Genomic DNA, 57,671 nt, shown 5'->3' with positions numbered 1-57,671 from the left:
GTGCTCAACAACAACGGTAATTATCAGACCTATGATTTGCGCGGTGAGAAAATTAAAGACCAGAAACCACAGCTGAGCCTGCTGCTACAGGTCCTGACGGATGAGAAACGATTTATTGCTAACTGATTAATTATAAATCAGTTAGCAAGGCATCCTCTTGCATTCGTGGTGGAAAGCAGTAGTATTAGCAGCCATAACGTCGGCACGTAGCGCAGCCTGGTAGCGCACCGTCATGGGGTGTCGGGGGTCGGAGGTTCAAATCCTCTCGTGCCGACCAAAATTCCCCAAAAAAACCAACCGTAAGGTTGGTTTTTTTATGCCTGCGATTCAATGGTCCGCACCACCACCACGACTTTCCACACAGGTTTTACTACTTACCCATGGACAAATTGGGGTAAAATTTATCCTCTCATCAGCACATGGAATCTGGACGATTTATGTGCTGAAAACAATAATGATACTAATAAAAACTCAGGAGAAAAGTATGCCTGAAGCAACGCCTTTTCGGGTGCTGATTGTTGACGACCACCCACTGATGCGGCGAGGAATTAGTCAATTATTGCAACTGGATAGCGCATTCGATGTGGTCGCTGAAGCCGGCGATGGCGCAAGTGCTATCGATCTGGCAAACCGTCTGGATCTTGATGTGATCCTGCTCGATCTCAATATGAAAGGCATGAGCGGGCTGGACACCCTGAATGCGCTACGCCGGGATGGCGTCACTGCACAAATTATTATTCTTACCGTTTCGGATTCCGCCAGCGATGTGTACGCCCTGATTGATGCCGGCGCGGATGGCTATTTGCTTAAAGACAGCGATCCTGAAGTCCTGCTGGAAGCCATTCGCGCTGGCGCAAAAGGAGGTAAAGCCTTTAGCCAACGCGTCAGCGATTATCTGCGGGAACGGGAACTGTTTGGCGCCGAGGAAGATCCGTTCAGCGTACTCACCGAACGTGAGCTGGATGTGTTACATGAACTGGCTCAGGGATTATCGAATAAACAGATTGCATCTGTACTGAATATTTCCGAGCAAACGGTGAAAGTGCATATCCGCAACCTGCTGCGAAAACTTAACGTCCGCTCTCGCGTTGCCGCCACCATCCTGTTTTTGCAAACACGCGGAATGCAGTAATCGATAAGATGCCGGATGCGACGCCTCAGCGTCTTATCCGGCCTACAAGGCCCGTACAGGCCCGAAAGCTGCGCGCCATCGGGCAATCTGAATGAACGCTTATTTCTCCTGCGGTGCTAACTGTTCCATCGCCTGTTTGATGCTGCGCTCAATTACCGCCCGACGGGTATCATTGGCGGGCAATAATTTCAGCATCATCTCCCACGCCGCAACCGCCTCACCGAAGCGCTGCTGTTCGAAAGCGTTAAAAGCGTACATGCTCAGTACGCGCACATTCGCATGTTCGCTCCTGACCAATTGACGTAACAACTCCCCACCGCGACGGTTATCATCGGGATCGGAAGAACGGGTCAACGCTTCAGCATAACCCAGCGCAGCATCGCTGTTTTTAGGATCCAGTCGGTATGCATTGGCATACGCTTCAGTCGCCGTACTGGCATTACCGAGAACCATGCCTATGCGACCAAGCATAATCCAGCCTTCAACGTTTCCGGTATCGGTTTGCAGCCGGGTGCGTAATCCCAGCGCCAGACGCGCCATATCCTCTTCATTCAGCGGTTCAGCCTTTGGATCTAACGCCCGCTCCAGCAACGCCGGAGCCTGTGCAGTCGCCTGGTGCCAGACCTTAACCTGCTTATAGCTGCCGGTTTGGTAATAGCTCACCGCGCCCACCACCAGCGCCACGATAACGCCGGGTATAAAGAGTCCTAATCCACCGCGTTTACCGTCGGGAGTAATATCATCAGAAAATTCTTCCTGCTTCACTCGTACACGACGGCGTGAACGGGCAAAAATAATCCAGCCCCCCAGACCAATTGCCACAACAGGCATCACCCACAGCAGCACAGTCAGCGGCGTCAACGGCGGATCATACGTCACGAAATTGCCGTAACGCGCCACCATGTAATCGACAATTTCTTTCTGGCTTTTCCCTTCCTGCATCAGTTCGTAAACCTTCTGACGCAGATCGGTGGCAATCATTGAGTTAGAGTCAGCAATGCTGTTGTTCTGACACTTGGGGCAGCGTAACTGTTCAGTGAGCTGACGGAACTGCTGTTCCTGCGCCTCATCTTTGAACTGCATCACGTCAATAGTGGCCAGCGCCGATCCCGAGATAACCAGCATCAGCAGGCCCAGAAAGAACCTCATTGCGCCGCCTCCTTACTGTATTTATCCCACAATGGTTTGATCTCGCTCTCCCACACCCTGGCGTTTAAGTCGCCGGCATGGCGATAGCGAATAATGCCTTTACCGTCGATCAGGAATGTTTCCGGTGCACCATACACGCCAAGATCCAGCCCGAGCATGCCGTCACCGTCAAACAAACTTAAGGCATACGGATTGCCCAGCTCTTTCAGCCAAACGATGGCTTTTTGACGATCGTCTTTATAGTTCAACCCAACGACCCGCACGCCTTGTACCGACAGCTGGTTCAGATACTGGTGCTCAGCGCGACAGGTCGGACACCAGGTCGCCCAGACGTTCAGCAGCACCGGTTTCCCTTGCGTCAACACATCAGCCTGGTAATGCTGGCCCGGATTTTCCAGTGACTCCAAACGGAATGTCGGCACCGGCTTACCGATTAACGCCGATTCCAGATTCGTCGGGTCGTCTCCCTGTGCGTTACGTGCCAGTTGCCACAGCAGCGCCGCTGCAATAACGAGAAAAATAATAAATGGAATTAACAATGCATTGCGCTTCATACAGCCTCCGGCGCGTTTTTTTGCGCAGCAGCACGAGGACGCGTGCGCTGGCGATAGCGTGGATCAAACAGGCAGAACAACCCGCCCAGCGCCATCAGCAACCCTCCGGCCCAAATCCAGCGAATAAACGGTTTATAGTACAGACGCACTGCCCATGCGCCATTGTCCAGTTCTTCGCCTAATGCAGCGTACAAGTCACGCGTCAGTCCGCCATCGATCGCCGCTTCGGTCATCATTGAACTGGTGCTGTTGTAAAAGCGTTTTTCCGCATGCAGCGTCGCTTCCGGCTTGCCGTCACGGGTAACACCAATCACGGCCACGCCCCCCCGATAGTTAGGTCCGGTAATATCTTTTACTTCGCGGAAAGTGAACTGATAATCATGGATACTGACGCTATCGCCCGCCTTCATTCGCACATCACGTTCAACGCTGTAGTTCTGGCTAAAGGCAATACCGACAATGGTAACAGCCAGCCCCACGTGACCTGAAACCATGCCCCAGTAGCTCGGCGTCAGCTTCGTGCCACGCGAAATACGCAGGAACGCTTCGGACATAGCCAGCACAAATATCCAGCATGCCATTGCCATACCCACGACCGTCATGGCAGCGATGCGGTCTTCAAACAGCCACGGCAGCAGCACGGACAGTACCAGCGTGGTAACAAACGCGACAATCAGTAGCGTCTTAAGCTTACGCGGTCGGTCACGTCCCCAGCGCACCAGTGGCCCAATCCCCAGCAATAGCGCAAACGGTGCCATCAGCCAGGTAAACATGGTATTGAAGAATGGCTCGCCAATCGAAATACTGCCCAGTCCCAGCTGTTTGTGCACCAACGGCAGCAGCGTACCCAGCAGCACCACCAGCATCGCTGCAATCAGCAGAACGTTGTTCCCCAGCAGCAGCGATTCGCGCGACCACAGCGCGTTATTGACCCGCGAGCGAACCTTGTGTCCACGTACCGCAAACAGCAGCAGGGAACCGCCGATAACCAGCACCATAAAAGCAAGAATGAACATCCCGCGCGACGGGTCAGAGGCGAAAGCGTGCACCGACACCAGTACCCCCGAACGCACCAGGAACGTCCCCAGCAAGCAAAGCGAGAAGGCGCATATTGACAGCAGCAACGTCCAGGCTTTAAAGCTGGCACGTTGTTCGGTCACTGACAGCGAGTGCATCAGCGCAGTCCCCACCAGCCACGGCATAAACGAGGCGTTCTCAACCGGGTCCCAGAACCACCAGCCGCCCCAGCCCAGTTCGTAGTATGCCCACGCAGACCCGAGCACAATACCCAGTGTCAAAAACACCCATGCAGCCAGCGTCCACGGACGGGAAAAACGGGCAAAGGTGCTATCCAGACGCCCGCTCATTAGCGCGGCAATCGCAAAAGCAAAAGCCACAGAGAAACCGACATACCCCATATACAGCAATGGCGGATGGAAGATCAGCCCCGGATCCTGCAATAGCGGATTCAGGTCGCGGCCTTCAATAGGAAAATCTGGCAACGTGCGGGCAAACGGATTGGAGGTAAACAGGATAAACAGCAGGAAGCCAACGCTGACCATGCCCATCACCGCCAATACGCGGGCGACGATATCCAGCGGCATCCGCTGGCTGAACAACGCCACAGCGAACGTCCAGCCGCTCATCAGCAACACCCACAGCAACAGTGAGCCTTCATGCGCGCCCCATGTCGCGGCGACGCGATACCAGACCGGAAGTTGCGTATTGGAGTTACTGGCGACATAGGTCACGGTAAAATCATTGACCACAAATGCGTTAATCAGGACCAGAAACGCGCCCATCACACAAATAAACAACAGCCAGGCGAATGGCCGCGCAGAGGCCATCATCCGCACATCGCCACGCGCGACACCCCACAGCGGATAGACCGAGAGCAGTAATGCAACGCCGAGCGCCAGGCACAATAGCCCATTGCCAATTTCAGGCATCATGACGTTTTATCCTTATAAACACTTTCCGGGCGACGGTGGTTCTCCTGCATCGCTTTTTCGACTTCCGGCGGGGTGTAATTTTCATCATGTTTGGCAAGGACCTCTTTGGCCTGCACATGATTTCCCTGATCCAGTTCGCCCTGAACAACAACGCCCTGTCCTTCACGGAACAGATCCGGCAAAATGCCTTCATACGTCACATCCACCACGCCTTCGGCGTCATAGATGCTGAAGTTAACTTTCAGCGACTGCGGGTCGCGCTTCACACTACCCGGCATAACCATTCCGCCAACGCGCAGGCGTTGACCGACTTCCGGCATCTGCTGAGTTTCGCGCTTGCCGTAGAGTATTTCTCCCGGCGTATAGAATAAATCGATATTGGAACGCAGTGCGTAGAGCACCAGCGTGATGGTCAATGCCAGGCCCGCCAGCACCGCACAGGCTATCCATAACCGATTTTTACGTCGAATATTCACGCCGCCTCCCGTTGAGCTTGCGCTGCACGCATGCGGGCTTCCCGCGCCCGTTGTTGCGCCACCCCGCGCAAAATCGCGCGATGCTGTAGTGCAGAATGCAGCACCAGCACCACCAGCGGAATTACGCTCATGGCCACGGCCAGCCAGACATATAAGGCGTAACCGCCCATCGCGAAAAAATCACTCCATGATGCAAATGCAGGGGTCATTGGCGGCCTCTTTTTAAGATCAGTTCACTCACCCACGGGCGGCGTTTTTCCATCAATAAAATCAGATTACGCATGCGCATCAGCGCCAGCGTGACAAACAGAAGTAGATAGCCAACGATCGCCAGGCGCAGTGGCGTACGCATCGCCGGATCAATACTTTGCTGCATACGGGTCGACCCCTGGTGCAACGTGTTCCACCACTCAACCGAGTAGTGAATAATCGGTAAGTTCACGACACCAATCAGCACCAGAATGCCAGCAGCACGCCCCGCCAGGCGGCGGTCATCAAAGGCATGCCACAGCGCAATGGCACCAACATAGAGAAACAACAGCACCAGCTCAGAAGTGAGTCGGGCATCCCAGACCCACCAGGTTCCCCACATCGGTTTTCCCCATGCAGAGCCCGTCACTAGTGCAATAAAGGTAAACACTGCGCCAACGGGTGCCATCGCAGCCAGCGCCAGATTGGCCATTTTCATCTGCCAGACCAGGCCGATAAATGCGGCAACCGCCATCGACGCGTAAATGCCCATCGACCAGATTGCCGCCGGGACGTGCAGATAGATGATGCGATAGCTCTGCCCCTGCTGATAATCCGCTGGCGCGAAACCAAATCCCCAAACCCATCCGGTTACCAGTACCACTGCGCTGGCAATCGCCAGCCATGGAATAAACCAGCCACAGATCTGATAGAGACGTGGGGGCATCGCCAGTTGATGAAGTGTTTTCCACATAGTTCAGTCACCAGACTCAATAAATTAGTAAATTTCCGTTTTACCGGAGGGCGGCTTCGCCTTGTCCGGCCTACAAGTCATATCTGCGCTATTGCACGCTGATACGTAATGCAGCCGCCGTCGCAAAGGGACTTAACGTGGCGCTTCCTACCAGTAGAGCGCCAAGAATCGCCATATACCCCTCAACGGATAAGTGCATTGAGGCGGCGTCCATCGCAGCGGTCGCAAAAATCAACAATGGAATGGTTAGCGGGAGTACCAGCACGCTCAACAGCACGCCACCGCGTTTTAACCCCACCGTCAGTCCCACGCCAGGTGCGCCGAGAAAACCCAGCGTCGGCGTTCCAAGCAGCAACGTCAGCGCCATAATTTGCCAGCCATACATATCCATTCCCAGCAGCAATGCCACCAGCGGCGAGAGAATCAGCAGCGGCAAACCTGTTACAACCCAGTGCGCCATCACCTTCGCCAGCACCACGGCCGGTAGCGGCAATGGCAGCAGCATCAATTGTTCGAGGCTGCCATCCTGTAAGTCATCCCGGAATAAACGTTCCAGCGCCAGTAATGATGCCAGCAATGCCGCCACCCAGATAATGCCCGGTGCAATGCGAGCCAGCAGCTGTGGCTCCGGCCCTATGCTGAGCGGGAACAGGGTTATGACGATCAGGAAAAACCATAACGGATTGGCGATCTCTGCACTATGACGGAACGCAACTCGCAGTTCTAAACGGAAGATTTGCCACATCATTGCACGGCCCTCTCGCTGGTCAGCGCAATACGTCGCACTTTATCGGTCTCAACACCCAGAGGCTGGTGCGTGGTAAGGATCACAATACCACCCTGCTCTGTATGCTGTGCCATGCGCTGAGTCAGTCGCTCAACGCCGTGCACATCAATTGCCGTAAAGGGTTCATCGAGGATCCACAGTCTCGCGCGGGTCAGCCAGAGGCGAGCCAGTGCCACGCGCCGCTGTTGTCCGGCGGAGAGTTGATTAACAGGAATATCTTCATATCCGGCGAGACCTGCCTGCGCCAGCGCCGCCAAACAATCGCCATCGTGATGGAAAAACCGCAGATTCTCCAACGCCGAAAGCCGGGTTTTTATCCCCGGCTGATGTCCGATCCACAGTAGTTCCTGATGGTAGCTGTCCCGCACCTGGTGCAGCGATTTCCCTTGCCAGCAAACCTCTCCGGCGTCAGGACGAGCCAGCCCGGTGAGCAACCGCAACAGGGTGGTTTTCCCTGCACCATTACTCCCGGTAATTTGTACCCATTCCCCTGCATTGACGCGAAATGACAGATCGCTAAACAGTATTCTGTCATCTCGCTCACAGAGCAGTTCTCTGGCCTCAAGCATCCTGATTATTTACATCCTGTTAAAAGCCCGGTTTGACTTCGCGCATATCAGGCAGTTTGTGTGCAATCCCTTTATGACAGTCAATACAGGTCTGCCCTTCTTTCACGGCCTGGTCATGCATTTTTGCCGCAACACCTTTCTGGGCGGTTAAATCCATAAACTCAAAGTTGTGACAGTTCCGACACTCCTGCGAGTTATTGTCTTTCATACGCCGCCACTCATTTTGCGCCATCGTTAAACGATGGTCTTCAAATTTTTGCGGTGTATCTATCAACCCCAGTGCTTTCGCGTACAGCTCCTTGCTGGCCTTGATTTTGCGGATCATTTTCGGACCCCACTCATGCGGGACGTGGCAATCAGGGCAGGTCGCACGTACACCGCTGCGGTTGTTGTAGTGTACGGTTTCCATGTATTCCTGATAGACAGTGTTGCGCATTTCGTGACAGCTGATACAGAATTCTTCAGTGTTGGCCTTTTCCATACCGGTGTTAAAACCGCCCCAGAAAATAATGCCGCCCACAAAGCCGATTAACAACAGCGTGCCGAGCGCCAGACGGCTGGGGCGACGCCACCATTGCCAGACGCGCTTAATCCAGCCTGGTTTACGGTTAGAATTTTCCATAATGACCTCTTATTTCCCGTAACCTTTCGAGGGGGTGAAGGTATTTTCAACAATCGGTGCCGCATCAGCCTGCGGGACATGACACTGCAGGCAGAAGTAACGACGCGGAGCGACTTCAGCCAGTACCTTGCCATTGCTGTCCATAAAGTGCGTCGGGCTGATACGCGGTGCACCGGTGGTGCGATAGCTTTCAACACCGTGACACTGCAGGCAACGGTTGGTATTGGTAGTCACCTGGTAGCCGTCAACGCTGTGCGGAACCATCGGTGGCTGATTCACATAATTCAGCGGCATACGCTCCTGCTCTTTCGGCATGCGAATCGCCCCTTCCTGTGTCCCTGAGACTTCCGGTGACTGGCTCAGATCCACTCCGTTTGCAGCCCAAACGGCCCCACTGACTACCAGGGCCAGCGCGGCTGTCCATTGACTCAGCGCTTTAATCAGGTCATGGCTTTTCATGATTTCGCTCCCGAACTCCATCGTGTTGTTATTGTAAAAACATCCTCAGAACAGACATCCACACAGCGACCGCAGGCCATGCAATCGCGACTGGTCACCTGCACCGGGCTTTGCTCATCCAGCACCGGCGCACGTAGCACATGCGGTTCCGGGCAAACATGAAAACAATCCATACAGCGGTTACATCTCTTACGTTCTTTCGCCGAAACGGTTAATGCACCTTTACTACCCAATGCGCCATATAGCGCACCCAGGGGGCAGAGATGCCCGCACCAGCCATGCTCAACAACCAGTAAATCAAATAAAAACAGCGCGAGAATAAGTAGCGCCCCGCTCCCAAAGCCCATTACCAGGCTACGTCCCAGCAAAGAGACCGGATTTATCCATTCCCACAGCAGCGTCCCTGTCAGGGCTGAACCGACCAGGATAACCACCAGCAGGACGTACCGTATATGGCGCGGCAAAGTCGCAGACTGATTCAGGTCAAATCTTCTGCGCAGCCAGCTCGCCAAATCAGTAACCGGATTCATCGGGCAGACCCAACTACAAAACAATCGCTTACCTGCAAGGGCATACAGAACCGTGATAATGGCGGCCCCTGTTAACGCGACTGTTGCGGGCAGGTGCCCGCTGGCCAGGCTTTGCAGGGTGATCAGCGGATCGGTGAACGGAAGGGTATCCAGCAACAGGCTGCTGCTGTAATTACCATGCAGCACCCAGACACCCAGCCACGGACCGCTGAGAAACATTGCCAGAACCAGGAACTGGCTCAGACGACGCAACACCAGCCAGCGATGGCTCCGCCACCAACCTTTTTTCGCTTGTGCTTCACGCCCCGCATCACGTTTACGATTTGCCATTGTTCCCCTCCAGCCAACCGAAGCGGTAATGGTGCCCCAACTCCCCTTTCGCCAGCGACAGTGGCAACACTTTTATTGCCGGTTGTTCCAGTACGCAGACTTTTTCGCATTTACCGCAGCCGGTACAGGCATCGCTATGCACGGTCGGAATAAACCGCGCATGCTTACCGGTACGCATGTTGCGATCCAGTTCCAGGGTGATGGCCTCATCGATTTTCGGACACTCGCGATAGCAAACGTCGCAACGCAATCCCTGATAGTTAAGGCAGTTCTCGTGATCCAACAACACCGCCAGTCCCATGCGTGAATCGTCAATAGACTCGATCTCCCTGTCCAACGCGCCGCTGGGGCAAACTTTGGCGCACGGAATGTCTTCACACATCTCGCAGGGGATGTCGCGAGCGACAAAATAGGGTGTTCCGGCCGCCAGCCCGGAGGCCAGCGTTGCCAGTTTCAGCGTGTCGTACGGGCAAGCCTGGACGCACTGACCACAGCGCACACAGGCACTGGCAAATGCGTCCTCACTCAGAGCCCCAGGCGGGCGCAGCCGCACGCCTGTTGCGCGTGCGGTTTGCTGTTGCAACCCCAGCGCCACGCCAACGACAGCCAGCCCGCCCGCCGCGCGAACCATATCGCGCAGGAAGCGGCGGCGGCCATTTTGGGGTTTTGCTGACCGGGACATAACGCGTTACACCTTCGCCAGTTTCACAGCGCACTTCTTGAAATCCGTCTCTTTAGAGAGCGGATCCGTCGCATCCAGCGTCAGATTGTTCACCAACTGTGCGGCGTCGAAGAACGGCATGTACACCAGCCCCTGCGGCGGACGGTTGCGGCCGCGTGTTTCAACAATCGAAATCACTTCACCACGACGGGAAACCACTTTAACCTTGTCACCACGGCGCAGATCGCGCGCTTTCGCGTCCAGCGGATGGATAAACAGTACCGCCTCCGGGAACGCACGGTGCAGTTCCGGTACGCGGCGCGTCATGCTGCCAGTGTGCCAGTGTTCCAGCACACGACCGGTGGAGAGCCACAGATCATATTCTTTGTCCGGTGCTTCAGCCGCCGGTTCAAATGGCAGTGCGAAGATGACGGCTTTTCCATCCGGTTTGCCATAGAACTTGTAGCTTTCTCCAGCCTTCACGTACGGATCGTTGCCTTCGCTGTAGCGCCACTGAGTCTCCTTACCGTCAACCACCGGCCAGCGTAACCCGCGCGCCTTGTGGTAATCATCGAACGGTGCAAGATCGTGTCCGTGTCCGCGACCAAACCAGGCATACTCTTCGAACAGGCCTTTTTGCAGATAGAAACCGAGTTCGCGAGATTCATCGTTTAGTTGATCTTCAGCCAGTTCGCTGACCGGGAATTTCGTTACAGCTGGCGTGGCAAACAGCACGTCATACAACGTCTTACCGCGCAGCTCGGGTTTCTTAGCCAGCAGTTCTTCCGGCCAGACATCTTCCGTTTTGAATCGGCGAGCAAACTGCACCATCTGCCACAGGTCAGATTTCGCTTCACCCGGTGCTTTAATCTGCTGGCGCCAGAACTGAGTACGGCGCTCGGCGTTACCGTAAGCCCCTTCTTTCTCTACCCACATCGCTGTTGGCAGGATCAGGTCGGCCGCCAGAGCACTGACCGTCGGGTACGGATCGGAAACGATGATAAAGTTGCGCGGATCGCGCCAGCCAGGCATACGCTCTTCGTTGATGTTCGGCCCAGCCTGCATGTTGTTGTTACACATCACCCAGTAGACATTGAGCTTGCCATCTTTCAATGCACGATCCTGCGCCACAGCATGCAGGCCGATTTTCGCCGGAATAGTCCCCGTCGGAATGTTCCAGTGTTTTTCACAGATATCGCGGTGTTTCTCGTTCGTCACCACCATGTCCGCAGGCAGACGGTGAGAGAAGGTCCCGACTTCGCGCGCGGTACCACAAGCGGAAGGCTGCCCCGTCAGCGAGAATGGGCCGCAGCCTGGCTGAGAAATTTTACCGGTCAGCAGGTGCAGGTTATAGACCAGGTTGTTAGCCCATACGCCACGGGTATGCTGGTTAAAGCCCATCGTCCAGTAGGAGATGACTTTCTTCTTCGGATCGGCATACAGCTGCGCCAGCTGTTCCAGCTGATCTTTTGGCACGCCGGTCATTTCTGCCGTTTTATCCAGCGTATATTCTGCGACAAACGCTTTGTACTCTTCAAAGCTGATCGGTTCAGAGGCGTCAGAACCTGGGTTTTTCGCCGCTTTTTCCAGCGGATGGGTAGGACGTAAACCGTAGCCGATATCCGTCGCCCCTTTACGCAGGTTAACGTGCTTGCTAAAGAAGTCCTGGTTTATCGCATTGTTTTGAATGATATAGTTTGCGATGTAGTTGAGGATCACCAGGTCGCTTTGCGGCGTAAAGACGATGCCGTTATCCGCCAGCTCAAAGCTACGATGCTGGAAGGTAGAGAGAACGGCGACGTTGACGTTAGGATCGGACAGACGACGGTTGGTAATACGCGACCACAGGATCGGGTGCATTTCCGCCATATTTGCGCCCCACAGGACGAAAGCATCCGCATGCTCGATATCGTCATAACAGCCCATCGGCTCATCCATACCAAAGGTACGCATAAAGCCCACAACGGCAGACGCCATGCAGTGACGCGCGTTCGGATCAATATTGTTCGAACGGAAACCGGCTTTGAACAGTTTTGCGGCAGCGTAGCCTTCCCAGATGGTCCACTGACCGGAGCCAAACATACCAACAGCTTCTGGCCCTTTCTCTTTCAGCGTCGCTTTAAACTTCTCTTCCATCACATCAAAGGCCTGGTCCCAGCTAATCGGGGTGAATTCGCCTTCTTTGTGATATTTGCCGTCTTTCATGCGCAGCATCGGCTGCGTTAAACGGTCTTTTCCGTACATGATTTTCGGCAGGAAATAACCTTTAATGCAGTTAAGCCCACGGTTAACCGGCGCATCAGGATCGCCCTGACATGCCACAACACGTCCTTGCTGGGTTCCTACCAATACGCCACAACCCGTACCACAGAATCGGCACGGGGCTTTGTCCCATTTGATCGCTTCTTGCTGACCGACTACCGCGCGGGCAACGCCCGGCACGCTTAACCCGGCAGCCGCCGCAGCGGCCGCAACGGCGTTAGCTTTCATAAAGCTACGACGACTGAGTTTCATGGTGTTTCCTCACCTTGCTCATCCTGCTGGTGATAAACCAGCGACACCGCCAGTACGCCCGCAACGTTGCGTACTGACTCAATTGTTTTCATTAGCGTTTCACTATGCTCAGCTTCTACCACCACAATCAGCTGACCGCTTTCCACATCGCTGAGAGCAACGTCGCAACCCGGAAACGAACGTAGCTGCGTGGCGATATCGCTGATGTGCTGACTTTTGGCCTGAACGACCAGGCTGCAGACCTGCCAGTTAGTATCCATGGTTGTACTCCGCATTAATGGCTGATACCGGACAGATAGCGACACACGCGCCGCATCCGTTACATGCCTGATTGTCGAGCTGTGGCTGATAAATACCGGACAGCGTGGGGCGAAAGGTAATGGCCATGGGTTCACAGCTATCCTGACAGCGATGGCATTCAACGGACTGATGCGCGAGACAGTTGTCACCGATCGAAAAATTCAGATCCCATGCCCTGGTGTGGCGCGGAAGAAAAAGTGATTCGGGACAGGCCTCTGCGCAGGCGTAACAAAAGCTGCATTCGCCGTGTTTGAAATTTACGCCTGGATAACCGCCCTGGCCTCGCTGCAGGATGTCGGTTTCACACGCCTGGATGCAGGCGTCACAACGGAGGCAATGAGCCAAAAAATGAGAGTTTTCCATGCTCCACGGCGGACGAATCCCATTGCTGGCTTTACGCCAACTGCCTGTCAACATGCCTCGACGGGATAAATCAACCATGACATTGTCCTTCCATAATGACGCTCTCCCTGAGCGGGTTGAACGACAATAAAAAACGCACTATTTATGAGTAGTTATTTTTAGCCGTAAGATATTTCAGGATGTGTTAGAGGTGCATACCCCAATTGGGGTAAATGCTGTTGCCGGATCAAAAGAGTGTTGAGTTGGCGGAAAAAAACGCGCTTTTGCTCACATTTCAATGAGTTATATAGTAAATTATATAACGAAAACATCAGACAGAGAATAATCTCATAATTAAGATAAATCTTAGAACTTATCGCTACCCAAAATACAAACCATTAATTAATACACTTAAAATATAAGTAAATTTAGATTAATAGACGATGTGAATATGCTAACCTGCACTGGATACGTTCGAAAGACAGAAGAAAGGAAACACTGTGAACAATAAGATGAAGACAATTGTCCCTGCGGTACTCCTCGCCGCCTTCGCCAGCACCTCTGCGTGGGCGACAACCACCGATGCCAGCGCTCAGCCGCTGGAAAAAGTCGCCCCTTATCCTAAAGCGGACAAGGGAATGAAGCGTCAGGTTATTCAGCTTACTCCAGAGAAAGATGAATCTACTCTGAAAGTAGAACTGCTGATCGGACAAACGCTGGAAGTTGATTGCAACAAACATCGTCTTGGTGGAGAACTGGACAGCAAAACGCTGGAAGGTTGGGGTTATGACTACTATGTATTCGACAAAGTGACATCCCCGGTTTCAACCATGATGGCCTGCCCGGACGGCAAGAAAGAGAAGAAATTCATCACCGCGTATCTGGGTGACGACGGGATGCTGCGTTACAACAGCAAATTACCGATTGTGGTCTACACCCCGGAAAACGTGGAGGTGAAATACCGCATCTGGAAAGCAGACGAGAACGTACAGAACGCAGTCGTACGTTAATTGAAGAATGCCCGATGGCAGCATTTGTGCCGTCATCGGGCATTTTGTTTATAGCGCGATATCCGCTACGGCTTTCTGCTCAGGTTGCGGTTGTGCCTGAGGTTTTAGCTGTGGTTTCGGTGCTTCATCAGCAACCTGCGGTTTATCGTACTTCAGACCCAGTACTTCGCTGGTGTATTGCAGCTCTTGCTCCGTAGCATCAACGTTGCCGTTCAGCTTCGTGCCATAAGACGGAATAATCGTTTTCAGCTTCGTCTGCCATTCCGGGCTGGCAACTTTATCTTTAAACACTTTTTCCATCAGATGCAGCATGATCGGCGCCGCGGTTGATGCCCCTGGTGATGCGCCCAGCAGCGCAGCAATCGTACCGTCTTTATCGCTCACCACTTCGGTACCCAGGCGCAACACGCCGCCCTTCTCTTCATCACTTTTGATGATCTGTACGCGCTGGCCAGCCTGCCACAAACGCCAGTCTTCTTTCTTCGCCTCTGGATAGTACTCCTGCAGAGCAGCAAAACGATCGTCGTCGCTGAGCATGACCTGGCTTACCAGATATTTGACCAGATCGAAGTTATCCAGACCAACATTCACCATTGGCATAAAGTTGGACGTGGTGGTAGAACTGAGCAGATCCCACAAGGAGCCATTTTTCAGGAACTTAGTGGAGAAGGTTGCGAACGGCCCAAACAGCACCACGCGTTTGCCATCCAGAATACGAGTGTCAATGTGCGGTACGGACATCGGCGGCGCGCCGACAGATGCCTGACCATACACTTTCGCCAGGTGACGATTGACTACATCAGGATTTTCTGCCACCAGGAACTGACCACCAACCGGGAATCCGGCATAGCCTTTCGCTTCCGGGATATCGGTTTCCTGCAGCAGTTTCAGTGCCGCACCACCGGCACCAATGAAGACAAACTTCGCCTTAATCGTGTGTTCCGCTTCGTTGTTTTTCAGATCGGCAACTGTGACGGTCCAGCTATTATCCGCGTTACGCTTAAAGCCGCGAACTTCGGTGCTCAGTTGTAGCGCAAAATTAGGCTTTTTCTGCAACGATGCAATCAGCTGGCGCGTAATTTCACCGTAGTTCACGTCAGTACCGATCTCGGTACGCGTTGCCGCAACTTTCTGTTTGGGATCGCGACCTTCCATAACCAGCGGCGCCCATTCTTTAATCTGCGCGTGATCTTCAGAGTAGCGCATGCCACGGAACAGGGTGCTTTGCTGGAGTGCAGTGTAACGGGCACGCAGGAAATTCACGTTCTCGTCGCCCCAGACAAAGCTCATATGGGGAACAGTGGTGATAAACGAGCGGGGTTCATGCATCACGCCGTTGTTGACCTGATACGCCCAGAACTGGCGGGAAATCTGGAAGGCTTCGTTAATTTCGACTGCCTTTTCAATACTGATGCTACCGTCAGCCTTTTTAGGCGTGTAGTTCAGTTCCATCAGTGCGGAGTGGCCTGTTCCGGCGTTGTTCCAGCCGTTTGAACTCTCCTGAGCAACGCCATCCAGTCGCTCTACCATGGTCATTGACCATTGCGGCTCCAGCTCCTGTAAATAGGTTCCCAGTGTGGCGCTCATGATGCCGCCGCCAATCAACAGTACATCCGTTTCCTGCTCTTCCGCCGCTTTCGCTTTTGCTGCCATCGAGACAACATTCAGCCCTACAGCCATGGTGAAGAGCATGGCAGTCACTTTTTTCATAATGTTAATGCCTTACTTTTAGAATCGCTTTTTGCTTTTAGTGCAGGTGAAAATCGAGCGGTAACAACGGTAACACTTAAGTAAAAATAATTAAATATTGTTTATAAATTATATTTAAATTTTAAAAATGTTATTAATACGTTGATTCTTTATGTGGTTATTGACAATCATTTCTGGAAACCTCCCCGTCAGACGGGTACTATGCTGCGCTTTGCTATTCACCGCACGGATGCCTGTCGGTCTGCTGTCATCAGGCCTTTTCTGACCTGAGAGTAACTATGTCTGCAACACACTCTTCCCCTGCCGCGGTGGCAGAACACACCACCCGCACCGTGTTACACCACCCCCGTCTGCTGGTTCGTGAAACGTTGGCTGGTGTGGTAACCGCATTGGCACTGATCCCGGAAGTAATTTCGTTTTCAGTTATCGCCGGCGTGGACCCTAAAGTCAGCCTGATAGCCTCGGTGGTACTGTGCCTGGCGATGTCCTTTTTAGGTGGGCGTCCGGCAATGGTTACCGCCGCTGCAGGATCGGTTGCATTAGTCATTGGCCCGATGGTGCATCAACACGGCGTGCAATACATCCTGCCTGCGGTAGTGCTGGCAGGGATGATTCAGATCCTGTTTGGCGTATTGGGGATGGCGCGTCTGATGCGATTCATCCCCACGGCAGTGATGACCGGTTTTGTCAACGCATTGGGTATTTTGATTTTCTTTGCCCAGGTCCCGCATTTCTGGGGAAAAAGCCCGTTAATCTGGGGGCTGTTCGTCCTGACGCTGCTGATTGTGCTGTGGGTTCCGCGGTTTATTAAAGCAATCCCCGCGCCGCTTATCGCTATCGTGCTGCTGACCGTGTTCACTGTCACCAGCGGGCAACTGTTACCGACCGTCGGTGACGAAGGTTCAATGAGCGGCGGTCTGCCGGGCTTGACGCAGTTACTCGTACCACTCAACCTGCAAACGTTAGCCATTATCTGGCCCTGCGCGCTGAGCATCGCTTTTGTTGGATTGATGGAATCGCTATTAACGGCACGACTGGTTGACGACCTGACGGTCACCCCGTCGAATAAAAACCGTGAAAGCACCGGACTGGGCGTAGCCAATATCCTGGCCGGTTTTTATGGCGGTATCGCCGGATGCGCGATGATCGGTCAAACGATTGTCAACGTTGAGATGGGGAAAGCTCGCAGCCGTGTTTCCACGTTTGCCGCCGGGCTGGTCTTGCTGCTGCTCGTCACCGCACTCAGCGAAGTGATGGCAAAGATACCGATGTCAGTACTGGCGGGAATTATGGTCATTGTGGCGGTAAAAACGTTTAGCTGGCACAGCATCCAACCCACGACGCTGGCCAACATGCCGGTCGCCGAAACGCTGGCAATGTTGGTTACCGTCGCCGCGACAGTCTCTACCGGCAACCTGGCGATTGGCGTGGTTGCCGGCGCGATCTCGATGTTGATACTGCCGCGTATCGTCAGAGGGAAACGGGCGTCTACATCAAAAACAGCGTCGCCAGACCCAGAAAAATAAAGAATCCGCCGGTGTCGGTGATAGCGGTAATCATGACGCTGGAGCCGACCGCCGGATCGCGCCCCAGCTTGACCATCGTCATCGGAATGATAACGCCCATCAGCGCTGCCATCAGCAGATTGAGCATCATCGCCAGGGTCATCACGCCGCCCAGCGCCATATCATCGTACAGCCACCAGGTGATGCCGCCCATGATCCCGCCCCAGACAAGGCCGTTGATCAGCGCTACCCCCATCTCACGCAGGATCAGAAACGTCAGGTTGCCGGGCTGAATATTCTGCAACGCCAGCGCCCGGACAATCATGGTGATGGTCTGATTGCCTGTATTACCGCCAATCCCTGCCACAATGGGCATCAGCGAGGCCAGTGCCACCAGCTGTGAAATGGTGTGCTCGAAACCGTCAATGACCCGCGAGGCAATAAAGGCGGTACAGAGATTAATTGCCAGCCACGCCCAACGGGTTTTTACCGCTTTAGTGACCGGAGCGAATACGTCCTCTTCGGCACTTAACCCCCCCATTCGACGCAGATCGGTATCGGTTTCTTCATAAACCACGTCGACGATCTCATCGATGGTTAAGCGTCCCATCAGTTTGCCAGAGGGATCAACCACCGCAGCACTGACCAGGTTGTCACGTTCAAACGTACGCGCAGCGTTCTCGGCGATATCTTCCGGAGAAAATGTCAGCGGATCATCCTCCATCACTTCGCTGACTTTCCGCTGCACGTCATTGAGCAGAATACAGGTTAGCGTCAGTTCGCCCACCAGGACTTTATTGCGATCGGTCACGAAGAGTTTATCGGTGTTCTCCGGCATTTTTCCCAGCCGCCGCAAGTACCGCTGCACCACTTCCAGCGTCACGTCCGGACGTACGGTGATGACTTCGAACTCCATGATCGCACCGACGCGATTCTTCTCGTAGTGCAGCACCTGACGTACGCGCGCCCGCTCTTCAGCAGGCAATGATGCCAGCAGTCGACCGGTAAGGTTACGGGGTAAATGCTGTACCAGATAAATCTGTTCGTCGATGTCGAGATATTGCAGCGCATCCAGTAGCTCGCGGTCGCTCATCTCGTCGATCAGGTCATCCCACACATTTTCTGATGCTTCAAGCAGGACGTTGCCGCGTTTTTCACTTTCGACCAGTCGCCACAGGGCGTGACGTTCTTCGGAGGGCAGTGCTTCGAGGGTATCGGCCAGATCGGGTGGCGGCAGATGCGCCACCAGTGCCCCTACCTCAGCAATATCGTCGGCTAACGTACCGACGTCATATTGCTCAGCCAGGGTAAGCTTACCCAATAATGTTGAAATAATGGCTTTATCAGTAGTCAGTAGCCAGATAAGACGAGCACGTTCCTCGTCACGTAGCCTGGCGCTGTTTTTGTTTATTACGGACATCAATCATAAATCCATGATATGAAATATCATCAATCATGATGCCGAATTATGTAAATAACAATAAACGAGGCCGTCGGCTGGATAAAAAACCGACGGTATGCAGAGCCGTAGGCCCGATCAGCGTCGCGCCATCGGGCAATAACGTACTGGATCAGGCGGTGCGGGCGACCGCGTCGCGCGAAGCTGCATCACGTTCATCGTCCAGCAGTTCACTCAATTGCCCATTACGCATTTCCAGCAAACGGTCTGCATGAATAAAGTAATGATCATCATGGCTAATGGCGAAAATGGTTTTGCCCATCTCCTGCATCAGCGGCAACAACACCTGGTAGAATTCACGACGGAAATGCGGATCCTGATCGGCGGCCCATTCATCCAGCAGAATGATGTCGCGCTCCTCCGCTAACGCCAGCAGCAGCGCCACACGCTTTTTCTGCCCTTTCGACAGCTTCAGGTTGAGAATGCGCCCGTCGTTCAGTTCCAGCTTGTGCGCCATTTGCAAATGATCCAGCCACTTCGCAACCAGCGCCGGAGAAGCGTCTCTGCCTTCGGGCCCCAGCAATTTGTCAAACAGCCAGACGTCGGTAAACACGGCAGAGAACAGCTTACGGTAGTCCTCCGGTTTTTCGACAGCAACCGCCTTGCCATCCAGTAAAATCTCACCAGACTGCGGCTGGTACAATCCGGTCAGCAACATCGCCAGCGTGGATTTACCGCTGCCGTTACCGCCAATCAGGAAGATCAGTTCACCACGACGAATGGTCAGATTCACTGGCCCAACGGAGAACGCATTATCCTGATAGTGGAAAACCACGTTACGCAACTCCAGCGTTTGCCAGTTCGGAAATGCGGTTGGCCGCGGGAATTCTGCCTTAAAGGGGGCCAGGGAGAACGTATTCAGCTTGTTGAACGCCACCTGTGCAGTCAGCAGCGTCGGCAGCGCGCCGACGGCGGAGAGCAACGGCGTGCGCAGGAATAGCAACGTCAGCGAATAGGTTGCCGCCACCGCGGTATCCGCCCAGCCCAGACTGTTGGCCATCCAGAACACCAGGCCAATGGCTCCCAGCATCATAATATTTGACCAGTTGACCGCGCTCAGGTGGAAGGTATCAGCACGAATAATATGGTGGCGGTATTCTTTGGCATCCGGGACGTACAGCTGGTTAAAGATATGCTCAGCACGTTCTCGGTTGAGCGTCAGTTCTTTGCGCCCTTCCAGCACCGTCTGGTAGTCGTGGTACAGCTTGTCTTCGGTTTCACGCAGGGTAGCCATGTGTTTATACACTCGCGCCACCAGCACAAATCCGCCCCAGATGGTGATTGCCACCCAGATTGCCGTCACCAGCAGCATTTTCGTCGACAACATGGCCAGATACGCCGCCGACCCCACGGTCAAAATAATCCCCTGTACCAGCTCAGGCAGGCGGACAAAGGCAATGGTAATGTTACGGATATCGCTGGTTAAACCGGCCAGTAACGAGGCGCTACCGATTTGCTCGATACGCTCGACGTGAGTGTCCAGAATACGTTTGATAAATTCGCTACGCAGGCGGTAGACAAAGTGGTGTCCCAGCGTGGTGAGCGCCAGCTGTGAACCGAGGGTGACAACCATCAGTAACAGCAGCAGGCCAAGAAACTCCGGTAGCACCATCAGCGTGGTGTCGACCGTTTCAATCAGGCGCTGATTGATAAACGCAATCAGCCCAATCCCCAGCGCGGCACTGGCAAGGCTGAGCGCCATGACGCTGATAAATGGCCAGCGATACTGCCGCCAGACAAGAAGTAAAAGTTCCATGCAAACAACCCGGGCAAGTAATAACAGCCCGCAGTTTAAACATCTCTTCGCTCACAGCAATAATAATTCTTATTTTTATTCTTTTTTACCTGCCTGGCGAAACGTCAGGTTGTAACGACAATCCCCCGTCAATGGATGATACCCTGTTTTGAGAGGCTGGACGCCGTGATAAAACAGCCGCGAGTTTCCCCCCCATACCACCACATCACCATGCTCCAGCAATACTCGCTTTAAGGGATCGCTACGCCGTAAGCCACCAAACTGAAAAATTGCCGGCAGGCCCAGCGATACAGAGACGATAGGCGCTCGCAGGTCAGGTTCATCTTTATCCTGATGTAAAGACAGTTTTGCCCCAGGCGTATAGCGATTGATAAGGCAAGCATCCGGTTTAAAATCAGGATAGCCTGCGGCCGTTGCCGCCTGTTGGCACAGTTCAGCAAAGACCTCGGGTAATGGCGGCCAGTGAGCGCCAGTTAATGGATCGACCGGTGAATAGAGGTAGCCATGTTGATCCGTTGTCCAGCCCAGATGGCCGCAATTCGTCATGGCCACCGACATCGTATAACCGCCAGGGGTGACCATCTGGCGAAATGGCGACAGCCTGGCTGTCACCGCGATTGCCCGCAGTAAAGCGGGTGCAGATTCAAATGCAAAACGCCGCAAAATCACCGCACCTGAGGCCAACGGCTCGTGCCAGGGTTTCTCATCAGCAAAGAGATCGAGCATTATGTTTCCTCGCGGGTGGTCTCACGTTGCAACAGCTGCGCCTTGCGCGTTATTCCCCAACGATAGCCAGAAAGCGCGCCATCACCGCGGATTACGCGGTGACACGGGATCACAATGGCCAGTTTGTTCGCCGCGCAGGCACTGGCTACGGCACGCACCGCCTTCGGCTTGCCGATAGTGCTGGCCAGTTGCTGATAACTCACCGTCTCACCACAAGGGATTGCCCGCAGCGCTTGCCACACCTGTTGCTGAAAGGCGGTTCCCTGAATATCCAGCGGCAATGACAGTGCAGTATTGCGCGTATTTATCACGGCGATCACCTCACGCACATGTTGTTGAAACTCCGCATTGGCGGGCTCGTCATGTGCCGTCGGAAACAGTTCATGCAATTCTGCTATCAGCGTAGCATCGTCGTCGCCCAGCAAGATCGCGCAGATACCCCGTTCACTTTCCGCTACCAGGCAGCGACCCAGAGCGCAATCTGCAAGGGTGTAGCGCACAGTAACATTACCGCCGCCTTTACGAAATTGCCTGGCGGTCATGCCTAACGCGTGATCCGCTTTGCGGTAATAGCTGCTGCTGTCGGGGAATCCGGCGTCAAGAATCGCCTTCGTGACCGGTGCGCCTTTTGCCAGTGCGTCACGCAGGCGACGGGCACGCCATGACTGTTGCCAGGCTTTTGGGGTCATTCCGGTGGTTGCTTTGAACAGGCGATGCAGGTGAAACGGGCTCATCGCAACATGCTGCGCAAGAGTCTCCAGTGTGAGGGGGGACTCCTGCTCCAGCAACTGACAAGCGTGGGCTATTTTGTCCAGCCGCTGCTGTTGTGCGCTGTCTTTGTCCGGCTGGCAGCGTTTGCAGGGACGAAACCCTGCCGCCTGTGCCTGCTCTGCATCCGCGAAGAACCTGACATTTTTGCGCAGCGCATGTTTTGCCCGACAGGACGGTCGACAGAAGATGCCGGTAGTCTGAACAGCAAAAACAAACTGACCGTCAGCACCCGCATCACGGTCCAGCACAAACTGCCAGCGTTCATCATCAGTTATGTGTAAGAAATTTGTCATGATGGACTCCTTTGTTAAGCATAGCGCTTAGCCTCAGTGTGTCCGCATTGCGGGTTATAAAAACCCGCAATCTTGCTTTTTAATTTTTTTCGCTGACCAGGAAGCTTTTAAATTGCGGCGACATCCAGGTTTTAAACCCTTCGCCTTCTTTAACAATCATATAAACCGCCAACCCTTCGCGACGCACAACCTCTTTGGCTTTTTGCGGGCCAAGCACCATTAGCCCGGTATCCCAACCGTCAGCCTCCAGCGCCGTTGGGGCAATCACCGTCACAGAGACCAGATTGTGTTCGATCGGACGACCGGTTTGCGGATCGATGACATGGGACAGACGTTTTCCGTCCAGTTCGTAATAGTTGCGATAGCTACCGGAGGTGCTGATACCATGCCCATTGATATCGACAATCGCCTGTACCGCGTTTTCACGATCGGTCGGTTTCTGTATTGCCACACGCCACGGTTGCCCCTCGGCATTCATTCCGCGACTGTTCAACGCGCCACCAACAGAAACCAGATAGCGGGCGATCCCTTCTTGCTCCATCAATCGCGCCAGATGGTCAGCCGCATACCCTTCCCCCACGGTGGAGAGATCCACATACAGATCCGGTAAATCTTTTTGCAGGTAGTTCTGCCGCATGTCATTGATGACGCTCAGGTGCTGCAACCCGGTTTGGGCTTTTGCCGCATCAATTCTTGCCTGTGTAGGTGTATGCAGCGGTTGCTGCTGTGGACCAAAGCCCCACAGGTTCACCAACGGCCCGACGGTGATGTCCATCGCGCCGTCGGTTTTTGCGCCAATGCGTAACGCCGATGTCACAATATCCGCCAGCGCATCATTCACCGGCCACGGTGACAGGCTTTTTGACAGGTTAAAACGCATCAGCGCAGAATCGTTCTTATAGGTAGAAAGCAGTTGATCATCAGCATCGAGCTGAGTCTGGATCTTCGCCTGCAACTCCCCGGCGCGTTTGGCATCCACGCCAACCACACTGACCCGCCAGAAAGTGCCCATGGTTTTGCCTTCCAGGACTGTCGCGGTTGATGGCGGGGTCTGGATTGATTTAGGGGCCTCATCGCACCCGACAAAAAAGAGTGTTGCTGCCAGCAGCGCTGCACGACAAAAAGTCATATCCATACGTGATTACCCTTATGAAAACGGGCGCAAGAGTACACCAAAAAAGAGTGTTTGTACGTCAAAAAAACGGCATTAAAAAAGGCCCCGTAGGGCCTTTGATAGAAATAAATGCAGATTAGAACTGGTAAACCAGACCCAGTGCTACGATATCATCAGTAGAGATACCTGCATTACGGGTGAACTGGTTGTCATCCAGCAGGTTGATTTTGTAATCAACATAGGTAGACATGTTTTTGTTGAAGTAGTAGGTTGCGCCAACATCAACATATTTCAGGATATCCTGGTCGCCGTAGCCATTGTCCAGATCTTTACCTTTGGACTGCAGGTATGCCACGGACGGACGCAGACCGAAGTCGAATTGATACTGAGCAACAGCTTCGAAGTTCTGTGCTTTGTTAGCCCAACCCAGTTTGCCGGCACGCGTTGCGTTGTAAGTCTGGGTGTACTCTGCGGCCAGGTACACGTTGTTCGCGTCGTATTTCAGACCGCCAGTGTAGGTTTCAGCACGATCGCCGGTACCGAAGTTCAGCCGGTTCTGCTCATCAGTACGTTTGGAGCTGGTGACCGCGGTACCCAGGGAGAAGCCTTCGCCGATATCATAAGTGATAGATCCGCCAACGCCGTCGCCGTTCTGATTCAGTGCGTCACGACCGTTGCCAGTCACGCCGGTCATGCCTTCACCTTCCGGACTACCGTTTTTACCCTGGTACTGCAGGGCAAAGTTCAGACCATCAACCAGACCGAAGAAATCAGTGTTACGGTAGGTTGCAAAGCCGTTACCACGCTGCTGCATGAAGTTGTCAGAACCGTAGGTATCGCCGCCGAATTCCGGCAGGACGTCGGTCCAGGACGTTACGTCATAAACAACGCCGTAGTTACGACCGTAGTCGAAAGAACCTGCATCAGCGAATTTCAGACCGGCAAACGCGACACGCGTCCAGGCATTGTTTTCGTTTTCAGAGGAGTTACCCATGATCTGGTATTCCCACTGGCCATAACCGGTCAGTTGGTCGTTAACCTGGGTTTCACCTTTGAAGCCGATACGCATATAGGTCTGATCACCATCTTTAGTAGAGTCATCAGAGAAATAGTGCAGACCGTCGACTTTACCGTACAGATCTAATTTGTTGCCGTCTTTGTTGTAAATTTCAGCCGCATTTGCTGCGCCTGCTACCAGCAGAGCCGGTACCAGGAGGGACAGTACTTTAACTTTCATGTTATTAACCCTCTGTTATATGCCTTTATTGCTTTTTTATGCCACTGCTCACTGGCTAACCCTCATTAACCAGTCGGCAACTTCATTCTCCGCAAAAACACAGAATAATCCAACACGAATATGATACTAATACTTTAAAGATGTTTCATTTATCGATGTAGATGTTTCAAAATATTAACAAAAGGGAACTTTTTTTAATTAAGAAAATGGGAGGAATAAGCACGAATAGTCAAGAATCATTATAAAACACCTACAAATCAATTAATTATAAAAAATACAACCATAGCACTGAATGATAAAAAAAAATCTTCACTCGCAACTAAAATAGACTCGCTATCATCATTAACTTTATTTATTACCGTCATTCATTCATGAATGTCTGTTTACCCCTATTTCAACCGAATGCTCTGCGTTCGGTTTTTTTTTACCCTTCTTTACACAAACATCACTGTTCTGTGCTACCGATGAAAAACTATAACGACTATTAACTATCTCACCTGTTCACCATCACATATAAATCAGGCAAATAATTTCTTGTTATTTAATGCTAAATCCGTATGTATCATACCTATATTTGTACTGATAGTGACCGGCTGTACACGTTTGCATTACCTGCCAGGCAACGATACACAGCAATAAAAAATGCAGCCCACCGGATGTTGCGTAAGTATGGCAATTCATACATTACCCTTTATACTGCCCCTTCATCTTTAGCGTCGTTTTAACAGGTCATAAACACGAATGAGTCAGTCTGACACAACGGCTTCTACCCGATTCTCCCTGCTTCCGGGAAGTATTACCCGTTTCTTCTTATTACTGATCGTGGTGCTGTTGGTGATGATGGGCGTGATGGTCCAGAGCGCGGTCAACACCTGGCTAAAAGATAAGAGCTATCAGATTGTCGATATCACCCACGCAATTCATAAAAGGGTGGATACCTGGCGGTACGTGACCTGGCAAATCTATGACAATATTGCAGCGACAGCCAACTCATCGACTGCCGACGGGTTACAGGAAACCCGACTCAAGCAAGATGTCTACTATCTTGAAAAACCCCGTAGAAAGACTGAAGCACTGATTTTCGGCTCGCATGACAGTTCTACGCTGGAAATGACCCAACGTATCTCAACCTATCTGGATACACTGTGGGGCGCGGAGAATGTCCCATGGTCAATGTATTATCTGAATGGCCAGGACAATAGCCTGATTCTTATCTCAACGCTGCCGCTGAAAGATCTCACCTCCGGCTTTAAGGAATCGACAATTGGCAACATTGTCGATTCGCGCCGCGCTGAAATGTTACAACAGGCCAATGCGCTCGATGAGCGTGAAAGCTTCTCGTCCCTTCGCCGGTTGGTCTGGCAAAACGGCCATTACTTCACGCTACGCACAACCTTTAATCAGCCAGGACATCTGGCAACCGTGGTCGCGTTTGATCTTCCGATTAATGATTTGATCCCCCCGGGCATGCCGTTGGACAGCTTTCATCTGGAGCCTGATGCCACGTCTACGGCTGAGCATCTCAGTGAAAAAGAGTCCCCTGACAGCGTTAGCATCAACTTTAACAATAGCAAGATTGAGATCTCCTCAGCGCTAAATTCAACAGATATGCGACTGGTCTGGCAGGTTCCCTTTGGTTCATTACTGCTTGATACGCTGCAAAGCATTCTGCTACCGCTGTTACTGAATATCGCTCTGCTGGCGCTGGCGCTGTTTGGCTATACCACTTTCCGCCACCTTCCTGCCCGCTCAAACGAAGTGGCGCCAAACCTTGTCGCAAATAATGAACTGCGGGTGCTTCGCGCAATCAATGAAGAAATTGTTTCGCTGCTGCCGCTGGGATTATTGGTACATGACCAGGAATCCAACCGCACGGTTATCAGCAATAAGATTGCCGACCACCTGCTGCCACATTTAAATCTGCAAAATATCACCAGCATGGCGGAGCAACATCAGGGGGTCATCCAGGCCACCATCAATAATGAATTGTATGAGATCAGGCTGTTCCGCAGCCAGATCTCAGCCCGCACGCAGATCTTTATCATTCGCGACCAGGATCGCGAAGTACTGGTCAATAAAAAGCTGAAACAAGCGCAGCGACTGTATGAGAAAAACCAACAGGCTCGCGCCGCCTTTATGCAAAACATTGGTAGCGCACTGAAAGATCCTGCCAAAACGCTGGCCATAAATGCTGCCGCACTCAATACGCCCGACAGCCAGAAACTGGCAAACCAGGCAGACGTACTGGTACGTATGGTCGATGAGATTCAGTTGGCCAATCTTCTGGAAAGCGATGACTGGAAAAGTGAATCAACGCTGTTTTCCGTGCAGGCGTTAATTGACGACGTGGTACCTGAAGTACTGCCAGCCATCAAGCGTAAAGGGTTACAGCTGCTGATTAAAAATCACCTGAGCGCCAATGATGAGCGCCGCGGCGACCGCGGTGCCCTGCGTCATATTTTGCTGCTGCTCATGCAATATGCCGTGACCACGACGCCGATTGGCAAAATTACGCTCGACGTCGACCAGGATGAGTCGGAGGCAGAGCGTCTGACCTTCCGTATTCTGGATACGGGGGAAGGCGTCGCGCTGAATGAAATTGATAATCTGCACTTCCCATTCATCAATGACACGCAGAGCGATCGATATGGCAAAGCTAATCCACTCACGTTCTGGTTGTGCGATCAGCTCGCGCGCAAATTGGGTGGACATCTGAATATTAAAGCGCGGGAAGAACTTGGAACGCGCTATATCGTCCATGTTAAGATGCCGCCACATGACCAACATGCTGATAGTGAAGAACGGCTGTTGGATGACGTCTGCGTGATGGTTGACGTCACCTCGAATGACGTACGCAGCATTGTATTGCGTCAGCTGGAAAACTGGGGAGCAACCTGCATCACGCCCGATGAGCGACTGAATAGTCAAGAATATGATCTCTTTATCACTGATAATCCGTCTAATCTTACTGCCTCAGGCTTGCTTTTAAGCGATGATGAGTCTGGCGTGCGAAAAATTGGCCCCGGTCAGCTGCGCGTCAACTTTAATATGAGCAATGCTATGCAGGAAGCTGTCCTGGAGCTAATAGAAGAACAACTGGCGCAAGAAGAGATCCAGGAAATTCCCCTCGGCGGTGATGAAAACGCCGAACTTCATGCCAGTGGTTACTATGCACTCTTTGTGGACACAGTACCGGATGATGTTAAGAGGTTGTATACTGAGGCAGCAACCAGCGATTTCGCTGCGTTAGCCCAAACGGCCCATCGCCTGAAAGGCGTGTTTGCCATGCTTAATCTGGTACCCGGCAAGCAGTTATGTGAAGCGCTGGAACATCTTATTCAAGAGAAAGATGCTCCAGGTATAGAAAAGTACATCAGCGACATTGACGTTTACGTCAAGAGCTTGCTGTAGCAAGGTAGCCCAATACATGAACACTATGAACGTAATTATTGCCGATGACCATCCGATTGTACTGTTCGGTATTCGTAAATCACTTGAACAAATCGAGTGGGTGAACGTTGTCGGCGAATTTGAAGACTCCACTGCACTGATCAACAATTTGCCTAAATTAGATGCTCATGTGTTGATTACCGATCTCTCAATGCCGGGAGATAAATATGGTGATGGGATCACGTTAATTAAATATATCAAACGCCATTTCCCGAGCCTGTCGATCATCGTTTTGACCATGAACAACAACCCGGCCATCCTGAGCGCGGTACTGGATCTCGACATTGAAGGGATCGTGCTGAAACAAGGTGCGCCAACTGACCTGCCTAAGGCACTGGCGGCGCTGCAAAAAGGTAAGAAATTCACTCCGGAAAGTGTCTCTCGCCTGCTGGAAAAAATCAGCGCCAGCGGCTATGGCGACAAACGTCTGTCACCGAAAGAAAGTGAAGTTTTGCGCCTGTTTGCCGAAGGTTTCCTGGTGACTGAAATCGCTAAAAAGCTCAATCGCAGTATTAAAACCATCAGTAGTCAGAAAAAGTCTGCAATGATGAAGCTCGGCGTGGAAAATGATATCGCCCTGCTGAATTACCTGTCATCCGTGACGTTAAGCCCGTCAGACAAAGAGTAATTCGGTTTCATATCATCTGCCTGAAGGCACCGCGTTTATCTGGCCTACGAACAATACAGCGTTGAGTATGTTCTGTAGGCCGGATAAGGCAATCACCGCTCCCCTGCCTCTTTTATCCCCGCGTTTTTCTCACGCGTTCCGCATAGACCGTCAACGTCTGCTTCAGCACGTCTAACGTCACTGGCTTGGATAAACAGCTGTCCATTCCCGACTCCAGACAACGCTGCTTCTCTTCTGCCAGCGCGTTCGCCGTCACACCAATAACCGGCAGCGTTAACCCCAGTTGGCGAATACGCTGCGTCAAGCGATAACCATCCATATTCGGCATGTTGACGTCGCTCAGCACGATATCAATATGGTTTTTACTCAACACATTGAGCGCGTCCACACCGTCGTTGGCGGTTTTACACTGATACCCCAACGATCCTAGCTGATCGGCCAGTAAACGACGGTTAATCGGATGATCGTCAACCACCAGAATCATCATGTCATCGTTTGTGGCTCCCATTTTGTCCGGAGCTGGCAACGCGGTGGAAAGCGCTTCACTGCCCAGTTCAACGCTGTAGATATGCGCCAGCAGCGCAGGCAACTCGTGCGGTGATGCCACGCTGTGCACCCACTCCCCAGGCGTTCTTTCCAGCGGAATACCAATGTGGCGACGACAGAAAATCACCGTGGCTCGTCCCTTCCACGTCTGATCCAGCACATCATCAGCAATCAATACATCATTTGCATCAGGTTGCTGCCCCTCATAACGCAGCACCGTCATCCCGGTACGCGTGAGGCTGGATTCGATAAAGTGATAGAGTGACGCGTTTCGTACGGCCAGCCAGCAGCGGGTACTGGCAAGCCCCTCCACACTTTTATTCTGTGGGTACTGGGCACCATACAGCGGTATCCGCAGCGTAAACTGGCTCCCCATCCCCGGTTCAGAATCGACGGAAATATCCCCGTCCATCATGCTGATCAGTTTCTCACAGATAGCCAGACCTAACCCGGTCCCCTGGAAATTACGCTGCACGCCCGTCCCCACCTGGAAGAAGGGATCGAACAGACGAACGACTTCTTTGGCCGGGATCCCCACGCCAGTATCACGCACACGAATGCTGAGGTAGTCGCCGCTGCACTGAACATGCAGCACAATACAGCCAGTATCAGTGAATTTAATCGCATTACTCAACAGGTTAGAAATGACCTGCTGTAAGCGCATCGGATCGCCATTTAATGCCACAGGCACATCCGGTTCAATGAAACAGTACAATCCCAGTTGCTTGCGTACCACCAGCGGCAGATAGTTGGCCGTAATATGGCTCATCACTTCACGCGGTGAAAATTCACGCGGTTCAATCTTCAACTGTTCGGATTCGATTTTCGAGAAATCAAGAATATCGCTGATAATCTTCAACAACAGGCTGGAAGAGTTATTCATCGCCGTCACCAGGCGATCCACTCCGCTGGGCAGTTCTTTCGTTTGCAGCAGGTCAAGGTTACCGATAATGCCATACAGCGGCGTGCGTAGCTCATGACTCACCGTCGCAAGGAACATTGATTTTGACTGGCTGGCCTGTTCCGCTGCCTGCGCCATCTCCTGTAACGACTCTTCCATTTTCACGCGGGCACTCACATCGACCAGGACACATATCGCTACGTTCTCATTGCGATAACGTGAATGCACAAAGCTGATTTGCAGATTAGTATTATTGCTGGTCAATACATCGACGAAATTAACCTGCTGGCCGCAGATAATTTGCGTCAACCGTTGCCTGTCTTCATGCGTCAGCATGTTGAGATAGGTATGCGCCAGCTCGTTGCTCAGAATGTTAATGCCATCAATTGTGCGCAGAATACAAATACCGACCGGCGCAGAAGCCACAATTTTACGGTTAAACTGTTCATGCTCTTCCAGTCGCTGGGCATCGCTTTCCGCTGGAATAAAAATACGCCGCTCATACATGCGCGTCAGCATAAACAACGCCGCACCTACCAGCACATTCAGCAGAATCGCGTTCAGGATCATCATGCGTATCCGCTCCAGCACCAGATCGACCGGAACGGAGTAAACAATACTGAGCGAGGATGGCGGCAGGTTTTTCTTCAATACCAGATTGCGAAAACCTGGCGTATAGCCAAACCATGAACGCTCCTGCATCCAGCGCGGTTCAGACTTAATATTGCCTTCAGGACCGGTAAGTGAAATCAGCGCATGACCATTTTCATCAAGGATTGTCACCCCCATAGGCAAATTGCCCGGCGTGAAGAAGTTCTCCATGCGAATCGGTTGTTCCACACCCAGCAACGCCTGCAGGCGATTGGCAAGATAGACCGGCGTCAGCGCATAAAAATACCCCACCCCCGGACGTGGCCCCTGGCTTATCCAGAACAGGTTATTGCCGTTTTCTTCCTGTGGTGCATTGCGATACTTAATGATGCGCTCATGCAGCGCTTTCAGCGCCTCGTCACGTTCGACAGGCATATCCCGCAGACCAAAATTGGCCATACAGAGGTTATCGCTGCCGATCAGGAACACGCGGTTCAAATCATAAGCCGCTGAGAAATTGTCGCGCCAGTAGCGCATAAACCACGCCAATGACTCCAGCGAGCCACGCCAGGCATTACCCATCACCGCACAGTCGGAATCGGCAAACAGCGGTTCAAAATTCGGCACCACGGTTTTATCATCCCGTGCCCGTAATGACATCACGCCGTTTTCTGCCGTTAACCGGTTTTCAGCAATGTATTTCAGCTCTTTTATCACGTCAGAAGTACGCTGAATGTAGCGTTGAGCCTGATCGGAGCTGAGATTAAACTCCTGGCGGATCTCAGACTCTCGCTGGTGCAGCGCATTCACAATGTAGAACACCGAAGCAAAAGCAATCAGACACCAGACCAATAAGGCCAGCGCTCTGAACAGGTAGCGTGAGACTTTTAGAGTTGAATGAACGGAAGCAAGGTATTTCAAAGGGGCGAAGCTCCGCCTCAGGATATCAATAGAGTGTGGTTAAGGTAGCGGTAAATGTCCGGCGTCGCAATGCCCTCTCTTTACGGGAATATGATACACCGCTCTGACACCGTTGTCTTAACCCCTGATAATCGTCGTTTGCCTAAAAAACACTGCACGGATGTGAGAATGCGCAAGCTGAGATGGCTGACACGTCGTTTAACCCCGCGACGTTTACGCAACCAAATGATCATGATGGCCATTCTGATGGTCATTGTGCCGACGATTTCTATTGGTTATATCGTAGAAACCGAAGGCCGGTCAGCAGTCTTATCTGAAAAAGAGAAAAAACTGTCAGCAGTGCTCACTCTGCTTAACGGCGCGCTGGGCGATCGCTTTAGCCACTACGCGGATTTACCGCGTGAAGCGCGCATTCGGGCGCTGAATCTCGAACTGGGCCCCATCACCGAACGGATCACCCAGGCATTTCCTGGCATTGGCGCGGGATATTACAACAAGGCACTGGATGCAATCATCACCTACGCCCCCTCTGCGTTGTATCAAAGTAATGTCGGTATCACCATCACCGACGATCACCCCGGGCGCAAAGTGATGAGCAGCAACGCACCTGAGGTTTTTTCCGGACGACAGGTTCGTGGCGACATCCTCAACTCCATGATCCCCATCGAACGGCAGGGTGACGTCATTGGCTATATCTGGGCGAATGAACTGACGGAAGATATCCGCCAGCAAGCCTGGAAAATGGACGTCAGGATCATTGCCGTACTGGCTGCCGGACTTATCAGTAGCCTGCTGTTGATTGTGCTTTTTTCTCGCCGTCTCAGTGCGAATATCGACATTATCACCGACGGACTTTCCACGCTGGCGCAAAAAACACCAGCCCGCCTGCCTGAACTGCCCGGCGAACTGGGGCAAATCAGCCGCAGCGTCAATGCGCTGGCACAAACGCTTCGGGAAACCAAAACCCTTAACGACCTGATTATTGAAAACGCAGCAGACGGCGTCATTGCAATCGACAGACAGGGCGATGTCACCACCATGAACCCGGCGGCAGAGCAAATCACTGGCTATCAGCTTCATGAACTGGTCGGGCAACCCTATGCAACCCTCTTTGCCGATACTCAGTTCTCCAGCCCGGTACTGGATACACTGGAGCACGGCACCGAACATGTCGCCCAGGAGGTGAGTTTTCCTGGCCGCGACCGCACCATTGAAATAAGCGTCACCACCAGCCGGATCCATAACGCGCATGGCGAGCTAATCGGCGCTCTGGTGATCTTCTCTGATTTAACTGCCCGCAAAGAGACACAACGCCGGCTGGCACAAACGGAAAGGCTCGCAACGCTCGGCGAGTTGATGGCGGGAGTGGCGCATGAGGTACGTAACCCGCTGACGGCGATCCGTGGCTATGTACAGATCATCCGCCAGCAAACATCTTTACCAGAACATCAGGAATATTTATCCGTTGTGTTGAACGAAATTGACTCAATCAATAAAGTCATCCAGCAACTGTTAGATTTCTCACGCCCGCGACAAAGCCAGTGGCAGCAGGTACGGCTCAATGCGTTGATTGAAGAAACGCTGATCCTCGTGCAAACCTCGGGTCTACAGGCTCGAATCGCGTTTACCACGGAATTAGATGCCAGCCTGCCAGCCATCGTCGCCGATCGCGAACTCCTCAAGCAGGTGATCCTCAATATTTTGATCAATGCGGTGCAGGCAATAGCCGCACGGGGCGAAATTCGAATCCGCACCTGGCAATACTCAGCCTCACAGCAGGCGGTGATGATTGAAGATAATGGCAACGGTATCGATATTGCCATTCAGAAGAAAATATTCGACCCCTTCTTTACGACCAAAGCGTCAGGTACGGGTCTTGGACTGGCGCTAAGCCAGCGCATTATCAACGCGCATCAGGGGGATATCCACGTGACAAGTATGCCGGGCTGCGGCGCAACCTTCACCCTGATTTTACCTCTAAACCCGCAGGGAAATCCGTCAGAATGAAAACGACCTACCGTATTCTCATCGTTGATGACGAAGAAAATGTTCGCCGTATGCTTGCCACTGCGTTTTCCCTGCAAGGGCATGAGACGCACTGCGCCAGCAATGGAGAAACCGCGCTGACTCTGTTTGCTGATACGCATCCTGACGTGGTACTGATGGACATCCGTATGCCAGAGATGGACGGTATTGATGCACTGAAAGTCATGCGCGCCCAGCAACCGAGGATCCCCGTTATTCTGATGACGGCCTACGCCGAAGTGGAGACCGCAGTGGAAGCTCTCCGTAGCGGCGCGTTTGACTATGTGATTAAACCCTTTGATTTGGATGAGCTCAATCTGGTCATTCAGCGCGCACTACAGCTTCAGGCAATGAAGCAGGAGATCCGCAATCTACATCAGGCGCTAAGCACCAGCTGGCAGTGGGGGCATATCCTGACTAACAGCCCGGTGATGATGGATATTTGTAAAGACACGGCAAAAATCGCCCTCTCACAGGCGAACGTACTGATTAGCGGTGAAAGTGGCACAGGAAAAGAGCTGATTGCCCGCGCCATCCACTACAACAGCAGACGCGCCAACGGTCCCTTTATCAAAATCAACTGTGCGGCTTTACCGGAATCCTTACTGGAAAGCGAACTGTTTGGTCACGAAAAGGGGGCATTTACCGGTGCACAAACCCTACGCCAGGGACTGTTCGAACGCGCGCATCAGGGAACGCTTCTGCTCGACGAAATTGGTGAAATGCCGCTGGTTCTGCAGGCCAAACTGCTGCGTATTTTGCAGGAAAGAGAGTTCGAGCGCATCGGCGGACACCAAACTATCCGCGTCGATATCCGTATTGTTGCCGCCACCAACCGCTGCCTGCAAACAATGGTGAAGGAAGGAACGTTCCGCGAAGACCTGTTTTATCGGCTTAACGTGATTCATCTGACCCTTCCCCCGTTACGCGAACGCCGCGAAGACATCGCCCTGTTAGCGAATCACTTTTTACAAAAATTTAGTTCGGAAAATCAGCGGGATATCATTGAGATCGATCCTAAGGCGATGTCCATGCTTACCGCCTGGCCATGGCCAGGAAACATTCGTGAACTGTCTAACGTCATCGAACGTGCAGTGGTCATGAATACCGGCGCGGTGATTTTTGCCGAAGACCTGCCTGCGCAGTTCCGATCGCCTGTCAGTACCGTAACAGAAGTAAAAGCGGTTCAAACCGGAGAACGCAATCTGAAGGAAGAAATTAAGCGTGAGGAAAAACGCATCATCCTTGAGGTGCTCGACAATCAGGATGGCAACCGTACCCGAACAGCGCTAATGCTGGGGATCAGTCGGCGCGCTCTGATGTACAAATTGCAAGAGTATGGTATTGACCCGTCAGGCTCCTGATACCTAAATTTGCTATGCAGAATTTTGCACACTGCGCAAAACTCTGCATAGCAACTCCACCTTCCCCTCACCAGCCAATAAAAAATAAATCATAAAATTCAAATAATTAAAAAATAATTTCGCCATTTTTCATTCTGGCACCCGGCTTGCAATTCCCTGAGCGTACCCAAAATGGAGTATGCAAAAGGGAAACATAATGAAAACAAAACTGATTACTTTACAAGACGCAGCGAACTTCTTTCGTGACGGCATGACCATCATGGTCGGCGGTTTTATGGGGGTTGGCACGCCACCTCGCCTTGTCGAAGCCTTACTTGAATCTGGCGTCAGGGATTTAACGTTAATTGCCAACGATACCGCGTTTATCGATACCGGTATTGGTCCCTTGATCGTCAACGGTCGGGTGAGCAAAGTGATTGCCTCGCACATTGGCACCAACCCTGAAACCGGTCGCCGCATGATTGCCGGCGAAATGGACGTGCAACTGGTGCCACAAGGCACCCTGATTGAGCAAATCCGCTGCGGCGGCGCGGGTCTTGGCGGTTTTCTCACGCCAACCGGTGTCGGCACCGTAGTAGAAGATGGCAAGCAGACCATGACGCTTGATGGCAGAGTCTGGTTACTCGAACGTCCATTGCGTGCCGATCTGGCGCTGATCCGTGCCCACCGCTCTGACACGCTTGGCAACCTGACCTATCAACTTAGCGCCCGTAATTTTAACCCACTGATTGCCCTCGCCGCCGACATCACACTGGTTGAACCGGATGAAATGGTCGAGATCGGTGAACTCCAGCCAGACCAGATCGTCACCCCCGGTGCCGTTATCGACCATATCGTCATTCCACAGGAGAGCTAATCATGGATGCTAAACAACGTATTGCGCGCCGTGTGGCGCTTGAGCTTCACGATGGGGATGTCGTCAACCTGGGGATTGGTCTGCCGACGATGGTTGCGAACTACCTGCTCGCTGATATTCATATCACATTGCAGTCAGAAAATGGTTTTCTCGGTCTGGGTCCGGTCACGACCGCGCATCCCGACCTGGTAAACGCCGGCGGGCAACCGTGCGGGATTTTGCCAGGCGCCGCCATGTTTGATAGCGCCATGTCATTTGCGTTAATTCGCGGGGGCCATGTCGATGCCTGCGTGCTTGGTGGGTTACAGGTCGATGAGCAGGCTAACCTCGCCAACTGGGTCGTTCCCGGCAAAATGGTGCCCGGCATGGGAGGAGCGATGGATCTGGTGACCGGCGCGCGCAAAGTGATTATCGCTATGGAGCATTGTGCAAAAGACGGCTCAGCGAAGATCCTCCGACATTGCACCATGCCGCTGACGGCACAACATGCGGTGCATATGCTGGTCACCGAACTCGCTGTTTTCCGCTTCATTGACGGAAAAATGTGGCTTACGGAAATCGCGGAAGGATGCGATATCGCCACGTTGCGTGAAAAAACTGAAGCGCAGTTTGATGTCGCTGCCGAGCTGATTATCCTGCGAGGTGATGCATGATCGGCCGCATTGCTCGTTTTATGACGCGCGTGGTCAGCCGCTGGCTGCCTGACCCGCTAATTTTCGCCATGCTGTTAACGCTGTTGACCTTCGGCATCGCGCTGTGGCTAACGCCACAAACGCCAGTCAGCATGGTGAGATTCTGGGGTGATGGTTTCTGGAACCTGCTGGCCTTTGGCATGCAGATGGCGCTGATCATCGTCACAGGCCATGCGTTAGCCAGTTCAGGACCGGTGAAAAGTCTGCTGCGTACGGCGGCCTCCGCCGCCAAAACCCCCGCTCAGGGGGTGATGCTGGTGACATTTTTCGGTTCAGTCGCCTGCGTCATCAACTGGGGTTTTGGTCTGGTGGTGGGGGCGATGTTTGCCCGTGAAGTCGCACGCCGAGTACCCGGCTCCGACTATCCGCTGCTGATTGCTTGTGCCTACATCGGTTTTCTCACCTGGGGAGGTGGCTTCTCCGGTTCAATGCCATTGCTGGCGGCAACGCCAGGCAACCCGGTTGAGCACGTCGCAGGGTTAATTCCGGTCGCAGACACGCTGTTTACCGGTTTCAACATCTTCATCACCGTGGCACTGATCGTCGTGATGCCGTTCATCACACGCATGATGACGCCAAAACCCTCTGATGTGGTAAGCATCGATCCGAAGCTGTTACTGGAAGAAGCTGATTTCCAGAAAAAACTGCCACCCGACGCCCCACCATCGGAAAAACTGGAGGAGAGCCGCATTCTGGCCCTGATCATCGGGGCATTAGGGATTGCTTATCTGGCCATCTATTTCACTGAGAAAGGCTTCAACATCACCATCAACACCGTCAACCTGATGTTTATGATTGCCGGTCTGCTGCTGCATAAAACGCCTATGGCCTATATGCGTGCCGTTAGCGCTGCCGCACGTAGCACCGCCGGCATCCTGGTGCAGTTCCCCTTCTACGCCGGTATTCAGTTGATGATGGAGCACTCTGGCCTCGGCGGATTGATTACCGAGTTCTTCATCAACGTCGCCAACAAAGACACCTTCCCACTGATGACCTTCTTCAGTTCAGCACTGATTAACTTTGCCGTGCCATCTGGTGGCGGCCATTGGGTTATTCAGGGGCCATTCGTCATGCCAGCCGCTCAGGCCCTTGGCGCCGATCTCGGTAAGTCCGTCATGGCTATCGCCTATGGCGAGCAGTGGATGAACATGGCGCAGCCGTTCTGGGCGCTACCTGCATTGGCTATCGCCGGATTGGGTGTGCGCGACATCATGGGGTACTGCATCACCGCCCTGCTCTTCTCAGGCGTCATTTTTGTCATTGGATTGACCTTGTTCTGACAGCCATTACTTACCTAAAGGAACAGAAAAATGAAAAACTGTGTCATTGTCAGCGCGGCACGTACCGCAATCGGTAGCTTTAATGGCGCACTGGCGACCACCAGCGCTATCGAGCTGGGATCAACCGTGATAAAAGCGGCAATCGAGCGCGCTCATCTTGATCCGCAGCAGGTTGAAGAAGTCATTATGGGCAACGTGCTGCAGGCCGGTCTGGGACAGAACCCGGCGCGTCAGGCATTGCTAAGAAGCGGTCTTTCCGACTCCGTTTGCGGCTTCACCGTCAACAAAGTGTGTGGCTCAGGTCTCAAAAGCGTGGCGCTTGCGGCTCAGGCGATCGCAGCCGGACAGGCCCAGGCACTGGTCGCTGGTGGAATGGAAAACATGAGTCAGGCCCCCTACCTGTTAGATGCTAAAGCCCGCTGGGGATATCGCCTCGGTGACGGGCAATTGTCAGACGTCATTTTGCGCGACGGACTGATCTGTGCTGAACATGGCTACCATATGGGGATTACCGCCGAGAACGTCGCTAAAGAGTACAGCATCAGCCGCGAAATGCAGGATGAACTGGCATTGCTATCACAGCAGAAAGCCATTGCCGCAATAGAGTCCGGCGCTTTCCAGGCCGAAATCGTCCCCGTCAGCGTACAATCACGTAAGAAAACCCTCATTTTTGAACGCGATGAGTTTCCCAAGGCAGACTCCACGGCGGAAGGTCTTGCCGCATTGCGTCCGGCGTTCGACAAAGCGGGCACTGTTACCGCTGGCAACGCCTCGGGGATTAACGACGGCGCAGCCGCTCTGGTGGTAATGGAAGAGTCGGCAGCGCTGGCTGCTGGGCTAAAGCCGCTGGCGCGCATCAAAGCCTGGGCCAGCGGCGGCGTCGCCCCGGCGATGATGGGCATGGGACCCGTTCCTGCCACGCAAAAAGCGCTACAGCTGAGCGGACTGCAACTGTCGGATATCGATCTTATCGAAGCCAACGAAGCATTTGCCGCGCAGTTTCTTGCCGTGGGTAAAACGCTGGGGTTTGATGCACAAAAGGTCAACGTTAACGGTGGTGCGATTGCGCTGGGCCACCCTATCGGCGCCAGCGGCGCGCGTATTCTGGTCACATTGCTGCACGCGTTACAGGCACGGGATAAAACACTCGGTCTGGCAACGCTGTGTATCGGCGGCGGACAGGGTATAGCGATGATCGTAGAGCGGATGAACTAAAAAAAAGGGCCGGATTTCTCCGGCCCTTCTCATTACTGCTTAATTACTCTTCTGCGTCATCCGCTGCATCGTCATCGCTTTCGGCTTCAGGCGCGATATCATCGTCCCCTTCCGCAGCGCTTCCGTCGATGGAATCCAGTTCTTCGTCATCAACCGGTTCAGCAACACGTTGCAGACCCACCACGTTTTCATCTTCCGCCGTGCGAATGAGGATCACGCCCTGGGTGTTACGCCCAACCACGCTGATTTCCGACACACGCGTACGCACCAGCGTACCGGCATCGGTGATCATCATGATCTGGTCAGTATCTTCAACCTGTACCGCGCCGACAACAGAGCCGTTGCGCTCGGTAACCTTGATGGAGATAACGCCCTGCGTCGCACGAGATTTCGTCGGATACTCTTCCGCCGCGGTACGCTTACCGTAGCCGTTCTGCGTCACGGTCAGGATGGCACCTTCACCGCGCGGAACGATCAGAGAAACAACTTTATCTTCCCCTGCCAGCTTGATACCGCGCACACCGGTCGCGGTACGCCCCATCGCACGGACCGCGTCTTCTTTGAAGCGCACCACTTTACCGGCAGCAGAGAACAGCATGACTTCATCAGAACCCGAGGTCAGATCGACGCCAATCAGCTCATCACCATCATTGAGGTTAACCGCAATGATACCGGCAGAACGCGGACGGCTGAACTCGGTCAGCGCCGTTTTCTTCACTGTACCGCTGGCGGTCGCCATAAAGACGTTCACGCCCTCTTCGTACTCGCGTACTGGCAGGATAGCCGTGATACGTTCGTTGGCCTCAAGCGGCAGCAGGTTGACGATTGGACGTCCACGCGCGCCACGGCTCGCTTCCGGTAGCTGATAAACTTTCATCCAGTACAAACGACCACGGCTAGAGAAGCAGAGGATCGTGTCATGAGTGTTGGCCACCAGCAGGCGGTCGATAAAGTCTTCTTCTTTAATACGTGCTGCTGATTTACCTTTCCCACCACGACGCTGCGCTTCGTAATCGGTTAACGGTTGATATTTAACGTAGCCCTGGTGAGACAAGGTTACGACAACATCTTCCTGGCTAATCAGATCTTCGATATTGATGTCAGCGCTGTTCGCGGTGATTTCAGTACGACGTGCGTCGCCGAACTGCTCACGAATCAGCTCCATCTCTTCACGGATAACTTCCATCAGACGATCGGCACTGCCCAGAATGTGCAGCAGTTCAGCAATCTGCTCCAGCAGCTCTTTGTATTCGTCGAGCAGTTTTTCATGCTCAAGGCCGGTCAGTTTCTGCAAGCGCAGATCCAGAATCGCCTGGGCCTGCTGTTCAGTCAGGAAGTACTGACCATCACGCACGCCAAACTCAGGTTCCAGCCATTCAGGACGTGCAGCGTCATCACCCGCACGTTCCAGCATGGCAGAGACGTTACCCAGTTCCCAGGAACGCGCAACCAGTGCCGCTTTCGCTTCAGCTGGGGTTGGCGCACGACGGATCAGTTCGATGATCGGATCGATGTTGGCAAGCGCAATCGCCAGCGCTTCGAGGATGTGCGCACGGTCGCGGGCTTTACGCAGTTCAAAAATAGTACGGCGGGTAACCACTTCACGACGGTGACGAACAAACGCAGCGATAATCTCTTTCAGGTTCATGATCTTCGGCTGACCATGGTGCAGCGCAACCATGTTGATACCGAACGAAACCTGCAGTTGGGTCTGGGAGTAAAGGTTATTCAACACCACTTCCCCGACCGCGTCGCGTTTCACTTCAATCACGATGCGCATACCGTCTTTGTCAGACTCGTCACGCAGTGCGCTGATACCTTCAACGCGTTTGTCTTTTACCAGCTCGGCGATTTTCTCGATCAGGCGTGCTTTGTTCACCTGATACGGAATTTCATGCACGATGATGGTTTCACGGCCCGTTTTCGCGTCAGCTTCGACTTCCGCACGCGCGCGAATGTATACCTTGCCGCGACCGGTACGGTAAGCTTCTTCGATACCACGACGACCATTGATGATCGCAGCGGTCGGGAAGTCCGGACCCGGAATATGTTCCATCAGCCCTTCAATGCTGATGTCTTCATCGTCAATATATGCCAGACAGCCGTTGATCACTTCCGTCAGGTTGTGCGGCGGAATGTTGGTTGCCATACCTACCGCGATACCGGACGAACCGTTCACCAGCAGGTTAGGAATTTTGGTTGGCATGACGTCTGGAATGCGTTCGGTGCCGTCGTAGTTATCGACGAAATCAACCGTTTCTTTTTCCAGGTCAGCCATCAGCTCGTGGGCGATTTTCGACATACGGATTTCCGTATAACGCATCGCAGCTGCGGAGTCGCCATCGACAGAACCAAAGTTACCCTGACCATCCACCAGCATGTAACGCAAGGAGAATGGCTGCGCCATACGAACAATGGTGTCGTAAACGGCGGTATCACCATGAGGGTGGTATTTACCGATTACGTCACCAACGACACGGGCAGATTTTTTATAGGCTTTATTCCAGTCGTTGCCCAATACGTTCATGGCGTAAAGTACGCGACGGTGTACCGGCTTCAGGCCATCTCGGACGTCCGGCAGCGCACGGCCAACAATGACCGACATCGCATAATCCAGATAGGAGCTCTTCAGCTCTTCCTCAATGTTGACCGGTGTAATTTCTCTCGCAAGGTCGCTCATCTAACCGCTATCCCTCTACTGTATCCCGGATTCAAAGGTCGCAAATTATAACACATCCACGCAGATTCAGGTAAATGGATTCCCCCAGACAGAGGCTTTATTCATCCCGTCAGGCTGATATACTCGTTTGTATTGCTAATTTAGGAGTAGAAGCCCCAATGAATGCCGAAAAACCCCCGGTAACTCACAACGTTGACCATGAAGAAATTGCCAAATTTGAAGCAGTCGCGTCGCGCTGGTGGGATCTTGAGGGTGAATTTAAGCCTCTGCACCGCATTAATCCGCTGCGTCTGGGCTACATCGCCGAACGGTCAGGTGGTCTGTTTGGTAAAAAGGTACTCGACGTCGGCTGCGGCGGCGGGATTCTGGCAGAAAGCATGGCGCGTGAAGGCGCAACGGTCACCGGCCTGGATATGGGGTTTGAACCCTTACAGGTGGCAAAACTGCATGCGCTGGAAAGCGGCATTCAGGTTGAGTATGTGCAAGAAACCGTCGAAGAACACGCCGAGAAATATGCGCACCAGTATGACGTTGTGACCTGCATGGAGATGCTGGAACATGTACCGGACCCGCAGTCAGTGGTCAGAGCCTGCGCCCAACTGGTGAAGCCTGGCGGCGACGTGTTTTTCTCCACGCTCAACCGCAACGGCAAGTCATGGCTAATGGCGGTCGTCGGTGCTGAGTACATTCTGCGCATGGTGCCCAAAGGCACGCATGATGTGAAAAAATTCATTAAGCCTGCCGAATTGCTGAGCTGGGTGGATCAGACCGATCTCCGTGAACAACATATGACTGGCCTGCACTACAACCCGCTGACTAACACCTTTAAGCTGGCACCGGGTGTCGACGTTAACTATATGCTGCACACCACGGCAAAAACGGAATAAGTTAAGGTTTCCAACGGTAACGCCCGATGACGCTGAGCTGATCAGGCCTACATATCCGCACCATCGCAGGCCGGATAAGGCACGTCAGCGTCACTATCCGGCCTACGTGATTACGCATCACCTACTCATCCTGAGTAGGTGCCTTAGGGCAATTTTTGTGCCAGATCATAAGAACTTTCTTTGCCTTAGATGAAGAAATCGGCACTCGATCAAATTTTCTATTTTTTTTCTCAATTATTGACATCCCCGCCAGGCCTTATAAGACGCGCACTTAGAGATTCTTACCCTTTTGCAACCTCAATTTAACCTCAAAATCAACTCTTGTGCTGAAAAGAATCCCTACTAGAATACTCACCATATAGCGTCTATTTTATCAAACAACCCCTACATATAGTATTTATCCACAGACTTAGTCACAACGTGGTACTGTGGATAATATGGGGGATATTTTTTCTTTCACGGACAGGTAAAAAACCACATGAATCAGAGTCTGCTGGTGACTAAGCGTGATGGCCGTACTGAGCGCATCAATCTCGACAAAATCCATCGAGTTCTGGATTGGGCGGCAGAAGGGCTGAATAACGTATCGATTTCACAGGTCGAACTGCGCTCCCACATTCAGTTTTATGACGGTATCAAGACTTCCGATATCCATGAAACGATCATCAAAGCTGCTGCCGACCTGATCTCCCGCGACGCACCGGATTATCAGTACCTGGCTGCTCGCCTGGCAATTTTCCACTTGCGTAAAAAAGCCTACGGTGAGTTTGAGCCGCCAAAACTGTTCGACCATGTGGTGAAAATGGTTGAAATGGGCAAATACGACAATCATCTGCTGGAAGACTACACGGAAGAAGAGTTCAAGCAGATGGACTCGTTCATCGTGCACGACCGTGATATGACCTTCTCTTATGCTGCGGTGAAGCAGTTAGAGGGAAAATATCTGGTTCAAAACCGTGTTACCGGTGAGATTTATGAAAGCGCACAGTTCCTCTACATTCTGGTCGCTGCCTGCCTGTTTTCTAACTACCCTCGAGAAACCCGTCTGGAATACGTTAAACGTTTCTACGATGCCGTTTCTACGTTTAAAATTTCACTGCCGACACCAATCATGTCCGGCGTGCGCACCCCTACCCGTCAGTTCAGTTCCTGCGTACTGATCGAGTGTGGCGACAGCCTGGATTCGATTAACGCCACTTCCAGCGCGATTGTAAAATACGTTTCTCAACGTGCTGGCATTGGTATCAACGCGGGTCGCATTCGTGCGCTGGGTAGCCCGATTCGCGGTGGTGAAGCGTTCCACACCGGCTGTATCCCGTTCTACAAACACTTCCAGACAGCGGTGAAATCCTGCTCTCAGGGCGGTGTTCGTGGCGGTGCCGCCACGCTGTTCTACCCGATGTGGCATCTGGAAGTGGAAAGCCTGCTGGTACTGAAAAACAACCGTGGTGTAGAAGGCAACCGCGTCCGTCATATGGACTACGGTGTGCAAATCAACAAGCTGATGTATACCCGCCTGCTGAAAGGCGGTGACATCACCCTGTTCAGCCCGTCCGATGTTCCGGGTCTGTACGACGCATTCTTCGCCGATCAGGACGAGTTTGAACGCCTGTACACAAAATATGAAAACGACGACAGCATCCGCAAACAGCGCGTGAAAGCGGTTGAGCTGTTCTCGCTGATGATGCAGGAACGTGCTTCTACAGGTCGCATCTACATTCAGAACGTTGACCACTGCAACACTCACAGCCCGTTTGATCCGGCTGTCGCACCGGTGCGCCAGTCCAACCTGTGCCTGGAAATTGCACTGCCGACCAAACCGTTGACCGATGTGAACGACGAGAACGGTGAAATTGCGCTGTGTACGCTGTCTGCATTTAACCTTGGTGCTATCGACAGCCTGGATGAGCTGGAAGAATTGGCTGTACTGGCTGTGCGTGCTCTCGATGCGCTGCTGGATTACCAGGATTATCCCATTCCGGCCGCTAAACGTGGCGCCATGGGCCGTCGTACGCTGGGTATTGGCGTAATCAACTACGCCTACTGGCTGGCGAAAAACGGTAAGCGTTACTCTGATGGCAGCGCCAATAACCTGACCCACAAAACCTTTGAAGCCATTCAGTATTACCTGCTGAAAGCCTCTAACGACCTGGCAAAAGAGCAAGGCGCATGCCCGTGGTTTAACGAAACCACTTACGCCAAAGGTATTCTGCCGATCGATACCTACAAGAAAGATCTGGATGCCATTGCCAACGAGCCGTTGCACCTGGACTGGGAGCAACTGCGTGAGTCCATTAAGACCCACGGTCTGCGTAACTCCACGCTTTCTGCGCTGATGCCGTCGGAGACCTCTTCGCAGATCTCCAACGCCACCAACGGCATTGAGCCTCCGCGCGGTCACGTGAGCATTAAAGCATCCAAAGACGGCATTCTGCGTCAGGTTGTGCCGGACTACGAACACCTGCACGACGCGTACGAACTGCTGTGGGAGATGCCGAACAATGACGGGTATCTGCAACTGGTAGGGATCATGCAGAAATTTATCGATCAGTCGATTTCTGCCAACACCAACTACGATCCGTCACGCTTCCCATCAGGAAAAGTGCCGATGCAGCAGTTACTGAAAGACCTGCTCACCGCCTACAAATTTGGTGTCAAAACGCTGTATTATCAGAACACCCGCGACGGTGCGGAAGATTCTCAGGACGATCTGGTGCCATCCATTCAGGATGATGGCTGCGAAAGCGGCGCATGTAAGATCTGATGAATGATGCCGGGTGGCGCTACGCTTACCCGGCCTACGATTGCACGGTTTGTAGGCCGGAAAAGGTGTTTGCACCACCTCCGGCGCACATCCCACAAAGGATTCACATCAATGGCATACACCACTTTTTCACAGACGAAAAATGACCAGCTTCTGGAACCGATGTTTTTCGGTCAGCCGGTGAACGTCGCCCGCTACGACCAGCAAAAATATGACATCTTCGAAAAACTGATCGAAAAGCAGCTCTCTTTCTTCTGGCGTCCGGAAGAAGTCGACGTTTCACGTGACCGCATTGACTTCCAGGCACTGCCGGAACATGAAAAACATATTTTTATCAGCAACCTGAAGTATCAGACGCTGCTGGACTCTATTCAGGGGCGTAGCCCGAACGTGGCACTGCTGCCGCTGATTTCTATCCCTGAGCTGGAAACCTGGGTGGAAACCTGGGCATTTTCCGAAACTATCCATTCCCGCTCTTATACCCATATCATCCGTAATATCGTTAACGATCCCGCGGTGGTGTTCGACGATATCGTCACCAACGAACAGATCCAGAAACGCGCGGAAGGCATTTCCAGCTACTACGATGAGTTGATCGAGATGACCAGCTACTGGCATCTGCTGGGCGAAGGCACGCATACGGTCAATAGTAAAACGGTTGTCGTCAACCTGCGTGAACTGAAGAAAAAACTGTATCTGTGCCTGATGAGCGTTAACGCGCTGGAAGCTATTCGCTTCTACGTCAGCTTTGCCTGTTCTTTCGCTTTTGCGGAACGCGAACTGATGGAAGGCAATGCAAAAATCATTCGCCTGATTGCCCGTGATGAAGCCCTGCATCTGACCGGCACCCAGCATATGCTGAACCTGCTGCGCAGCGGTGTCGACGATCCAGAGATGGCCGAAATTGCCGAAGAGTGTAAACAGGAATGCTATGACCTGTTTGTACAGGCCGCGTTGCAGGAAAAAGAGTGGGCAGATTATCTGTTCCGTGACGGCTCGATGATCGGCCTGAACAAAGATATTCTCTGCCAGTACGTTGAGTACATCACCAATATCCGCATGCAGGCTGTTGGTCTTGATCTGCCATTCCAGACACGCTCTAACCCGATCCCGTGGATCAATACCTGGCTGGTATCCGATAACGTCCAGGTTGCACCGCAGGAAGTGGAAGTCAGCTCTTACCTGGTCGGGCAGATCGATGCCGAAGTCGATACCGACGACCTGAGTAATTTCCAGCTCTGATGGGCCGCGTGACGCTGCGCATCTCTGGCACACAACTGCTGTGCCAGGATGAACATCCTTCCCTGCTGGCCGCGCTCGAATCGCACAACGTTGAAGTCGAGTATCAGTGCCGCGAAGGTTACTGCGGCTCCTGTCGTACCCGCCTGGTGGCGGGACAGGTTGACTGGATTGCAGAGCCTTTAGCCTTCATTCAGCCGGGTGAAATATTGCCCTGCTGTTGCCGGGCAAAGGGTGATATTGAAATAGAAATGTAGTTTTGTGGGATGGCGTTGTGCTTACCCGACCTACAAACACCATCGTTCGTAAGCCGGGTAAAGGTAGCCGTTCAGGCAGCGTTAGTGCTTATCGGTTAAAAACAGTACCGCTTTGTCGGGGAAGTCGGTGAACAGCCCGTCAACGCCCGCCTTGTTGTACAACACGTCATACAGCTGGTTTACATCTGTTGCATAATCCGGCAGCTGATCGGCACGAACAGTATATGGATGCACCACCATCTTGTTCTGGTGCGCGTCCTGTACCATACCCGTTAATGAGATATTGCCCTTACTGGACTTCTCATCAACCAGCATATGGTAGTCCGGCCCAATGCCATCCGCATACTCCGCCACCTGCTTCATGGCACCCGGTTTGAACATCCAGTCGTAGTTGTAATTCACCCAACTGCCGTCTGGTTTTTTCTCCTGAGTTTCATTCCAGTCAGTGTACGCAATCAACTGCACCAGATTGAGATCCATCCCCATCTTCGGTTCCAGTTCATTTTTGATGCGTTTTAACTCCGCAACATCAAAGCACTGCAGATAGACATTATCTTGCTTACCGGTGTACCCATACTTTTTCAGCACTTCCAGCGTCTTAGCGGCGATGTCCTTCCCTTCCTGGTGATGGAACCACGGCGCTTTCATTTCCGGGTAAATGCCGATGTTTTTGCCGGTTGAATGATTTAATCCCTGAACAAACTCAATTTCTTCTTCGAAAGTGTGCACACGGAAATCAGATTTACCCATCGGGAAACGCCCTGGATATGTCTGTACCTTTTTGCCATTTTCGATATCGAAACCTTCGGTAAATTTCAGCGATTTGATCTCATCCAGCGTAAAGTCGATGGCATAGTAACGCCCATCTTTACGCGCACGATCCGGGAAGCGCTCAGCGACATCGGTGACGCGGTCCAGATAGTGGTCATGCAGGACGACCAGATGGTCATCCCTGGTCATCACCAAATCCTGCTCAAGATAATCCGCGCCCTGAGCATAGGCCATCGCTTTCGCGGGCAGCGTATGCTCCGGTAAATAACCGCTTGCCCCACGATGCGCAATCACGATTTTATCGGCGGCCACCGCCGCGCTGCTAACAACCATACCAGCCAGCATCAGCGCCACGCTGAGACTTTTCAATGTGGTTTTCATTAATTAGCCCCCGTTACGTTTCAGCAGCATTTCTTCGTGATGACGTTTTTCACCAATCATGACGACCACCAGCAGAATCACCGCCAGCACGCTACCGCCAATCATCACCATAAAGCCGCCGTCCCAGCCGAAGAAGTCAACGGTGTAGCCGACAATGGCGCTCGCCGCCACAGAACCGCCGAGATAACCGAACAGTCCGGTAAAGCCTGCCGCCGTGCCCGCCGCTTTTTTCGGTGCCAGTTCCAGCGCATGCAGACCGATCAACATTACCGGGCCGTAGATCAGGAAGCCGATGATAATCATACAAGCCATATCAACGTTCGGGTTCCCTGCCGGGTTCATCCAGTAAACGATGGTCGCGATAGTCACCAGCGTCATAAAGAACACACCGGTGGCACCACGGTTACCGCGGAAGACTTTATCCGACATCCAGCCGCACAGCAGCGTACCCGGAATACCGGCATACTCGTACAGGAAGTAAGCCCAGGACGATTTATCCAGTGCAAAATGCTTCACTTCTTTCAGATAGGTCGGTGACCAGTCCAGGATGCCGTAACGCAGCAGATAGACGAACACGTTGGCGATAGCGATATACCACAACAGTTTGTTCGGCAGTACGTATTGCATGAAGATCTGCTTCGCTGTCAGCTCTTCTTCCGCTTTTTCGTTGTAATCATCCGGATAGTCGTTCTTGTACTCTTCGATAGGCGGCAGGCCACAGGACTGCGGCGTATCACGCATCATCGCAAAGGCGAACAGCGCAACAACTATCGCACCAAAGGCAGGCATGTACAGCGCAGCTTTCCAGTCGTTAAACCAGGCCATACCCAACAGGAACAGCAGCGGAGGCAGACCGCCACCTACGTTATGCGCACAGTTCCAGACGGAAACGATGCCACCACGCTCTTTCTGCGACCACCAGTGCACCATGGTACGGCCACACGGCGGCCACCCCATCCCCTGGAACCAACCGCAGAGGAACAGCAGCACAAACATTACTGCAATGCTGGATGTCGCCCACGGCACGAAGCCCATGAACAGCATCACCGCAGCAGCCAGAATCAGGCCAGCTGGCAGGAAAACGCGCGGATTCGAGCGATCCGAGACGGACCCCATGATGAATTTCGAAAATCCGTATGCAATGGAGATACCGGACAACGCAAAGCCCAGATCGCCACGAGAGAAACCCTGTTCAACCAGATACGGCATGGCCAGAGCAAAGTTCTTACGTACCAGATAGTACGCGGCATAACCGAAAAATATCCCCAGGAAAATCTGCCAACGTAATCGACGATAAGTCGGATCGATCTCCGCTGCAGCTAAACGTGCTTTGTGTGGCGCAGGTTTAAAAATGCTCAACATATATAGTAGCCTCCGTGGCCGTCTTTCATTCGAAGGAAACACTGCAGATTGCCGTAACAACCCTACCGCTCCCAGTGTGGCCGCGATGTTAAGGAAACATTCAGGGCAATAATGTGAATTACAGCACAGATTGTTACACATTTATGACAAATGTTCATAAAAGCGCACGGAATCACGTTTCATTTTCGAATTATGAGCGATTATGCGCGAAATCAAACAATCCATGTTTTTTATGTGGCTAAATGATAAAAAACGAACTGTGAGGAAAAACAATGAAAACTCGCGACTCGCAAACAAGTGACGTGATTATCATTGGTGGAGGAGCAACAGGTGCAGGGATCGCACGCGACTGTGCCCTACGCGGATTGCGCGTCATCTTAGTAGAACGCCACGATATCGCGACAGGCGCAACGGGCCGTAACCACGGTCTGCTGCACAGCGGAGCACGTTACGCCGTTACTGATGCTGAATCTGCCCGCGAATGCATTAGCGAAAACCAAATTCTGAAACGTATCGCCCGCCATTGTGTTGAGCCGACGGACGGTCTGTTTATTACGCTGCCGGAAGATGAACTCTCTTTCCAGGCAACCTTTATTCGTGCCTGTGAAGACGCAGGCATCCGCGCAGAAGCGATTGATCCACAACAGGCGCGTATTATCGAACCTTCGGTAAACCCGCAACTGATTGGCGCAGTGAAAGTACCTGACGGTACCGTTGATCCTTTCCGCTTAACCGCCGCCAATATGCTGGATGCACGAGAGCACGGTGCGACTATCTTAACGGCCCATGAAGTGACGGGGCTGATTCGTGAAGGTGCGACCGTGTGCGGGGTGAACGTACGCAACCATCTGACGGGCGAGATGCAGTCTCTGCATGCGCCGGTGGTCGTTAATGCCGCCGGGATCTGGGGCCAGCGCATTGCGGAATATGCCGATCTGAGCATCCGTATGTTCCCCGCGAAAGGTTCTCTGTTGATCATGGACCATCGCATAAACCAGCATGTTATCAACCGATGCCGTAAGCCATCTGACGCCGATATTCTGGTCCCTGGCGATACCATTTCGCTGATCGGTACGACCTCACAGCACATTGATTACGACGATATCGACAGCAACCGCGTCACCGCAGAAGAGGTGGATATTCTGCTGCGTGAAGGTGAGAAGCTGGCGCCAGTTATGGCGAAAACTCGCATCCTGCGTGCTTACTCCGGTGTGCGTCCGCTGGTGGCCAGCGACGACGATCCGACCGGTCGTAACGTCAGCCGCGGTATTGTGTTATTCGATCACGCAACGCGCGACGGACTGGACGGATTTATCACCATTACCGGTGGTAAACTGATGACCTACCGCCTGATGGCGGAATGGGCCACCGACGCAGTGTGCCGAAAACTGGGCAATTCTCGCCCTTGTACGACCGCAGAAACAGCACTCCCAGGCTCGCAGGAATCGACCGAACACACGCTTAAACGCGTTATCTCTTTGCCAGCGCCACTGCGCGGCTCGGCGGTCTACCGCCATGGCGACCGCACCCCGGCATGGCTTAGCGAAGGCCGTCAGCACCGCAGCCTGGTCTGTGAATGTGAAGCTGTCACCGCAGGTGAAGTGCAATATGCCGTTGAAAATTTAACCGTCAACAGTTTGCTCGATTTACGTCGTCGCACCCGCGTCGGGATGGGGACGTGCCAGGGCGAGCTGTGTGCCTGCCGCGCCGCAGGCTTGCTACAACGTTTTAATGTCACCACCGCCGCACAATCTATCACCCAACTTTCTGAGTTTCTCAACGAACGCTGGAAAGGCGTGCAGCCTATCGCGTGGGGGGACGCACTGCGCGAAAGCGAGTTCACCCGCTGGGTTTATCAGGGGTTATGCGGTCTGGAAAAGGAGCACCAGGATGAAATTTGATACCGTCATTATCGGCGGCGGTCTCGCCGGGCTGATGTGTGGCCTACAACTGCAAAAAAGCGGGTTGCGCTGCACGATTGTTACCCGCGGCCAAAGCGCTCTGCACTTTTCCTCCGGCTCACTGGATTTGCTCAGCAACCTGCCAGATGGTCAACCGGTAACCGACATTGAAGCGGGGCTGAATGCGCTGCGTACTCAAGCTCCAGGTCATCCTTATAGCACCATCGGAACACAGACCGTACTGGCGCTGGCGCAGCAGGCACAGAATCTGTTGGAAGAGTGCGGAACACATTTGCACGGTAAGGTTCATCAGGCTCATCAACGCGTAACACCGTTGGGAACCCTGCGTTCAACCTGGCTTAGTTCAGCGGAAGTGCCGGTCTGGCCGTTATCAGCACAACGCATCTGTGTGGTGGGAATTAGCGGCTTACTGGATTTCCAGGCACACCTTGCCGCGGCCTCACTACGCCAGCGCAATCTCAGCGTCGAAACGGCTGAAATCGATTTGCCAGAACTGGATGTCTTGCGTGATAACCCAACCGAATTTCGCGCCGTCAACATTGCACGTCTGTTAGATAACGAAGATAAATGGTCGCTGCTCTATGACGCCCTGCTGCCAATCGCAAAAACCTGCGACATGATCATTATGCCAGCCTGTTTCGGCCTGGCTGACGATCGGCTCTGGAAGTGGCTCAACGACCGCCTGCCCTGCTCACTAATGTTATTACCCACTTTACCACCATCAGTGCTGGGCATGCGCCTGCATAACAAATTGCAGCGCCAGTTTGTACGCCAGGGTGGGGTGTGGATGCCAGGCGATGAAGTGAAAAAAATCACCTGTCAGGATGGTATAGTGAGCGAAGTCTGGACCCGCAACCATGCCGATATTCCATTGCGTCCACGCTTCGCCGTGCTCGCCAGCGGTAGCTTCTTTAGCAGCGGACTGGTTGCCACGCGTGAGGCCGTTCATGAGCCAATTCTCGGTCTGGATGTACAACAAACCGCCACGCGCGCGCAGTGGTATCAGCGTGACGTCTTTGATCCGCAACCGTGGCAACAGTTTGGCGTAACCACCGATGCTGAACTGCGTCCATCGCTTGCAGGAAAAACAGTAGAGAATATGTTTGCCATTGGATCGGTACTTGGCGGTTTTGACCCTATCGCCCAGGGGTGCGGAGGCGGAGTATGCGCAGTGAGCGCTTTACACGCCGCACATCATATTGCGAAACGTGCAGGAGGCCAGCAATGAGCGACACACGTTTTGAAAGTTGTATCAAATGCACAGTGTGCACTACTGCCTGCCCGGTCAGTCGTGTCAACCCGAGCTATCCAGGCCCCAAACAGGCTGGCCCGGACGGTGAACGTCTGCGTTTGAAAGATGGTGCGTTATATGACGATGCGCTGAAATATTGCATCAACTGCAAACGCTGTGAAGTGGCCTGCCCTTCTGATGTAAAAATTGGCGATATTATCCAGCGTGCGCGCGCCAAATATGACACCACACGTCCGTCGCTGCGTAACTTTGTCTTAAGCCATACCGATTTGATGGGCAGTGTTTCTACGCCGTTCGCACCCATAGTGAACACCGCTACGTCATTGAAACCGGTGCGTCAGCTTCTTGATTATGCACTAAAAATCGATCATCGCCGTACGCTGCCGAAGTACTCCTTCGGTACCTTCCGTCGCTGGTATCGCAGTATAGCCGCACAACAGGCGCAGTATCAGGATCAGGTCGCGTTTTTCCACGGTTGCTTTGTGAACTACAACCATCCGCAACTCGGTAAAGATCTGATAAAAGTGCTGAACGCGATGGGTACCGGCGTACAACTGCTGAGTAAAGAGAAATGCTGTGGCGTACCACTGATCGCCAACGGTTTCACCGATAAAGCACGTAAGCAGGCGGTAAGTAATGTGGCTTCACTGCGAGAAGCAATTGACGGAAAAGGTATTCCGGTGATCGCCACCTCCTCAACCTGTACCTTTGCGCTGCGTGATGAATATCCTGAAGTGCTGGATGTCGACAACTCAGGTCTGCGCGAACATATTGAACTGGCTACACGCTGGCTGTGGCGCAAGCTGGACGAAGGGAAAACGTTGCCGCTGAAAACGTTGCCGCTAAAAGTGGTCTATCACACCCCCTGCCATATGGAGAAAATGGGCTGGACGCTCTACACGCTGGAGCTGCTACGACAAATTCCGGGGCTTGAACTGACAGTGCTGGATTCTCAGTGCTGCGGGATCGCCGGAACATACGGCTTCAAAAAGGAAAACTATCCGACGTCACAATCAATCGGCGCACCGCTATTCCGCCAGATTGAAGAAAGCGGCGCGGATATCGTCGTGACCGACTGCGAAACGTGTAAATGGCAGATTGAGATGTCTACAAGCAAGCGCTGTGAACATCCGATCACCCTGCTCGCCAACGCATTAGGCTAACGCTGCTGCCCGATGGTATTCCACCATCGGGCAAGCATGTGTCAATAACTGCTTTTCAGCGTCTGCGCTGCCTTATCAGATTTAAACATCGCCAGCCTGCTATCCAGTGCCTCACTATAAAGCATCGTATCTACGCCCACGGCAACAAAGTTCGCTCCCCACTGCAGACATTTTTGCGCCATCGCCGGATCGACAGCAAGAAAGCCCGCTGCTTTTCCGGCAGCACGAATGCGGCGGATGCTCTCTTCAATGATTCGCTGCACCTCGGGATGCCCGGCGTTATCCGGATAGCCTAAAGACGCAGAGAGATCTGCCGGACCGATGAAAACACCATCGATACCGTCCACATCCAGGATTTCGTCCAGATTATCCAGCGCCGTTTTACTTTCGACCTGCACCAGCAGACAGAGAGACGCATTAGACTGCGCCATGTAATGATCAACACGTCCCCAGCGCGCGGCACGGGCCACACTGGCACCCACACCACGCTCTCCCAACGGAGGATAACGCGTGGCGGAAACCACTTGACGAGCCTGTTCTGCGCTGTCCACCATCGGGATCAGCAGCGTCTGCGCACCGATATCCAGTACCTGCTTAATCAACGCCTTACTGCCTTCAATCGGACGGATCACTGGCTGGCTGGCATAAGGGGCAATGGCCTGGAGCTGGTGATAGAGATCCTGCACCGTGTTCGGCGCATGCTCACCATCAATGAGCAACCAGTCATAGCCCGATGTCGCTGCAATTTCCGCCATATAGGAGGTGGTCGAACTGAGCCACAGACCAATCTGGACTTCCCCTTTGCGCAGCGCTTCTTTAAAAGGGTTTGATAACAATGCGTTCATAACGATCCTTACAACGTAGATAAGATTAATGATGCACCGCGCCCATTTGCGAAGCAGGACGGCTGACTTTCAGGGTGAAGATAATGACTGAACCCATAACCGCCACGCATGCCAGGGTCAAAAGCCCTGCTGCATCACTGGCAAAAACGGTTTCAGCTTTAACCCGCAAGATGGGGGCCAGAAACCCACCCACTGCGCCAAACAGATTTACAAAGCCAATGCCCGCCGCCAGTGCGGTACCCGAGAGCAATTGAGTCGGCATTGTCCAGAACACCGGCTGGACGGCAATAAAGCCCGCAGCCGCCACACATAAAGCCAGAATAGCCAGCACCGGAGACACCAGACCGGAAACGCCGATCCCGATCCCGGCGGCTAACAACGTCAGGGCCGCCACATTGCGCCGGTCACCGGTACGATCGGAGTAGCGCGGGATGAGCCAGGTACCGAACAGGGCAACCACCCACGGAATAGCCGTCACCACGGACGCAGTAAAACCAACTTTGGTTCCCAATAATGCCGCAACCTGGGTGGGCAGGAAGAAGATCAATCCGTAGACCGCTACCTGAATCGTCAGGTAAATCATCGCCAGTTGCCAGACACGCCCATTGCGCAAAGCATCCGACAGTTTTGAGGTGGCCTTTTTCTCTTCTTCGCTCGCCAGCTGACTGATGAGAACGGCTTTTTCCTCCGCACTCAGAAAACGCGCCTGCTGCGGCGTGTCATCCAGCCAGAAGAAGGTGAAAACGCCTGCGCCAACCGCCAGTAAACCTTCGATAACGAACATCCAGAACCAGCCTGGCTGGCCCATAAAACCGTGCATCTCCAACAGCGCGCCAGAAAGCGGCGATCCCAGCGTTAACGCCAGCGGCGCCCCCATGTAAAACAGCCCCATGATGCTGGCCCGGTTGCGCTGCGGAAACCATTGCGACGTCAGGTAGATCATACCGGGGAAGAAACCGGCTTCCGCCGCCCCCAACAGGGTACGGATAATCAGGAACTTTGCTTCGGTATCCGCCCACGCCATCGCCGCAGAGAGAAATCCCCACAGCAGCGTGGTGGTGCCGATCCAACTTCTGGCACCAAATTTACGCATCAGCAGGTTGGCAGGAACGCCCAGGAACGCGTATACCACAAAGAAAATACCCGCACCCAGCGCATAAGCTTCATTGCTCAGCCCGGTATCAATCTGATACGTCTCTTTGGCAAACCCAATGTTCGAACGATCCAGAAACGCCAGCACATACAGCGCCAACATAAAGGGAATCAAACGCGCACGGTTTTTCTTCACTACACCGTCAAGTAAAGTGGTTGTCATCACAAGATCCTCAAAGAAATGAGGGCGTTGCCGTGAATAAGGCAACGCACTGGTCATTAGTGGCTGTAGGGGCGTTTCAGATTGCAGTCACGGTTAAGCTCGACGCCAAAGCCAGGCTTATCGAGTACCGACTTATGGATTCGTCCATTCACGGGTACGGGTTCATCCAGCAGAATCGGGTCAAACTGAGGGCGCATCGTTGAACAATCCGGGCTGGTCATCAGGAACTCACTAAACGGGGTGTTCGTGAAAGTGATCACCGCATGGTGCGAGTAGACCGATGAGCCGTGCGGCACCACCAGTTGTCCACGCGATTTAGCGATGGCGGCAATTTCCACCAGCGTGGTTAATCCACCACACCAGCCTACATCAGGCTGCATGATATCAATGCCGGTTTCAGACAGCGTACGGAAGGACTGCAACGTGCCGTGGTGTTCACCACTGGTCACCATCATGCCTGCCGGTGCATTGCGCTTCAGCTCACGATAACCTTCATACTGCTGTGGCGGCAGACACTCTTCGATCCATTTCAGGTTATGCGGCGCACAAGCATGTGCCAGTTTGGTGGCATAGTTCACGTCCTGGCTCATCCAGCAATCGAGCATCAGCCAGAAATCCGGGCCACATTTCTCACGCATATCAGCCACCATCGCAGCATCTTTGCGAACGCCCGCATCTCCGTCGTGCGGCCCCCAGTGGGTCGGCATTTTGCCGCCGATAAACCCCAACGCTTTTGCCAGATCCGGCCTCGCACCCGTGGCGTAAAACTGGATCTCATCGCGCACTGCGCCCCCCAGCAGTTTGTAAACCGGTAAGCCAACCACCTTGCCAAACAGATCCCAAAGCGCGAGATCCACGCAAGAGATCGTGTTCATCACCAGACCGCCAGAGCCGGAGTAATACATTGTGGCACCAAGCATCTGATCGTGAATGAGTTTAATATCACTGACGCATTTGCCTTCGATAAAGCGATTAAGGTGCTTTTCGACAATAAAACAGCCCATTTCTCCTGCCGTCGAGACCGCAAACCCCGTCTGGCCGTTTTCTGCCTCCACTTCGACAATCAACGTCCCCAGCACGTTTATGCCGAAAGACTGGCGCGACTGTTCATACTCACGGTATTTACTCATTGGCGTGGCAATATGATCGTCAATCCAGTGATGAGCGCCCTGGTCATGATAATCACCCCCGCCCGCCCCTTTCTCCGCCGTAGCGCCGCCGGTAAACCAGGCACGAACATGTTTAATTTTTGGTAGGGTCATGATGTTCTCCATTATTATGATGCGAGTGAATCGAGGGGGCTTTTCCAGCCCAACAGACGTGAAATATCTTTGGCGCAGGCTATTGCCTTCCCGGCCAGGTAATCACGATTCTCTTCGTTGATTTGTAAGCGAGTACCGACCACTGAAATCGCGGCAGTCAGCGTATTACTGGCATTAAAAACGGGGGCGGCAACACAGCGA

Annotated in this window: 49 protein-coding genes and 1 tRNA gene (2 of these 50 only partly in view); 20 read left to right on the top strand and 30 right to left on the bottom strand. The window is 53.0% G+C overall.

Features of this window, described 5'->3' with window-relative positions; genetic code table 11:
• The 3 genes from yejM to narP all read left to right on the top strand — a co-directional run.
• Window positions 1-126, top strand: partial view of an LPS biosynthesis-modulating metalloenzyme YejM gene (gene yejM / locus OGX95_RS08360; protein WP_286629104.1) — the 3' end only. 1,635 nt of this gene lie to the left of the window's left edge; only the last 126 of its 1,761 coding nucleotides appear in the window; its start codon lies beyond the left edge, outside the window; its stop codon occupies window positions 124-126.
• 74 nt (window positions 127-200) lie between these two features.
• A tRNA-Pro gene (locus OGX95_RS08355) sits at window positions 201-277 on the top strand.
• A gap of 207 nt (window positions 278-484) precedes the next feature.
• Window positions 485-1,132, top strand: coding sequence for a nitrate/nitrite response regulator protein NarP (gene narP / locus OGX95_RS08350; RefSeq protein ID WP_286629103.1), 648 nt, complete (start codon window positions 485-487; stop codon window positions 1,130-1,132).
• Between the two features lie 99 nt (window positions 1,133-1,231).
• Here the strand turns inward: narP and OGX95_RS08345 are convergent, their stop codons facing one another.
• The 15 genes from OGX95_RS08345 to napF all read right to left on the bottom strand — a co-directional run bounded on the left by OGX95_RS08345 (window position 1,232) and on the right by napF (window position 13,419).
• Window positions 1,232-2,281 (bottom strand): cytochrome c-type biogenesis protein CcmH, encoded by a 1,050-nt coding sequence (locus OGX95_RS08345; protein WP_286629102.1) that lies wholly within the window; start codon window positions 2,279-2,281, stop codon window positions 1,232-1,234.
• On the bottom strand, window positions 2,278-2,835 hold the full coding sequence (dsbE, locus tag OGX95_RS08340; RefSeq protein WP_286629101.1) for a thiol:disulfide interchange protein DsbE: 558 nt from the start codon (window positions 2,833-2,835) through the stop codon (window positions 2,278-2,280). The genes OGX95_RS08345 and dsbE overlap by 4 nt, the downstream gene beginning before the upstream one ends.
• Complete coding sequence (locus OGX95_RS08335) at window positions 2,832-4,787, bottom strand: heme lyase CcmF/NrfE family subunit (RefSeq protein ID WP_286629100.1); 1,956 nt, start codon at window positions 4,785-4,787, stop codon at window positions 2,832-2,834. Before OGX95_RS08335 ends, dsbE begins: the two co-directional genes overlap by 4 nt.
• A complete protein-coding gene (gene ccmE, locus OGX95_RS08330; RefSeq protein ID WP_005129319.1) occupies window positions 4,784-5,263 on the bottom strand; it encodes a cytochrome c maturation protein CcmE in 480 nt (159 codons plus the stop codon). The genes OGX95_RS08335 and ccmE overlap by 4 nt, the downstream gene beginning before the upstream one ends.
• The gene (gene ccmD / locus OGX95_RS08325; RefSeq protein ID WP_286629099.1) at window positions 5,260-5,472 is read right to left on the bottom strand and encodes a heme exporter protein CcmD; all 213 of its coding nucleotides are present in this window, start codon (window positions 5,470-5,472) and stop codon (window positions 5,260-5,262) included. The genes ccmE and ccmD overlap by 4 nt, the downstream gene beginning before the upstream one ends.
• Window positions 5,469-6,206, bottom strand: a complete 738-nt coding sequence (locus OGX95_RS08320; protein ID WP_286629098.1) for a heme ABC transporter permease — start codon at window positions 6,204-6,206, stop codon at window positions 5,469-5,471. Before OGX95_RS08320 ends, ccmD begins: the two co-directional genes overlap by 4 nt.
• 88 nt (window positions 6,207-6,294) lie before the next feature.
• Window positions 6,295-6,954, bottom strand: coding sequence for a heme exporter protein CcmB (ccmB, locus tag OGX95_RS08315; RefSeq protein WP_286629097.1), 660 nt, complete (start codon window positions 6,952-6,954; stop codon window positions 6,295-6,297).
• Window positions 6,951-7,568, bottom strand: a complete 618-nt coding sequence (gene ccmA / locus OGX95_RS08310) for a cytochrome c biogenesis heme-transporting ATPase CcmA (RefSeq protein ID WP_286629319.1) — start codon at window positions 7,566-7,568, stop codon at window positions 6,951-6,953. The genes ccmB and ccmA overlap by 4 nt, the downstream gene beginning before the upstream one ends.
• A gap of 13 nt (window positions 7,569-7,581) precedes the next feature.
• On the bottom strand, window positions 7,582-8,184 hold the full coding sequence (napC, locus tag OGX95_RS08305) for a cytochrome c-type protein NapC (protein ID WP_096756434.1): 603 nt from the start codon (window positions 8,182-8,184) through the stop codon (window positions 7,582-7,584).
• Window positions 8,185-8,193: 9 nt separating this feature from the next.
• Window positions 8,194-8,643: a nitrate reductase cytochrome c-type subunit gene (napB, locus tag OGX95_RS08300; RefSeq protein ID WP_048212558.1), complete on the bottom strand. Its 450-nt coding sequence runs from the start codon at window positions 8,641-8,643 to the stop codon at window positions 8,194-8,196.
• Window positions 8,640-9,503 (bottom strand): quinol dehydrogenase ferredoxin subunit NapH, encoded by an 864-nt coding sequence (gene napH / locus OGX95_RS08295; RefSeq protein ID WP_286629096.1) that lies wholly within the window; start codon window positions 9,501-9,503, stop codon window positions 8,640-8,642. The genes napB and napH overlap by 4 nt, the downstream gene beginning before the upstream one ends.
• A complete protein-coding gene (napG, locus tag OGX95_RS08290; RefSeq protein ID WP_137384108.1) occupies window positions 9,490-10,185 on the bottom strand; it encodes a ferredoxin-type protein NapG in 696 nt (231 codons plus the stop codon). The genes napH and napG overlap by 14 nt, the downstream gene beginning before the upstream one ends.
• Before the next feature lie 6 nt (window positions 10,186-10,191).
• Window positions 10,192-12,678, bottom strand: coding sequence for a nitrate reductase catalytic subunit NapA (gene napA / locus OGX95_RS08285; RefSeq protein ID WP_286629095.1), 2,487 nt, complete (start codon window positions 12,676-12,678; stop codon window positions 10,192-10,194).
• Window positions 12,675-12,938, bottom strand: a complete 264-nt coding sequence (gene napD, locus OGX95_RS08280; protein ID WP_286629094.1) for a chaperone NapD — start codon at window positions 12,936-12,938, stop codon at window positions 12,675-12,677. Before napD ends, napA begins: the two co-directional genes overlap by 4 nt.
• A complete protein-coding gene (napF, locus tag OGX95_RS08275) occupies window positions 12,928-13,419 on the bottom strand; it encodes a ferredoxin-type protein NapF (RefSeq protein ID WP_286629093.1) in 492 nt (163 codons plus the stop codon). The genes napD and napF overlap by 11 nt, the downstream gene beginning before the upstream one ends.
• Before the next feature lie 413 nt (window positions 13,420-13,832).
• On the opposite strand from napF, the gene eco reads away from it, so the two are divergent.
• Window positions 13,833-14,330 carry a serine protease inhibitor ecotin gene (gene eco / locus OGX95_RS08270; protein ID WP_286629318.1) on the top strand — a complete coding sequence of 166 codons (498 nt, stop codon included), beginning with the start codon at window positions 13,833-13,835 and terminating at the stop codon, window positions 14,328-14,330.
• A gap of 48 nt (window positions 14,331-14,378) precedes the next feature.
• Here eco and mqo read toward each other — a convergent pair whose 3' ends face one another.
• Window positions 14,379-16,040 (bottom strand): malate dehydrogenase (quinone), encoded by a 1,662-nt coding sequence (gene mqo, locus OGX95_RS08265; RefSeq protein WP_286629092.1) that lies wholly within the window; start codon window positions 16,038-16,040, stop codon window positions 14,379-14,381.
• Between the two features lie 278 nt (window positions 16,041-16,318).
• Here mqo and OGX95_RS08260 point away from each other — a divergent pair, with 278 nt between their 5' ends.
• Window positions 16,319-17,566, top strand: a complete 1,248-nt coding sequence (locus OGX95_RS08260) for a SulP family inorganic anion transporter (protein WP_286629091.1) — start codon at window positions 16,319-16,321, stop codon at window positions 17,564-17,566.
• Here OGX95_RS08260 and mgtE read toward each other — a convergent pair.
• The 6 genes from mgtE to OGX95_RS08230 all read right to left on the bottom strand — a co-directional run bounded on the left by mgtE (window position 17,529) and on the right by OGX95_RS08230 (window position 24,901).
• Window positions 17,529-18,965: a magnesium transporter gene (mgtE, locus tag OGX95_RS08255; protein WP_137384114.1), complete on the bottom strand. Its 1,437-nt coding sequence runs from the start codon at window positions 18,963-18,965 to the stop codon at window positions 17,529-17,531. The two genes, OGX95_RS08260 and mgtE, sit on opposite strands and share 38 nt — an antisense overlap.
• A 151-nt stretch (window positions 18,966-19,116) precedes the next feature.
• Complete coding sequence (locus OGX95_RS08250) at window positions 19,117-20,760, bottom strand: multidrug ABC transporter permease/ATP-binding protein (RefSeq protein WP_286629090.1); 1,644 nt, start codon at window positions 20,758-20,760, stop codon at window positions 19,117-19,119.
• Between the two features lie 75 nt (window positions 20,761-20,835).
• Window positions 20,836-21,486 carry a DNA oxidative demethylase AlkB gene (gene alkB / locus OGX95_RS08245; RefSeq protein WP_502872770.1) on the bottom strand — a complete coding sequence of 217 codons (651 nt, stop codon included), beginning with the start codon at window positions 21,484-21,486 and terminating at the stop codon, window positions 20,836-20,838.
• The gene (ada, locus tag OGX95_RS08240; RefSeq protein WP_286629089.1) at window positions 21,486-22,550 is read right to left on the bottom strand and encodes a bifunctional DNA-binding transcriptional regulator/O6-methylguanine-DNA methyltransferase Ada; all 1,065 of its coding nucleotides are present in this window, start codon (window positions 22,548-22,550) and stop codon (window positions 21,486-21,488) included. Before ada ends, alkB begins: the two co-directional genes overlap by 1 nt.
• Before the next feature lie 79 nt (window positions 22,551-22,629).
• On the bottom strand, window positions 22,630-23,685 hold the full coding sequence (gene apbE, locus OGX95_RS08235; RefSeq protein ID WP_286629088.1) for an FAD:protein FMN transferase ApbE: 1,056 nt from the start codon (window positions 23,683-23,685) through the stop codon (window positions 22,630-22,632).
• Between the two features lie 115 nt (window positions 23,686-23,800).
• A complete protein-coding gene (locus tag OGX95_RS08230; RefSeq protein WP_286629087.1) occupies window positions 23,801-24,901 on the bottom strand; it encodes a porin OmpC in 1,101 nt (366 codons plus the stop codon).
• Window positions 24,902-25,642: 741 nt separating this feature from the next.
• On the opposite strand from OGX95_RS08230, the gene rcsD reads away from it, so the two are divergent.
• Window positions 25,643-28,312: a phosphotransferase RcsD gene (rcsD, locus tag OGX95_RS08225; protein WP_286629086.1), complete on the top strand. Its 2,670-nt coding sequence runs from the start codon at window positions 25,643-25,645 to the stop codon at window positions 28,310-28,312.
• A gap of 16 nt (window positions 28,313-28,328) precedes the next feature.
• Complete coding sequence (rcsB, locus tag OGX95_RS08220) at window positions 28,329-28,979, top strand: response regulator transcription factor RcsB (protein ID WP_003027592.1); 651 nt, start codon at window positions 28,329-28,331, stop codon at window positions 28,977-28,979.
• 112 nt (window positions 28,980-29,091) lie between these two features.
• On the opposite strand, the gene rcsC is transcribed toward rcsB, so the two are convergent.
• Entirely contained in the window at window positions 29,092-31,938 is a 2,847-nt protein-coding gene (gene rcsC / locus OGX95_RS08215; RefSeq protein ID WP_286629085.1) for a two-component system sensor histidine kinase RcsC, read from the bottom strand.
• A gap of 168 nt (window positions 31,939-32,106) precedes the next feature.
• Between rcsC and atoS the strand changes: the two genes are divergently transcribed.
• From atoS to OGX95_RS08185, 6 genes are all read left to right on the top strand, one after another.
• Window positions 32,107-33,945 carry a two-component system sensor histidine kinase AtoS gene (gene atoS / locus OGX95_RS08210; protein ID WP_286629084.1) on the top strand — a complete coding sequence of 613 codons (1,839 nt, stop codon included), beginning with the start codon at window positions 32,107-32,109 and terminating at the stop codon, window positions 33,943-33,945.
• The gene (atoC, locus tag OGX95_RS08205) at window positions 33,942-35,327 is read left to right on the top strand and encodes an acetoacetate metabolism transcriptional regulator AtoC (RefSeq protein WP_286629083.1); all 1,386 of its coding nucleotides are present in this window, start codon (window positions 33,942-33,944) and stop codon (window positions 35,325-35,327) included. The genes atoS and atoC overlap by 4 nt, the downstream gene beginning before the upstream one ends.
• Window positions 35,328-35,523: 196 nt before the next feature.
• Window positions 35,524-36,183, top strand: a complete 660-nt coding sequence (atoD, locus tag OGX95_RS08200; RefSeq protein WP_286629082.1) for an acetate CoA-transferase subunit alpha — start codon at window positions 35,524-35,526, stop codon at window positions 36,181-36,183.
• A gap of 2 nt (window positions 36,184-36,185) precedes the next feature.
• Window positions 36,186-36,836, top strand: a complete 651-nt coding sequence (locus OGX95_RS08195) for a 3-oxoacid CoA-transferase subunit B (RefSeq protein ID WP_286629081.1) — start codon at window positions 36,186-36,188, stop codon at window positions 36,834-36,836.
• Window positions 36,833-38,155 carry a TIGR00366 family protein gene (locus OGX95_RS08190; protein ID WP_286629080.1) on the top strand — a complete coding sequence of 441 codons (1,323 nt, stop codon included), beginning with the start codon at window positions 36,833-36,835 and terminating at the stop codon, window positions 38,153-38,155. Before OGX95_RS08195 ends, OGX95_RS08190 begins: the two co-directional genes overlap by 4 nt.
• A gap of 30 nt (window positions 38,156-38,185) precedes the next feature.
• Complete coding sequence (locus OGX95_RS08185) at window positions 38,186-39,370, top strand: acetyl-CoA C-acetyltransferase (RefSeq protein ID WP_286629079.1); 1,185 nt, start codon at window positions 38,186-38,188, stop codon at window positions 39,368-39,370.
• A gap of 43 nt (window positions 39,371-39,413) precedes the next feature.
• Here OGX95_RS08185 and gyrA read toward each other — a convergent pair whose 3' ends face one another.
• Window positions 39,414-42,050 (bottom strand): DNA topoisomerase (ATP-hydrolyzing) subunit A, encoded by a 2,637-nt coding sequence (gyrA, locus tag OGX95_RS08180; RefSeq protein ID WP_286629078.1) that lies wholly within the window; start codon window positions 42,048-42,050, stop codon window positions 39,414-39,416.
• Window positions 42,051-42,208: 158 nt separating this feature from the next.
• On the opposite strand from gyrA, the gene ubiG reads away from it, so the two are divergent.
• The 4 genes from ubiG (at window position 42,209) to yfaE (ending at window position 47,197) form a co-directional block, all read left to right on the top strand.
• Entirely contained in the window at window positions 42,209-42,937 is a 729-nt protein-coding gene (gene ubiG / locus OGX95_RS08175; protein WP_286629077.1) for a bifunctional 2-polyprenyl-6-hydroxyphenol methylase/3-demethylubiquinol 3-O-methyltransferase UbiG, read from the top strand.
• Between the two features lie 478 nt (window positions 42,938-43,415).
• A complete protein-coding gene (nrdA, locus tag OGX95_RS08170) occupies window positions 43,416-45,701 on the top strand; it encodes a class 1a ribonucleoside-diphosphate reductase subunit alpha (protein WP_286629076.1) in 2,286 nt (761 codons plus the stop codon).
• Between the two features lie 111 nt (window positions 45,702-45,812).
• Window positions 45,813-46,943, top strand: coding sequence for a class Ia ribonucleoside-diphosphate reductase subunit beta (gene nrdB, locus OGX95_RS08165; RefSeq protein WP_286629075.1), 1,131 nt, complete (start codon window positions 45,813-45,815; stop codon window positions 46,941-46,943).
• Window positions 46,943-47,197, top strand: a complete 255-nt coding sequence (yfaE, locus tag OGX95_RS08160) for a ferredoxin-like diferric-tyrosyl radical cofactor maintenance protein YfaE (RefSeq protein WP_135321220.1) — start codon at window positions 46,943-46,945, stop codon at window positions 47,195-47,197. Before nrdB ends, yfaE begins: the two co-directional genes overlap by 1 nt.
• Before the next feature lie 81 nt (window positions 47,198-47,278).
• Here the strand turns inward: yfaE and glpQ are convergent, their stop codons facing one another.
• Window positions 47,279-48,349, bottom strand: coding sequence for a glycerophosphodiester phosphodiesterase (glpQ, locus tag OGX95_RS08155; RefSeq protein WP_286629074.1), 1,071 nt, complete (start codon window positions 48,347-48,349; stop codon window positions 47,279-47,281).
• A gap of 3 nt (window positions 48,350-48,352) precedes the next feature.
• On the bottom strand, window positions 48,353-49,711 hold the full coding sequence (glpT, locus tag OGX95_RS08150; protein ID WP_048211098.1) for a glycerol-3-phosphate transporter: 1,359 nt from the start codon (window positions 49,709-49,711) through the stop codon (window positions 48,353-48,355).
• Between the two features lie 272 nt (window positions 49,712-49,983).
• On the opposite strand from glpT, the gene glpA reads away from it, so the two are divergent.
• From glpA to glpC, 3 genes are read left to right on the top strand one after another with little or no spacing between them, the layout of a single operon-like run.
• Window positions 49,984-51,612, top strand: coding sequence for an anaerobic glycerol-3-phosphate dehydrogenase subunit A (glpA, locus tag OGX95_RS08145; protein ID WP_286629073.1), 1,629 nt, complete (start codon window positions 49,984-49,986; stop codon window positions 51,610-51,612).
• Complete coding sequence (gene glpB, locus OGX95_RS08140) at window positions 51,602-52,861, top strand: glycerol-3-phosphate dehydrogenase subunit GlpB (RefSeq protein ID WP_286629072.1); 1,260 nt, start codon at window positions 51,602-51,604, stop codon at window positions 52,859-52,861. Before glpA ends, glpB begins: the two co-directional genes overlap by 11 nt.
• The gene (gene glpC / locus OGX95_RS08135; protein WP_286629071.1) at window positions 52,858-54,048 is read left to right on the top strand and encodes an anaerobic glycerol-3-phosphate dehydrogenase subunit GlpC; all 1,191 of its coding nucleotides are present in this window, start codon (window positions 52,858-52,860) and stop codon (window positions 54,046-54,048) included. Before glpB ends, glpC begins: the two co-directional genes overlap by 4 nt.
• A gap of 41 nt (window positions 54,049-54,089) precedes the next feature.
• Here the strand turns inward: glpC and yfaU are convergent, their stop codons facing one another.
• The 4 genes in view from yfaU to OGX95_RS08115 are tightly spaced (at most 56 nt apart) and all read right to left on the bottom strand, a layout consistent with a single transcriptional unit that may run on beyond the window.
• Window positions 54,090-54,893 carry a 2-keto-3-deoxy-L-rhamnonate aldolase gene (yfaU, locus tag OGX95_RS08130; RefSeq protein WP_286629070.1) on the bottom strand — a complete coding sequence of 268 codons (804 nt, stop codon included), beginning with the start codon at window positions 54,891-54,893 and terminating at the stop codon, window positions 54,090-54,092.
• A gap of 25 nt (window positions 54,894-54,918) precedes the next feature.
• The gene (locus OGX95_RS08125; RefSeq protein WP_286629069.1) at window positions 54,919-56,208 is read right to left on the bottom strand and encodes an MFS transporter; all 1,290 of its coding nucleotides are present in this window, start codon (window positions 56,206-56,208) and stop codon (window positions 54,919-54,921) included.
• 56 nt (window positions 56,209-56,264) lie between these two features.
• Entirely contained in the window at window positions 56,265-57,470 is a 1,206-nt protein-coding gene (gene rhmD, locus OGX95_RS08120) for an L-rhamnonate dehydratase (RefSeq protein WP_286629068.1), read from the bottom strand.
• 14 nt (window positions 57,471-57,484) lie between these two features.
• A protein-coding gene (locus tag OGX95_RS08115; RefSeq protein WP_286629067.1) for an IclR family transcriptional regulator crosses the window boundary here: on the bottom strand, window positions 57,485-57,671 show its end. Its footprint extends 596 nt past the window's final position; the window shows 187 of its 783 coding nt (coding positions 597-783); its start codon lies off the right edge, out of view; its stop codon occupies window positions 57,485-57,487.

This window comes from Citrobacter sp. Cu233 (genome assembly GCF_030332225.1).
Taxonomy (GTDB): domain Bacteria; phylum Pseudomonadota; class Gammaproteobacteria; order Enterobacterales; family Enterobacteriaceae; genus Citrobacter.
The sequence above is the reverse complement of the archived record's forward strand: the minus strand, read 5'-3'. Positions and strand labels throughout refer to the sequence as shown.

Coding starts and splice junctions, on each gene's coding strand:
- alkB (WP_502872770.1), bottom strand. CDS start 21,486: ATGCTCGATCTCTTTGCTGATGAGAAACCCTGGCACGAGCCGTTGGCC.
- OGX95_RS08125 (WP_286629069.1), bottom strand. CDS start 56,208: ATGACAACCACTTTACTTGACGGTGTAGTGAAGAAAAACCGTGCGCGT.
- napG (WP_137384108.1), bottom strand. CDS start 10,185: ATGTCCCGGTCAGCAAAACCCCAAAATGGCCGCCGCCGCTTCCTGCGC.
- glpA (WP_286629073.1), top strand. CDS start 49,984: ATGAAAACTCGCGACTCGCAAACAAGTGACGTGATTATCATTGGTGGA.
- atoS (WP_286629084.1), top strand. CDS start 32,107: ATGCGCAAGCTGAGATGGCTGACACGTCGTTTAACCCCGCGACGTTTA.
- apbE (WP_286629088.1), bottom strand. CDS start 23,685: ATGGATATGACTTTTTGTCGTGCAGCGCTGCTGGCAGCAACACTCTTT.
- narP (WP_286629103.1), top strand. CDS start 485: ATGCCTGAAGCAACGCCTTTTCGGGTGCTGATTGTTGACGACCACCCA.
- ada (WP_286629089.1), bottom strand. CDS start 22,550: ATGACAAATTTCTTACACATAACTGATGATGAACGCTGGCAGTTTGTG.
- napD (WP_286629094.1), bottom strand. CDS start 12,938: ATGGATACTAACTGGCAGGTCTGCAGCCTGGTCGTTCAGGCCAAAAGT.
- rcsB (WP_003027592.1), top strand. CDS start 28,329: ATGAACACTATGAACGTAATTATTGCCGATGACCATCCGATTGTACTG.
- OGX95_RS08345 (WP_286629102.1), bottom strand. CDS start 2,281: ATGAGGTTCTTTCTGGGCCTGCTGATGCTGGTTATCTCGGGATCGGCG.
- napA (WP_286629095.1), bottom strand. CDS start 12,678: ATGAAACTCAGTCGTCGTAGCTTTATGAAAGCTAACGCCGTTGCGGCC.
- napB (WP_048212558.1), bottom strand. CDS start 8,643: ATGAAAAGCCATGACCTGATTAAAGCGCTGAGTCAATGGACAGCCGCG.
- yfaE (WP_135321220.1), top strand. CDS start 46,943: ATGGGCCGCGTGACGCTGCGCATCTCTGGCACACAACTGCTGTGCCAG.
- glpQ (WP_286629074.1), bottom strand. CDS start 48,349: ATGAAAACCACATTGAAAAGTCTCAGCGTGGCGCTGATGCTGGCTGGT.
- OGX95_RS08320 (WP_286629098.1), bottom strand. CDS start 6,206: ATGTGGAAAACACTTCATCAACTGGCGATGCCCCCACGTCTCTATCAG.
- gyrA (WP_286629078.1), bottom strand. CDS start 42,050: ATGAGCGACCTTGCGAGAGAAATTACACCGGTCAACATTGAGGAAGAG.
- yfaU (WP_286629070.1), bottom strand. CDS start 54,893: ATGAACGCATTGTTATCAAACCCTTTTAAAGAAGCGCTGCGCAAAGGG.
- OGX95_RS08190 (WP_286629080.1), top strand. CDS start 36,833: ATGATCGGCCGCATTGCTCGTTTTATGACGCGCGTGGTCAGCCGCTGG.
- ubiG (WP_286629077.1), top strand. CDS start 42,209: ATGAATGCCGAAAAACCCCCGGTAACTCACAACGTTGACCATGAAGAA.
- napH (WP_286629096.1), bottom strand. CDS start 9,503: ATGGCAAATCGTAAACGTGATGCGGGGCGTGAAGCACAAGCGAAAAAA.
- glpC (WP_286629071.1), top strand. CDS start 52,858: ATGAGCGACACACGTTTTGAAAGTTGTATCAAATGCACAGTGTGCACT.
- atoD (WP_286629082.1), top strand. CDS start 35,524: ATGAAAACAAAACTGATTACTTTACAAGACGCAGCGAACTTCTTTCGT.
- atoC (WP_286629083.1), top strand. CDS start 33,942: ATGAAAACGACCTACCGTATTCTCATCGTTGATGACGAAGAAAATGTT.
- nrdA (WP_286629076.1), top strand. CDS start 43,416: ATGAATCAGAGTCTGCTGGTGACTAAGCGTGATGGCCGTACTGAGCGC.
- mqo (WP_286629092.1), bottom strand. CDS start 16,040: ATGAAAAAAGTGACTGCCATGCTCTTCACCATGGCTGTAGGGCTGAAT.
- OGX95_RS08335 (WP_286629100.1), bottom strand. CDS start 4,787: ATGATGCCTGAAATTGGCAATGGGCTATTGTGCCTGGCGCTCGGCGTT.
- glpB (WP_286629072.1), top strand. CDS start 51,602: ATGAAATTTGATACCGTCATTATCGGCGGCGGTCTCGCCGGGCTGATG.
- glpT (WP_048211098.1), bottom strand. CDS start 49,711: ATGTTGAGCATTTTTAAACCTGCGCCACACAAAGCACGTTTAGCTGCA.
- rhmD (WP_286629068.1), bottom strand. CDS start 57,470: ATGACCCTACCAAAAATTAAACATGTTCGTGCCTGGTTTACCGGCGGC.
- OGX95_RS08250 (WP_286629090.1), bottom strand. CDS start 20,760: ATGGAACTTTTACTTCTTGTCTGGCGGCAGTATCGCTGGCCATTTATC.
- dsbE (WP_286629101.1), bottom strand. CDS start 2,835: ATGAAGCGCAATGCATTGTTAATTCCATTTATTATTTTTCTCGTTATT.
- ccmD (WP_286629099.1), bottom strand. CDS start 5,472: ATGACCCCTGCATTTGCATCATGGAGTGATTTTTTCGCGATGGGCGGT.
- OGX95_RS08195 (WP_286629081.1), top strand. CDS start 36,186: ATGGATGCTAAACAACGTATTGCGCGCCGTGTGGCGCTTGAGCTTCAC.
- napF (WP_286629093.1), bottom strand. CDS start 13,419: ATGGTTGATTTATCCCGTCGAGGCATGTTGACAGGCAGTTGGCGTAAA.
- OGX95_RS08185 (WP_286629079.1), top strand. CDS start 38,186: ATGAAAAACTGTGTCATTGTCAGCGCGGCACGTACCGCAATCGGTAGC.
- nrdB (WP_286629075.1), top strand. CDS start 45,813: ATGGCATACACCACTTTTTCACAGACGAAAAATGACCAGCTTCTGGAA.
- rcsD (WP_286629086.1), top strand. CDS start 25,643: ATGAGTCAGTCTGACACAACGGCTTCTACCCGATTCTCCCTGCTTCCG.
- napC (WP_096756434.1), bottom strand. CDS start 8,184: ATGGAAAATTCTAACCGTAAACCAGGCTGGATTAAGCGCGTCTGGCAA.
- OGX95_RS08230 (WP_286629087.1), bottom strand. CDS start 24,901: ATGAAAGTTAAAGTACTGTCCCTCCTGGTACCGGCTCTGCTGGTAGCA.
- ccmB (WP_286629097.1), bottom strand. CDS start 6,954: ATGATGTGGCAAATCTTCCGTTTAGAACTGCGAGTTGCGTTCCGTCAT.
- eco (WP_286629318.1), top strand. CDS start 13,833: ATGAAGACAATTGTCCCTGCGGTACTCCTCGCCGCCTTCGCCAGCACC.
- OGX95_RS08260 (WP_286629091.1), top strand. CDS start 16,319: ATGTCTGCAACACACTCTTCCCCTGCCGCGGTGGCAGAACACACCACC.
- mgtE (WP_137384114.1), bottom strand. CDS start 18,965: ATGTCCGTAATAAACAAAAACAGCGCCAGGCTACGTGACGAGGAACGT.